Raw genomic sequence first — 56355 nt, 5'->3', positions numbered from 1 at the left:
AGGCGTTTGATATCTGGCGGATAGAGAGATTCGCGGCGAGTGTTGGCGGGGCCCCCGCCCCGCAAAAATCCGCTCTCCTTCACCAGTGTCACGAGCTCATCCAAACCGGTGTCCTCTGCGAACCACAAAAGGGATGGTTCAGCTCATTGAGGAATCGGGCCGTCGATGACCTGACGGCGTCGCCGGTGACGAACGAAGAGAGTTGACCACGGTCGCTGGAAACCAGCAATAAAGTACGCGGGGTCCGCCAGTAACGGTACTGGCGGACCCCTTCCGTGTTTCAAGTGAAGAGACATCTATCCCCCAGGTCATGACTCAAGGGAAAGCGTTCCAGGATGCGGGAGAGAAGGGACAGCGACATCGCCTTCGCCGAACGTCCGCTGCGTCCGCTGCGTCCGCTGCGTCCGCACCTCACGCTGGCCCGCGCTCGCTGTCACGACAACGCGTCCGTAACATCGGCCGCCACCTGCCCCGACGGCTTCACCGAAAGCCCTTGGCAGACCGAACGTCTCTACCTCGTCGGCAGCACGGTAAAAGGCCACCCAGGTCCACGGCGCTATCAGGACATCGACGCATGGACCCTGGTCACTGGGCAAAGGCATCCCGATCCAAAACCGCCTCAGGCTGCTGTGCATGCGCACCAGGACGGTTCAGGTCCCTCGATAGTGCCAGCTCGGCCCCACGCGCACTGAACCGGTCAGACGGCGACGCCACCGGTCAAGCGGTCGGGCCTTCGCATGCTCCTCCGGTTGCAGACTCACGCCCCCGGCAGGCAGTCGCGCACGACGGCCGTCGTCGACCTGCTCCGGCGAGATCCATTGCGCAGTTGACGCCGAGAACATGCGCCATTTCGGACCGCGGGCCTCGTACGCTGACCCCACAGACCACGAGCAAGATCCGGACCAGGCACGGACCAACTCGGCTGAACAGCAGACACATGCACAGCCCCTTGTCAGTGCCCGCAGAGCCGAGCGACAAAGCCGGGCCTGCCTCTCAGTCCCGGCGCCCACCGAGCACTGGCCCTGAGCCGATCAGCCCCAAGATGTCCGAGTTCAACGGAGCGTAGTCAGCACCAAGTCGGCACGGGAGAGGTGAACACGGGTGATGACGTGGGATTTTGGTCAGCACCGAACCAGCACGGGAGTCAGCAACGCACCGTCAAAACACCTTGAATTGCGCGTCCCGGACAGTGCTCGCCTCACCCCCGTTCAGCCCCTGAACCGCCCTCCCGCGAGCCGACACGAGTCGGCATGGTGGCCGCACGCACAGCCACCCCCCGAACTATGTTGTCCCGCCACATGTGCGCCCGACCTGGGGCTTCCTACGGTGTGCCGACACGTACCCGTCCCCACCGCACACGAGGAAGTGGCGCACATGGCCTCAGCAGCATCCGCTCCCCCGACACCCGGCAACCTCAAGCGCATCGTCGCCGCCAGCCTCATCGGCACCACCATCGAGTGGTACGACTTCTTCCTCTACGGCTCCGCCGCCGCGCTCGTCTTCAACAAGCTGTTCTTTCCCGACTCCGATCCCCTGGTCGGCACCCTGCTGTCGTTCCTGACGTACGCCGTCGGGTTCGCCGCCCGGCCGCTGGGCGCGCTGGTGTTCGGGCACTACGGCGACCGGCTCGGCCGCAAGAAGCTGCTGGTGCTGAGCCTGCTGCTGATGGGCGGGGCCACCTTCGCGATCGGGCTGCTGCCGACGCACGCCAGTGTCGGGGCGGCCGCCCCGGTGCTGCTGACCGCGCTGCGCCTGGTGCAGGGGTTCGCGCTGGGCGGTGAGTGGGGCGGCGCCGTGCTGCTGGTGTCCGAGCACGGCGACGCGCGGCGGCGCGGGTTCTGGGCCTCGTGGCCGCAGACCGGGGCGCCCGCGGGGCAGCTCCTGGCGACCGGTGTCCTGTCGCTGCTGACCGCCGTGCTGTCGGACGACGCGTTCGGCAGCTGGGGCTGGCGCATCCCGTTCCTGCTGTCCGGGGTGCTGGTGGTCGTCGGTCTGTGGATCCGACTGTCCGTCGACGAGTCGCCGGTCTTCAAGGAGGCGCTGGCCCGGGCCGAGGCGCGCAAGGCCACGGACGCCGAGGCGGCCGAGCGGCTGCCGCTGGTGTCGGTGCTGCGGCACCACTGGCGCGACATCCTGGTGGCGATGGGCGCGCGCATGGCGGAGAACATCAGCTACTACGTCATCACCGCCTTCATCCTCGTCTACGCCACCACCTCCGCCGGCGTCTCCAAGCAGACCGCGCTCAACGCGGTGCTGATCGCGTCGGCCGTGCACTTCGCGGTGATCCCGGCGTGGGGCGCGCTGTCGGACCGGGTGGGCCGTCGGCCGGTGTATCTGCTGGGTGCGGTCGGGGTCGGACTGTGGATGTTCCCGTTCTTCTCGCTCATCGACACCGGTGGATTCGGCAACCTGATCCTCGCGGTGACGGTGGGACTGGTGCTGCACGGGGCGATGTACGCGCCGCAGGCCGCGTTCTTCTCGGAGATGTTCGCGACCCGGATGCGTTACTCCGGTGCCTCCATCGGCGCCCAGTTCGCCTCCGTCGCCGCGGGCGCGCCGGCGCCGCTCATCGCCACCGCGCTGCTGTCCGACTACGGCAGCTCCACTCCGATCGCCCTGTACGTGATCGCCGCGGCCGTCCTGACGGTGGTCGCCGTGCTGGCGGCGAAGGAGACGCGGCTGCGCGACCTCGCGGACGTCTCGGCCGATGCCGGTGCCGAGGGCGCTTCGGCACCGGCGGCGGACGCGCGTATCGCCTGAGCCGCCGGTCCCCGTCCGTCCCCTGACCCCGTGCGCCTCGCGTGCGGGGTCAGGGGCGTCACGCCGCCGACAGTCGGTGCAGGCGCAGGGCGAGTTGGATCTCCAGGACGCGGGCCGGGCTCTGCCAGTCCTCGCCGAGCAGCCGGCCGACACGCTCCAGGCGCTGGGCGACCGTGTTCACATGGACGTGCAGTTCGTCCTTGGTGCGGGCCGGGCTCATCCCGCAGGCGAAGTACGCGTCGAGGGTGTGCAGCAGATCGGTGCCGCGGCGCTCGTCGTACGCCACCACCTGGCCGACGGTGCGGTCGACGAAGCCGGCTATGTCCCGGTCGCCGGCCAGGAGCAGGCCGAGGAACCCGAAGTCGTCGGCGGCCGCGCCGTCTCCGGTGCGGCCCAGCAGCCGGAGGGCGTCGAGACAGCGTCGTGCCTCCACGTAGGCCACGGCCACGGCGTCCGGGCGCGCGGCGAGGTCGTCCACCGCGGCGGAGGCGCCGACGGTGACCGCCTCGTGGACGGCCGTGCCCAGGTGCCGGGCGGTGCGCCGGGCGAGGTCGGTGACGCTGTCGCCGCGGACGAGGGGCAGCAGCAGTACGGTGCCGCCGTCGCGGGCTGCGGCCAGCCCGTGCCGGGTGGCGGCGAGGTGCGAGGCCGCCGACCACAGGCGCCGGCGGGCGGCCGCCTCCTGGTCGGCGTCGGCCGCGGGGCCGTCGAGGCGGGCGGCGAGGACGACATGGGTGGCGTCGAGGTCGGCGTGCAGTCGTGTGGCGCGTTCCCGCAGCAGGCGCGGGTCGCGGTCACGGGCGTCCAGCAGGTCGTCGAGGAGTTCGCCGCGCACCCGTTGTTCGGCCTCGGCGGCGGAGCGTCTGGCGAGCAGCAGCAGGGAGGTGACCATCGCCGCGCGTTCCAGGGTGCGCTGGTCGACCGGGTCGAGGTCCGGGTGGCCGCGCAGCACCAGGGCGCCGAGCAGTTCGCCGCCTGCGGTCACGGCGGCGATCCAGTCCGTGCCGTGCCGTACGGCGTGTCCCTCGGCGCGGGACGCCTCCAGCGCCGGGGCCGGGGTGCCGGCGGACTCGGTGAACTCGACGGTGCCGTCGAGGACCTCGGCGACGGCGGCGGCCACGTCGTGCACCCCGCCGCCGCGCAGGACGAGTTCGGCGAGCCGGTCGTGGATGTCGGAGGCGCGCTCGATGACCGCGCTGCGGTCCTGGATGATCTCGTTGGCCCGCTCCAGGCCGGCCAGGGCGGAGCGGGTCTCGGTGAGCAGGTTGGCGGTGTCGATGGCGGCCGCGGCGAGGGCGGCGAAGGAGCCGAGCAGCGCGATCTGTTCCCGCTCGAAGACCCTGGCCCGGCGGTCCGCGGCGAAGAGCACCCCGATGACCTGCGGTCCCAGCATCAGGGGTACGCCGAGGATGGCGACCAGGCCCTCGTCCTGGACGCCCGCGTCGATCGTGGTGGTGTGCTGGAACCTGCCGTCCCGGAAGTAGTCGTCGGTGACGTAGGGCCGGGCCGTCTGCGCGACGAGGCCGCCGAGGCCCTCGCCCATCCCCAGGCGCAACTGCTGGAAGCGGGCCGCGACCGAGCCCTCGGTCACCCGCATGTAGGTGTCGCCGCGGGCCGGGTCGTGGAGGCTGAGGTAGGCGACGTCCGTGCCGAGCAGCGACCGGGCGCGCTGGACGATCGCCGGGAGGACGGCGTCGAGGTCCCTGAGCCCGGCCAGGTCGTGCGCGGTCTCGAAGAGCGCGGACAGTTCGGCCTCGCGCCGCCGTCGTCCCTCCAGCTCCGAACGCACGCGCAGGGCGAGCCGTTTGGCGTGTTCGAGTGCGGCGATCCGTGCGGTCGGCTCCGCAGCGGCGCGGGCCGACAGCACCGGCTCCTCATAGGCGTCGACGGCCGCGCCCCGGGCCAGGAGCTCCAGGAACGGCGCCTCGGCCGCATGGGACGAAGGCTCGGCCTCGCGGGCGGAACGCTCGGCCGACTGCACATGATCGCGGGACATGGTCACAGGATCCCCCATCGCGCGCCCGCGGCGTCAGGCCTGTGGACAACTCCGGCGCCCGGCGGCACGGGCCGGCTCAGTGCGCGGTCCAGCCACCGTCCAGCACCAGGGACGTGCCGGTCACGAACGACGCCGCCGGGCTGCACAGATACGCCATCGCCTCGGCGACCTCCGCCGGTTCGATGAGCCGTTTGACCGCGCTGTCCTTCAGGAGCACCTCGGACAGCACGCGCTCCTCGGAGATCCCGTGCGCCCTCGACTGATCGCTGAGCTGCTTCTCGACCAGGGGGGTGCGCACATAGGCGGGGTTCACGCAGTTCGAGGTGACGCCGTGCGCGGCGCCTTCGAGTGCGGCCGTCTTGGACAGCCCCTCCAGGCCGTGCTTGGCGGCGACGTAGGCGGCCTTGTAGGGCGAGGCCCGCAGCCCGTGCACCGAGGACACGTTGACGATGCGGCCCCAGCCCTGCCCGTACATATGGGGCAGGGCGCCGCGGATGAGCCGGAACGGTGCCTCCAGCATCACGGTGAGCACGGTGTGGAAGACGTCCGGCGGGAATTCCTCGATGGGCCGTACCAGTTGCATCCCGGCGTTGTTGACCAGGATGTCGGTGCCCGCGGCGGCGAGTTCGGCGGTGTCCAGGTCGGTGAGGTCGAGGACCTGCGGCTCGACCCCGCCCGGCAGGCCAACGGCTCGTTCGGCGAGTGCCTCCAGGCCCCGGACGTCCCGGTCGACCGCTCTCACCTTGGCCCCGGCGGCGGCCAGCCGCAGGACGCAGGCGCTGCCGATGCCGCCGGCGGCGCCGGTGACCAGGGCGGTGCGGCCGTCGAGGTCGAGCGGGACGGCGGGCTGAACGGGGAGGGCACTGGGCGCGGTCATGCCCCGACCCTAGGCAGCCGCCCCACCCCGCCCCATGTGGTCACAACCCACACTTCAGAGCACATTCATGGGGGTCACCCCTATGGGGCGCCCCGGTGTTCCCACCGCTCAGAGGGGGCTGGCCGAGTCGAACCAGGTGGGTCCCTCGGACAGCGCCAGCTTGATCCGGTGCAGCCCGAACTCGTTCAGGTCGGGCAGGGCGTCCACCTCGAACCAGCCCACCTCGAGCGACTCGTCGTCGTTCACCCGGGCCTCCCCGCCGACGGCACGGCAGCGGAAGGTGATGTCCATGTACTGGCACATGTCCCCGTTGGCGTACGTGACCGGTGTCAGCGCCTGGACCAGGACCACCCGCTCGACGACGCACCGCACCGCGGTCTCCTCCTCGACCTCGCGCACGGCGCACGCGGCGGGCTGCTCCCCCGGCTCCGGGATGCCGCCGATGACGGACCAGTTGCGGGTGTCGCTCCGGCGGCCCAGCAGCACTCTGCCCGCGTCGTCGAAGACGAGGGCGGTCACCCCGGGCAGCCAGAGCAGTTGCTGTCCGGCGGAGGCCCGCAGTTCGCGGATGAAGTCAGGAGTAGCCATGGGGCCGACCCTAGCGGGTCGGCCCCATGGCTCCGTGTCGCCCACGAGGGCGTTCGGCGGGCGTACGGCTACACGCCACCGGCGCGCCGGCCGCGCACACCGGCGGCGACGGCCCAGCCGAGCCCGCCGGCCGCCACGAGGACGAGGGCGATCTCGGGCAGGATGCCCAGCCGGGTGGCGGGCGTCTCGGAGGAGCGCAGCGGCACCTTCTGCACCAGTGAGTCGGCCACGAACATGCCGGTCTTCTGGGCGATCTTCCCGTCCGGCATGATGACCGCGCTGACTCCGCTGGTCACCGGGACGGTGACGGTGCGGCTGTGCTCGACGGCGCGGACCCGGGACATGGCGAGCTGCTGGTAGGTCATCTCGCTGCGGTCGAAGGTGGCGTTGTTGCTCGGCACGGAGATCATCTGGGCGCCGTGGGTGACGGTGTCGCGCACGGCCCAGTCGAAGGCCGCCTCGTAACAGGTGGCGAGTCCGACCTCGGAGCCGTCCATGTCGAACACACCCGGCTCGCTGCCCCGGCTGAAGTCCTGGCGGATCATCGACGTCCAGTCCTTGTTGATCGCGCCGATGAGCGAACGCAGCGGGAGGTACTCGCCGAACGGCTGGATCTGCCGCTTGTCGTACGTGTCCAGCGGACCCTTCTCCGGGTCCCAGAGGATCTGCTCGTTGAAGACCTTGCCGTCCCGCTCGACGACACCGCCGACCGAGATCGGCGCGCCGATCCGCTTCGCCGCCGTCTCGATGACGGCGGCCGCGTCGGGGTTGGCGAGCGGGTCGATGTCGGAGGAGTTCTCCGGCCACAGCACGAAGTCGGGCCGGGGCACCTTGCCCGCCTCGACCTCGGCGGCCAGCCGCTCCGTCTCGCGCGCGTGGAAGTCGAGCACCGCGCGGCGCTGGGCGTTGAACTCCAGGCCGAGCCGCGGGACGTTGCCCTGGATGACGGCGACGGTCGCCGTGCCGTCCTCGGCCTTGTCGCTGACCAGCGGGCGGGCGGCCACCGCGCCCGCCACCGGCACGGCCACGCTCAGCAGGGCCACGGCGGCGGCGGAGCGCCGCACGGTACCGGTGCCGCGGGCCGCGACGGCCAGCCGCACGGCCTCGCACAGGCCGAAGCCGCACAGCACGACCGCGAAGCCGAGCACCGGGGTGCCGCCGACCGCCGCGAGCGGCAGGAAGACGCCGTCCGCCTGCCCGAACGCGATCTTGCCCCAGGGGAAGCCGCGGAAGGGCACCCGCGCGCGTACCGCCTCACCGGCGATCCACAGCGCGGCCGCCCACACCGGCCAGGCGGGCAGTCTGGACACCGCGGCGACGCCCACGCCGACCAGCCCGACGAACAGGGCCTCGATCGCGACCAGGGCGAGCCAGGGGCCGGGGCCGACCTCGACACCGGTCCACACCAGCAGCGGCAGCAGGAAGCCGAGGCCGAAGAGGTAGCCGAGGCCCAGTGCCGCCTTCCAGCTCCGGCCGCGCAGCACCCAGCCGAAGACGGCGAAGGCCGGCAGGGCCAGCCACCACAGGGGGCGTGGGGGGAAGCTGACATAGAGCAGCACTCCGGAGAGCGCCGCGACGACGGCCGGGACGAGGCGCAGGAGCCGACGGCCGCGCGCTGCGGGCGCGGCCGGGGGTTCCAGCTGGTCCGACTGGCCTACTGAGGTTGCGGTCACGGTCACTCCGGGAGTGTACGGCCGCTGACCTCGGCGTCCACAACACGGGCCGGATGCGGGACCGGCCCGGACCCGGTCCGTGAGCGGCCGCGCGGGGCATCGCTCGTACCCCTTGCCGCAACGTTCCTGCGGGGCGCCGCACAGCTCATCCACAAACCGGCCATCAGCCGTTACGGTGGCCGAAGTCTCCGCCGCGGGGCCGGTCACGGTCGGCGCGGAGGCGGTCGTGCGGCGGGGGCCGGGCGACGGGACTGTCACGGGTCGGGGGCGGCCGGGTGCGGGGGGACGGGGTGGGGTTCACGGGGAGGGCGTCCGCTGCCGGTCCGGCGGCGGACGGCGAGAGACGCAACGCGTCCGACGGGGTGGGCGTCGTGGTGCTCGGGGCCTGCGCCGCCTGGTCCCTGCTGACGGCGGCCGCGCACGACGGCCGCCCGGAAGGGGTGCTGCTCGCGGTGCTCGCCGTGGCGGCGGGCCATGCCGCCGGGCGGATCTTCGGGGCGCTGCTGCCGGTGGCGGCACCCTGCGCCGGGGCGCTGGCCGGGCTGGCCCTGACCCTGACCGTGCCGCATCTCGCGCCCGGACCGCAGATCGTCGCACCGCTCGGACCCGCCGGAGCGACCGCGGCCCTGCTGACCCTCTCGGCCGGCGCCGCGTGCTGCGCCGCCTGGGCCGCGCCCGCCCCGGCCGCACGGCTGGCGGCGTGCCTGCTGGCCGCCGGGATCACCGTGACCGCGGCCGTCCGGGGCTCGGTCGTCGGCGCCGCCGCCTGCGCCGCGGTGCTGCTGTGCTCGCTCGCCGCGGGCCGCACGCGCCGGGGTGCCGGCATCGCGGTCCTGGCTCTGGCCGCCGCCGGGGTCACCGGTCTGACCTGGGCGGTCGCCGGGAGCGCGCTGCCGGACGGGCTCGCCTCGGCACTGGAGGGCGGGCTGACGACGCACCGGATCGAGCTGTGGCACGACGCCCTGCACCTGGCGGGCCGGGAGCGCGCGCTGGGCGTGGGCCCGGGACGCTTCGGCGACCTCAGCGCGACGGCGACCGCCGCGACGCCGTCCGACGGGAAGCCGCACTCGGCGCCGTTGCAGCTGGCCGCCGAGCAGGGCGTGGTCGGTGTGGCCCTGCTCGCGGCCGCCTACTGCTGGATGCTCGGCGCGCTGTGGCGCTCACCGCGTCCCACGCCCGTCGTACTGACCGCGGGCGCGGCGCTGACGGCGCTGGCGGCCATCGCCTCGGTGGGCGACGCGCTGAGCTTCACCGCGGTGTCGGTCGGCGCGGGGCTCCTGGCCGGGCTGGCCACGGCACGGCCGCTGGCCCACGAGCCCACGCCGGACGAGTCGGACGAGTCGGACGAGTCGGACGAGTCGTCGGTACGCGCGCGGGGTGGCCGGCCGGCCCCATGAGCGGGTCGCGTGCCCGGCGCACCGGTCCCGGTGCGTCCGCGCGTGCTCAGTGCAGCGGGCCGTGCGCGTTGGAGCGCAGCCGGTCCCGGATGACCAGTACGGCCGCTTCGGCGTCGTCCACGGTGATCGTGAAGGTGTGCCCGTCCCACAGCCGCAGCACCACGCCCTCACCCCGGCGCACCACGACCGCGGTGCCCTTCTCGGGCCGCCAGCGGTAACCCCAGCCGCCCCAGTGGCGCGGGGTGACGAGCGGGGCGAAGTCGGCACCGGCCACCTGCGCCAGCGGGATGCGGCGGCGCGGCACGCCGATGTGACCGCACCGCACCTCCAGGGACTCCCTGTCGAGCTTCAGGTCGACGTGCACGAAGGCGAGGGTGCCGAAGAGGACGAGCAGACCGGCCGCGATGCAGCCGACCACGGCCGCGGCGAGCGCGGCCGTGCCGGAGGTCCACGCGGAGTCGACGGCCAGTTCGACGCCGAGCGCCATGCAGGCGGCACCGGCGAGCGCCAGCAGCCACTGGAAGCGGTTGGTGGCGCGCCCGGTCCAGATGTCCGGGTGCGGGGTGTCCACGTCCTGGGGGTGGTCCCTCATGGCAATGAGGTTACTCAGGTTTCACCGCGCGGGTACTGCGTCGCGCAGGTTGACTCCGCCGGCCGGGGGAGGTCGCGGAGCGTGGGCGTCCGTCCGTCGCGAAACCGGCTCGTCCGTCAGGAAGCGGGGCTGGTCACCTGCAACAGCCGCCCCTCGGCGTACGCCAGCGCGGGCTTGGGCAGCGTGCCCTCGCGGCCGCTGAGCAGCACCGTCACGGAACCGACCGCCGGCGCCCCGGGGGCGGGGGCCCCACCGATGCGGCGCAGGGCCTGCGCGGCCACGGCACCGGCGGAGCCGTGCAGGACGAGCGGCGGGAGACCGGGGCGCTGCACGGCGGCGCGGATGCGGTCGGCGACCAGTTCGTAGTGGGTGCAGCCGAGGACCACGGTCGTGACGTCCGCGGGGGTCAGCGCGGCGGCCGCGGCGACTGCGGCGTCGACGGCCGCCTCGTCGGCGTGCTCCACGGCTTCGGCCAGTCCCCAGCACGGCACCTCCGCGACGGCCACCCCGTCGGCGAAGTCCCGGATGAGCCCCCGCTGGTAGGGGCTGCCGGTGGTGGCGGGCGTGGCCCAGATCGCGACCGGGCCGCCGCCCGCGGCGGCGGGCTTGATCGCGGGGACCGTGCCGATGACCGGGATACCGGGTTCGAGACGGGTGCGCAGGGTGTCCAGCGCGTGCACGGTGGCGGTGTTGCAGCCGACGATGAGGGCGTCCGGCCCGTGCGCGGCGGCGGCCTCCGCGACGGCCAGGGCGCGCCCGGTGAGATCCTGCGGGGTACGCGGACCCCAGGGCATGCCGTCGGGGTCGAGGGAGAGAACCAGATCCGCGTCGGGCCGCAGACGCCGTACCGCGGCGGTGGCCGCCAGCAGGCCGATTCCGGAGTCCATGAGCGCGATCTTCACCCGGCCACGATAGACGATGGGCTGCTGCGCGCCCCTGCCGTGGGGCAGACTGCGCGGGTGAGCGCCATCACGTGCATCGCCGCCGCTTCTCTCGCCTCCTGGCTGTGGCTGCTGCTCTTCCAGGGCTTCTTCTGGCGTACGGACGTCCGGCTCCCCGCCCTGCGGGATCCGCGGACGTGGCCGCCCGTCTGCGTCGTCGTACCGGCGCGCGACGAGGCCGCGATGCTTCCGTCGAGCCTGCCGTCGCTGCTCGCCCAGGACTACCCGGGCCGGGTGGAGATCTTCCTCGTCGACGACGGCAGCCGGGACGGGACCGGGGACCTGGCGCGCGAACTGGCGCGACGGCACGGCGGGCTGCCGCTGACGGTGGATTCACCGGGCGAGCCGCCCGCGGGCTGGACGGGCAAGCTCTGGGCGGTGCGTCACGGCATCGCCCTGGCACGCACGCGTGAGCCCGCCTACCTCCTGCTCACGGACGCCGACATCGCCCATGCGCCGGACAGTCTGCGCCGGCTGGTGGCCGGTGCCCGCACCGGAGGCTTCGACGTCGTCTCGCAGATGGCGCGGCTGCGGGTGGAGAGCCCGTGGGAGCGGCTCGTCGTGCCCGCCTTCGTCTACTTCTTCGCCCAGCTCTATCCGTTCCGCCGGATCAGCAAGAGGAACAAGGACAACGCCTACGACGCGGACGAAGGAGGAACGGCCGGCGAGAACGAGAAGAAGGGGAGGAGGAAGAGGACCGGGACGGCGGCCGCGGCGGGCGGCTGCGTCCTGCTGAGCGCCGAGGCCGCGCGGCGGGCCCGGATCCCGGACTCCATCCGGCACGCCGTCATCGACGACGTCGCCCTCGCGCGGGCCGTCAAGCGCACCGGGGGCCGGGTCTGGCTCGGGCTGGCCGACGGCGTGGACAGCGTGCGCCCCTATCCGAAGCTGCGCGACCTGTGGCGGATGGTCTCGCGCAGCGCCTACGCGCAACTGCGCCACAGCCTCCTTCTGCTGGCCGGTACGGTCGGCGGACTGGCGCTGGTGTACCTGGCGCCGCCCGTCACCCTGGTCGTGGGGGCGGCCGCGGGCGACCCCGCGGCCGCCGTGCTGGGCGGTACGGCCTGGCTGGTGATGGCCGGGACGTACGTACCGATGCTGCGTTACCACCGGCAGTCGCGGTGGCTGGCTCCGCTGCTGCCGTTCACCGCGTTCCTGTACCTGCTGATGACGGTCGATTCCGCGGTGCAGCACTACCGGGGGCGGGGTGCCGCCTGGAAGGGCCGCACCTACCCGCGTCCCGAGGCCGTCGCCGACGAGGGCTGATCCGCCCGCGCCCCCGCGCCCGCGCCCGCGCCTCCGCCCCGGACAGGCCTCTCCTACTTCCGGCCGGGCGTCCAGTCCATGCCCCATCCGTAGGTCTGGTCGACGGTCCGCTGCGGGCTCACCCCGCGTCTGGGCACCAGGTAGCGGGCCTCGCGCTGGACGACCAGGTCACCGCCGTTGTTGGTGATGAGGGCGAGCGCGCACACCGTGGAGGGGACGGTGCACTCGTCGAGCGAGAAGTCGATCGGGGCGCCGTACTGCGGGGTGAGGGTGACCGTCGCGTGCAGGTCCGCGAAGGAGCGGGCACCCTCGTAGATCGTCACGAAGACGAGGATCCGCCGGAAGTCGCGCGCGTGGTCGAGGTTGATCGTGAGGTTCTCGCCGCTCGCCGTGGCGCCGGTGCGGTCGTCGCCGTCGAGGTGGATGTACGGCGGCCGGTCCAGGGCTCCGAACGCGTTGCCGAGTGCCTGTACGACCCCCTTGCGGCCGTCGGCGAGTTCGAACAGGGCGCACAGGTCGAGGTCGAGGTCCGCGTGCATGGCGACGGCCCGGCCGCGCTTGCTGCCCCAGCCCGAGAACTGCTTGCGCACCTCCCAGTTGAGGTTCACGCGCATGGCGCCCGAGGTGCCGCCCTGCTTGGTCAGCGAGACCGACGGCGTGGCCTTCGTGAGGGTGACCTTGGACAGCCGGACCGGCTGGGCGGGGGGCGGCGGGGCCTGGTGGGCCGGCGGCGGCACGGTCACCGGCAGGGCTACCGGCGGCGGGGGCGTCGTGGTCACCGGGGGGACCGTCGGCGGCGGGGCCACGGGCATCGGAGGGGCCGCGGGCGGCGCGCCGAACGGGTTCAGCGGGGTGACGAGGGTCGGATCCCGGGGGGCGGGAGCCGAGGGCGCAGGGACGGGGGCCGGCGCGGAGGCCGGGTGCTGCGGTTCGTCCACGGTGATGCCGAAGTCCGTCGCCAGTCCCTCCAGCCCGCTGCCGTAGCCCTGGCCGACGGCACGGAACTTCCAGGCGCCCTGGCGCCGGTAGAACTCGCCCAGCACGAACGCCGTCTCGACGGTCGCGCCCGTGCTGTCGAAACGCGCGTGGACCGTCCCCCGCTCCGCGTCCCGGACCTCGATGTACAGACCGGGGATCCGCCCGAACGTGCCGCCGTCGGCGGAGGCGGCGAGGACCACGGTCTCGACGGCGGGCTCCACGCGCGCGAGGTCGACGAGGAGGGTGTCGGTCACCCGGCCGCCGGCGTCCTGGCGCTTCCCCTCGTGCCGGACGGCGCCGGAGGAGTGCACGGGCTGGTTGTAGAAGACGAAATCCCCGTCGGAGCGGACCTTGCCGCCGACCAGCAGGAGCGCCGAGGCGTCGGCGTCCGGAACCCCGGGACCGGCTCCCCAGCCCAATTCGACGCGCAGTGCCGTCGTCGGCACCGGCGTATTGGATCCTTTCGACATTGACATGTCCGCCCCCATCACGTCCCACTCGCCGGGCCGGGTCCCGGCCCCCATCGGGTTGTCTACGGAACCAACCTATTCCGCGCGGTGGCGAACTCCCATGGAGAGGCGGAAACCCGGGAGGTCAACCACCGGTAACCCCTCCGGAACTCGGGCTTTACACGATCGGCACCACGCTTGGTGCCCCTTTTCCCCATGTTCGCTCGCATTGGGGATCCCAGGTCACTACGGACGCGGAAAACAACCCTCTTATCGGTCTCCCCAACCAGCACATCGTGGGCTTAACTTATGTGCCATGACCTCCCCCCGCTCCACCTATGGCGGCGGCTACTACTCCGCCTCCTTCCCGGACACCCCGATCTACGACTCGCTCGTGGCCGAACGGGGCACTCCGCAGATCGCCCCGATCCGGGTCCCCGCCGCGTACGACACGGGCAGCAGCTTCCCGTCGATGGGCAGCAACCTGCCCGCGCTCCCCTCGGCGCTGCCCGCCCTGCCTCCGGCACCCTCCCAGCCGAGCTACGGCTACCCGCAGGCGCAGCAGCCCTCCCCGCTGCAGCAGGCGCCCGCGGCGTACGTCCCGCAGCAGGCGGCGCCCCGCGGCTACCCCGGTCCGCAGCCGCAGCAGCCCCGCCCGGTCCAGGCCGGCATGGGCTACGAGGCCATGCGTCCCGCGGCCGCCCGGCCCGCTCCGGCTCCCTACCAGGATCCGTACGGCAACCAGCAGCAGTACCGCGGCGGCTACTGATCCGTTCCTGACCCGTCGGTGCCACCTGGCACGATGGGAATCATGGAGAAAGCGGACCTGCGGTCGATTCACGTTCATCCGGTCAAGGCGTTCCGGGCGCTGTCGCTCCGGGAAGCCGTCGTGGAGCCCTGGGGGCTGGCCGGGGACCGACGCTGGGTATTGATCGACGACGGGGGAAAGGTCGTCACCCAACGCCAGCAGCCGCGCCTCGCACAGGCCGCCGCCGAGCTCGTGCCCGGCGGCGTCCTGCTGTCCGCGCCCGGCCTCGAAGCGCTGACCGTCCCTCAGCCGGAACCGGCCGGGACGGTGCCGGTCGAGATATTCCGCGACAAGGTGGAGGGCGTGCTCGCCGGCCCCGCCGCCCACGCATGGTGCAGCGCCTTCCTCGACGCAGACGTGCGTCTCGTACACATGGACGACCCGGCCGTGCGCCGCCCGGTCGACCCCGATTTCGCGCTGCCCGGGGAGACGGTCTCCTTCGCCGACGGCTTCCCGCTGCTGGTCACCACGACCGCCTCCCTCGACGCCCTCAACACGCTGATCGCGCAGGGCCGCCACGCCGCCGAGGGCCCGCTGCCCATGAACCGCTTCCGGCCGAACCTCGTGGTGTCCGGGACCACCGCCTGGGCCGAGGACGGATGGCGCCGCATCGCCGTCGGCGAGGTGACCTTCCGGGTCGCCAAGAAGTGCGCGCGCTGCGTCGTGACCACCACCGACCAGGCCACCGGTGGACGCGGCAAGGAACCGCTGCACACCCTGGGCCGGCACCGCCGCATCGACGGCGGCCTGATCTTCGGCCAGAACCTGGTGCCCGAGTCCCCCGGCACGCTCCGGGTCGGCGACCCGGTCACGGTCCTCGACTGAGCGGCCGGCTCCGGGAGGACCGCTTCACGGAGGCGCCTCCGCCGCCTGCCCGCCTGCCCGCCTGGACACCTGCACGCTTCGTCGACTCCTCGCGGGCTCGCGGGATGCCTGCGTGGTTCGGGAACCCTGCGCCGGGACGCGCTCGTTGGGATTTTCGCGAGCAGTTCATGCAAGGCCCCGGCCGGAGGTGACTTCGCTCTCTTCGACCGGACGCACGCGTGAACGCCGCGCACGGGGATATCAGGGAGCGGGAAGGGGGGCGTCACGGTGCGAGCGATCGGCGGGCTCTGGCGTTGGCGGCACAATCCGCTGCGGCGCGCGACCGACCTGGCGGAGGCCTGGCTCGCGCTCGTGGCCCTGCTGTTCGTCCTGGTCGTCGCGCCGGTGACCGGGTTCCTCGTCGGTGGTACCGCCCAGGACGCCCTCCAGCGGGCGGTCCGTTCCCAGCACGCCTCGCGGTACGTGGTGACGGCCACCGTGGTGCGCCGGCTGACCCGTTCCGCGCTGGAGGCCGACCCGGAGACCTCCGCGCTGCGCGACAGCCGCAGCCGGGTGACCGCCGACTGGAGAGCGCCGGACGGCACCGCGCGCCACGGCCCGGTCGTCACGACCCTCAAGTCCCCGCACCGCGGCGACCACTTCACGCTGTGGACCGACGCGCACGGCACCCTCGTGGCCCGCCCGCTGGACTCGACGACGGCGACGACGCACGCCGTCCTCGCCGGACTGGGCACGGCCATGCTGACCGTGGGTCTCGTCGAGGGCATGAGACGGCTCGTCCTGTGGCGCATGGTCCGCCGCCGGTACGCGCGTTGGGACCGGGCCTGGCTGCGGGCGGGCCCGGACTGGGGCCGGACCGGCACCGGCAGCTGAGGGCGCGTCGTCGGCCCGGCCGCCTTCGGCCTCTGGTCAACCCACCGTGCGCGCGCACGCTACGGTGGACCGGCCGATACTTCGGCATCGACCCGCGTACGACGAGGTGGGGGCACGGCAACGCCATGGCACAGGGCACGGTCCAGGTGACGCACACCGGTACTTCGAGGTGGCGGCGCCGCACAGGCGAGTACGCCTCGCTCGCCGCGGCCCTGGAGGCCGCGGCCGAAGGTGACGTCCTCACCATCGCCCCGGGCACCTACCGGGAGAACCTCGTCGTCGACCGGGCGGTGACGCTGCGCGGTCCCGAGGGGGCGGCCGGCTCGGTGCGGCTCGCGCCCCTGGACGGGGTGCCGCTGACGGTGCGCGCGTCGGCGGTGGTCCAGGACCTGCACGTGGAGGGGCAGGACGCGGCGGCACCGGCGCTGCTGGTCGAGGACGGCGCGCCGGAGCTGCACGACGTCCGGATCGTCACCCGCTCCGCGGCCGGCATAGAGGTGCGCGGCGGCGCCCGGCCCACCGTGCGGCGCTGCACCGTCGACAACCCGGCGGGCATCGGCATCGCCGTGGTCGACGGCGGGGGCGGGGTGTTCGAGGACTGCGAGGTCGTCGCCTCGGGCCAGTCCGGCGTGCTGGTGCGCGCGGCCGGCCATCCACGCCTCGAGCGCTGCCGGGTGCACCACACCTCGGGTGCGGGACTGAGCGTCACCGGGGACAACTCGGCGCTGGAGGCGGTGGGCTGCGAGGTCTACGAGGTGCGGGGCAGCGGTGTGCAGGTCACCGCGCGGGCCACCGCCCACCTCACGGACTGCGATGTGCACCGCACCACGGCCGACGGCGTCACCCTGGACACCGACGCGGTGCTGACGCTCGCCGACTGCCGGATCCACGACATCCCCGAGAACGCGGTCGACCTGCGTTCCCGCTCCGTGCTGACGCTGACCCGCACGACGGTGCGCCGGTTCGGCCGCAACGGGCTGTCGGTGTGGGACCCGGGCACGCGCGTGGACGCCAACCAGTGCGAGATCTTCGACAGCACCGGCGACTACCCGGCCGTGTGGGTCAGCGACGGCGCGACCGTGGTCCTCGACTCCTGCCGGGTGCACGACGTGCCGGACGCGCTGTTCGTCCTGGACCGCGGCTCGCGCGCGGACGTCGTCGACAGCGATCTCTCCCAGGTCCGCAACACCGCCGTGTCGGTCAGCGACGGGGCCACCGCACAGCTCGACGACTGCCGGATCCGGGACGCGGCGACCGGGGCCTGGTTCCGTGACCACGGCAGCGGCGGCACCCTCAACAACTGCACCGTGGACGGCACCCAGACCGGCGTGATCGTCACCAAGGGCGCCGACCCCACCATCGAGCGGTGCACCGTCGACTCGCCCGCGGAGGCCGGGTTCTACGTCTCGGCGGGCGGCCGGGGCAGCTTCCTGGACTGCCGGGTCACGGGCAGCGCCGGCTACGGCTTCCACGTGCTCGACGGCTGCCGTACGACGCTGCGCAAGTGCCGTACCGAGCGCTGCGCGCGCGGCGGGTACGAGTTCGCGGAGGCCGGCCCGGACTCCGCGCCCGGCTCGGGCCCGGTCGTCGAGGACTGCACGAGCGACGAGAGCGCGGGGGTGCGGGCGCCCAGGGCACCGGAGCCGGAGCAGACCGTGCAGCAGACGGCGGCACGGTCCACGGGCCTGCTCGGCGCCATCCCCGGCCAGCGCGTCACCGAGCAGGAGCCGCTGGTCCCCGCCGCGCCGCCGGAGCAGCGCACGCGCACCTCCACGGCCGTGCTCGGTGAACTCGACGCGCTGGTGGGTCTGGACAGCGTCAAGCGCGAGGTGCGGGCCCTCACCGACATGATCGAGGTGGGCAGGCGCCGCAGGGAGGCCGGGCTGAAGGCCGCCTCCGTCAAGCGTCACCTCGTCTTCACGGGCTCCCCCGGCACCGGGAAGACGACGGTCGCCCGCCTCTACGGCGAGATCCTCGCCTCCCTCGGTGTGCTGGAGCGGGGGCATCTGGTCGAGGTGTCCCGCGTCGACCTGGTCGGCGAGCACATCGGTTCCACGGCGATCCGCACCCAGGAGGCGTTCGAACGGGCGCGCGGTGGGGTGCTGTTCATCGACGAGGCGTACGCGCTCTCCCCGGAGGACTCCGGCCGTGACTTCGGCAAGGAGGCCATCGACACCCTGGTGAAGCTGATGGAGGACCACCGGGACGCGGTGGTGGTGATCGTCGCCGGGTACACGGCCGAGATGCAGCGGTTCCTGTCGGTCAACCCCGGTGTGGCGTCCCGCTTCTCCCGGACCATCACCTTCAGCGACTACGGCCCGGGGGAACTGCTGCGGATCGTGGAGCAGCAGGCCGAGGAGCACGAGTACCGGTTGGCGTCGGGCACCGCGCAGGCCCTGCTGAAGTACTTCGCGGACCTGCCCAAGGGTCCCGCTTTCGGCAACGGCCGTACGGCCCGGCAGACGTTCGAGGCGATGGTGGAACGGCATGCGGGCCGGGTCGCCCAGGTCGCGGAGCCGAGCACGGACGACCTGACCCTGCTCTACGCGGAGGACCTGCCCGAACCGTCCTGAGGCGGGCCGCCGGTGGGACGCGGGCCCGGCACGTCCGGCCGCAACCGGGCCAGCAACCGCTGCCGTTCCCGCGCGAACACCGGGTCGGCCTGGTAGTCGGAGTGTCCGAGGACGGGTGCGGGCAGCGGGTGCCGGTCGGTGCGGCCGTACGCCATCGGGTCCTTCAGCGGCGCGCGGTCCACTTCGGGGCCGCAGTCGCCGGGCAGGCGCACCGGGCCGCCGATGGGGTCGGTGAGGCGGTAGAGGTTGCGCCAGCAGGCCACCTCCCGGTGCAGTGAGCTCAGCGCCCCTGGTCCGAAGTGGGCCTGGAACCACCGGCCGTAGAGCCGCTCGAGCGGGGAGCCGTAGGTCAGCAGGGCGACCCGGCCGCGCTCGGACGGTCTCAGCTGCCAGAGGGCGGCGGCCGCGAGCACGCTGCCCTGCGAGTGCCCGGAGATCACCAGGCGGCCGCCCGTGTCGCGGGTCCAGGTGGCCATCCGCCAGGTCAGGTCGGGGACGGCGCGCTCGGCGTAGCAGGGCGGGGCGAAGGGGTGGGCGGCGCGCGGCCAGAACGTGCCGACGTCCCACAGGATCCCGATGGTGCGCCGGGCGGTGGCGTCCTTGTAGGCGCGTCGGCCCCAGGTCACGAAGACGATGAAGCCCAGTCCGATCAGCCAGGAGCCGAGTGCCTGCGCGGCGTCGGCGGCGCCGTGCACCGGGGCGGGTGTGCCGTCGGCGGCGCCTGCCGGGGTCCGTCCCGTGCTCAGGGCGCCGACGAGGGCCGCGGTGCCCAGCAGCAGGGTGGTGCCCGCGGTGACGGCGACGACGAGGGGGCCCCGGTCGGTGAGGGAGGCCATCGCGCGGGCGTCGGCGATACGACGGGTGCGGGCCGGGTCCTTGGTCTCCGCGGGATAGTCGCGCTCGACGGCCGCCCGTTCGGCCCGGCGCAGCCGCAAGGCGGTGCGGCCCAGCCCGCCGCACAGCACGAGCAGGACCGCGAGCAGCCCGGGGATGACGGACGCCTGCCAGGTCAGCAGGACCGGCGGTCCGGGGATCGAGGCCTTGGTGCCGTCCAGCCAGTCGGCGACCCGCTGGGACACGCCACCGGACATCACCCCGCCCAGGGCGCAGGCCAGCAGCGCGACGGCGGGTCCGGCCAGGCCGCGCAGCACGGTGCGCGGGGCGGGGTCGCTGCGGTACAGGACGTGGGCGACCGCGGCGAGCGCGAGGACGATCAGGCCCTGGGCGAGGGCGAGGGTGCCGAAGGCCGCGTCGCCGGCCAGCCGCCCGTGCGAGCGCCAGTGCGGGCGCTCCCAGCCCGCGTACACCAGGGTGAGCAGGAGCAGGGTGAGGGCGGCGGGCGGGAGTCGGCGCACGAGGTGCCCGTCGAGGGCCCGGTCGAGGCGGTGCTCGCTGCGGCCCCGGCGGCAGACGACCTGGACCACGGCGGCCGCCGCGGCCACGAGGGCAGCCTCCAGGAGCCGACCGAGCGTGTCCAGGGCGGCCGGTCCGCCCGGCTGCCGGTCGAAGCGGGCGGCGGGCGCGGCCACCGCCGCGGCGACCGTGAGCAGTCCGGCGGCGGTGTGCGCCGCGCGCAGCCGGGCCACCAGCCGGCGTCCGTACCAGAAGCCGGGCCGGCCCAGCGCGGTGCGGTCGGCGCGCGCCTCGGGTCCGGCGGCGTGGACGAGGGGCTGCTGGGACTCGTACGCGCTCCAGGTGCGGTGGGAGAGATACCAGAGCAGGGCGGTGAGGGCGGCGGGGAGCACGGCGGCGAGGGCGAGTCTGCGGCCGGGGCGGCTCCACCAGCCGTCGTCCGGGCCGGTGGCGGCCAGGAAGCCCAGCCAGGAGTGGCGTGCGGCGCAGGCGGGGGTGCCCGCGCACTGCCAGGCCGTGAGGTCGAGGGCGACCTCGCAGACGGCCGCGACCAGCAGCACGGTCAGGGTGAGGGCGGCGAGGCGCACCAACAGCCCGTAGAGGCGTACCGCGCGCGGGCGGCCCCGGGCGCCGGGGCGCATCCAGTGGGCGAGGTTGACCACCATGAACGGCAGCAGCAACAGCCACAGCGCGCGGGTGCCGTCGCCGGAGGTGAGGTTGGACCAGACGTAGGCCTCGGGCACCGGGCCGGGGCGGCCCTCGCCGGGGCCGCGCTCGGCGTCGACGTCCTCGGCCCGCCGGTACACGGCCGCGGTGTCGTCGCCGGTGACGCGCACGGTGCGCGGGTCGTTCAGCATCTTCTCGGGTGTGGCCCCGCCGACCCCGTGGACCAGGAGTTCCAGGGCGGGGCGCGGTGTCCCGGGCCGTGCGGCGGGGGCTGCCGCCGTCTCGGTGCCGGTGCGCTCCCGCGCGGGGTCGTGGGGAGCCTCCTGCGCACGCTCCCGCGTGGGCTCCGTACGCTCCCGCGCGGGGTCCTGTGCGCGCTCCGGCGGATGGTCCTGTGTTCTCTCCTGCGCACGCTCCACTGTTCGCACTTCCCCCGTGACGCACCGTCGGCAGCTCTCCGTGCGGCCTCAAGGATCGCCGCTCCGGGCGTGTCGCACACCTCCTGTCGCCGAATCTCCCCGATACGTGTGACAAGCGGGACGGCTCCGCGCTTCTGCATGGCATGCGCGCGTCGGTACGGGTGGTGGCGCACCCCCGGGGCCCACATGCGAGGATGAGACGCCCGCGCATCGTGGACGGGACGAATGTCCTTGTCGGAGCAGGTATGCGGGCCTGTCGGACGGCCTAGGCGAAAGGACCGGAGCGTACGTGAGTGAGAATCAGAACCTCCTCGCGGAGCAGCGGCGCGCCCTGATCCTGGACGAGGTCCGGCGCCGTGGCGGGGTCCGGGTCAACGAACTGACCCGCAAGCTGGGCGTGTCGGACATGACGGTACGGCGTGACCTGGACGCACTGGCCCGGCAGGGCGTCGTGGAGAAGGTGCACGGCGGCGCCGTGCCGGTGGTCGAGGCGAGCACGCACGAACCGGGCTTCGAGGCCAAGTCGGGCCTGGAGCTGAACGCGAAGGAAGACATCGCGCGCGCCGCCGCCGACTTGGTGGCCCCGGGCTCGGCGATCGCGCTCTCGGGCGGTACGACGACGTACGCGCTGGCGCACCGCCTGGTGGACGTGCCCGACCTCACGGTCGTGACGAACTCGGTGCGGGTCGCGGACGTCTTCCACGTGGCGCAGCGCACCTCGGGCCAGCGGCAGGGCACGGCGACGGTGGTGCTGACCGGCGGGGTGCGCACACCGTCGGACTCGCTCGTGGGGCCGGTGGCCGACCAGGCGATCGCGGCGCTCCACTTCGACGTGCTGTTCCTCGGCGTGCACGGGATATCGGTCGAGGCCGGTCTGTCGACGCCGAACCTGGCGGAGGCCGAGACCAATCGGCGTCTGGTGCAGTCGGCGCGGCGGGTCGTCGTGGTCGCCGACCACACCAAGTGGGGCACGGTGGGCCTGAGTTCGTTCGCGGCGCTGGACCAGGTGGACACCTGGGTGACCGACTCGGGGCTGCCGGCCCGGGTCCGCACGGAGATCGCGGAGCACGTACGGCGCCTGGTGGTGGCCGGCGAGCCGGACGAACCCGACGAGGATGCAGACATCTGACGGTACGCCAGCTAGGGTGGCTGCCCGTTCGACCGCCCGCTGCCTTCCGACCCCCGACAAGGAGGGCCCGTCGATGGCTCGCCGTCTGCGCCCGGTGGGGCTCGACCACGTCGAGACCGCGCCCCTGCGTCTGGTCTTCACCCGGGACATCACCGCCCCGCCCGAGCAGGTCTACAAGGCGCTCGCCGAGGACGTGCCCGGCTGGGCCGAGTGGTTCCCGGCGGTGACGCTCGCCCGGCCGACCGACGGCGGCGCGGGACGGGAGATACGGCTCAAGGGCGGCGGGCACTTCCGGGAGACGGTGCTCGCGGCCGAGGGCCCCGAGGTCTATGCCTACCGGGTGGACTCGGCCAACGCGCCGGGCGTCCGGGCCCTGGTCGAGGAGTGGCGGCTGACCCCGGTGGGCACCGGCACCCGCGTGCGGTGGACGTTCGCCGCGGACGGCAACGCGGCGTTCCGGCTCGTACTGCGGCTGGCCCGGCCGGGACTCGGGAAGGCCTTCCGGGACGCGGTGGGGACGCTGGACCGGCGGTTGGCCGCGTAGGGCCTCTCGTTCGGACCGCCCGACGGCCGGTGGGGCGTGGCCGACCGGCCGCGGGGGCTCAGTCCGGCCAGACGCCCGTCCTCAGCAGGGACTCGATCGCCGCCGTGTACGGCGTGATGTCCAGACCCTGTTCGGCCAGCCACTCGTCCGCGTAGTACTTGTCGAGGTAGCGGTCCCCGGGGTCGCACAGCAGCGTCACCACGCTCCCCCTGCGCCCCTCGGCCGCCATCTCGGCGACGATCTTCAGGGCGCTCCACAGCCCGGTCCCGGTGGAACCGCCCGCCTTGCGGCCGATGACCTGCTCCAGGGCGCGCACGGCGGCGACGCTCGCCGCGTCGGGGACCTTCATCATGCGGTCGACGGCGCCGGGCACGAAGCTCGGTTCCATGCGGGGACGGCCGATGCCCTCGATGCGCGAGCCGCGGTCGCAGGTGACGTCCTGGTCCCCGGTGGTCCAGCCCTCGAAGAAGCAGGAGTTCTCCGGATCGGCGACACAGATGCGGGTGTCGCGCTGGGTGTAGTGGACGTAGCGGGCCAGGGTCGCGGAGGTGCCGCCGGTACCGGCCGTGGCGACGATCCACGCCGGCTCCGGGAACCGCTCCAACTCCAGCTGGCGGAAGATGGATTCGGCGATGTTGTTGTTGCCCCGCCAGTCCGTGGCCCGCTCGGCGTAGGTGAACTGGTCCATGTAGTGTCCGCCGGTCTCCGCCGCGAGGCGCGCCGACTCCTCGTACATCCGGCGCGAGTCGTCGACGAAGTGGCACCGGCCGCCGTGGAACTCGATCAGCCGGCACTTCTCGGCGCTCGTCGTGCGCGGCATGACCGCGATGAACGGCACCCCGATCAGGTTCGCGAAGTACGCCTCGGAGACGGCCGTCGAGCCGCTGGACGCCTCGATCACCGGGCGGCCCGGCCGGATCCAGCCATTGCACAGACCGTAGAGGAACAACGAGCGGGCCAGACGGTGCTTGAGGCTGCCGGTGGGGTGGGTCGACTCGTCCTTCAGATAGAGGTCGATGCCCCATGACTCGGGCAGCGGGAAACGCAGCAGATGCGTGTCGGCCGAACGGTTCGCGTCCGCCTGGACCTTGCGGACCGCCTCCTTCAGCCAGTCGCGATAGGCGTCGTCACTGCGGTCGACGTCGAGGGTCTCGCCGGTCCGGGTCTGCCGAGGGGTGCTCACGGCGGTGCTCCTAACGCTGCGCGCCGACGGCGCGTCGCGCGCCCGACACCTCGATCATAAGCACCCTCCGCACCACTTCTCACCTGCATAAACACATCTTTGAGCGGCCCAAAGAACACCTGCGGAACCGTCCCGGGGCCGACCTGGCGCAGATCGGGGGGCGCATTCGCGCGAGTGCTCCGGGTGCGCGCTGCCCGGACGTCGTACGCACTGGTGCTCGACGCGGTACGCGGGCAGACTTCAGCGGACGGGGCGAGGGTCCCGGACGGGGGCGCACACTGGATCACGGAGACGGGCTGGATCACGCCACGGGTCGGATCACCCGCGAGGCAGCGCGGTCCGGCGCACCCACGCGCACAAGGGGGCGGAACGGCATGGCGGAGCCGGAGTTCACGGCGACGGGCGTGCGGATCGGCAGGCGACTGCGTTCGCTCACCCGGGCCGGGCAGGTCCGGATCAGCGGCGGCAGGCTGGAGTTGCTCACGAGTTACGGCAGCGAGATCGACAGCGCGCCGGTCCAGGCGGTGCGGGCGTCGAAGCCCTGGTTCGCGCCGCAGGACCGCGCCCTGGCGGACCTCAACGGCAACCGGTACCTGCTGACCCTGGGTGACCACGACCCCGCGCCCGGCGAGCCGGGGCCACCCGCGGCGCGACGGTTCATCGAGGCCGTGCGCCGGGCCGCCGGACGGGGTGGCTGAGGCGCGAGTTGCGGCACGGACCCCACTGGGTCACGCTGTTCTCACGTCACTCTGGGTTTACCGGCGATAACGCTGCGAACCAGCCCGCCGGACATGACAGCAGGCGGCAGCTTCACCCCACGTCCTGCTGGATCCGAACTCCGTGTTCTTCCGGACCTACGTCGGGGAGTCGCAGCCGTGATCAGTCACCCACGCAGGCACTGCACGGTGGAGCTCCAAGCCCTGCCGTCGCGGATCGGCCAGGTCCGCAGAATCGTATCGGCGCAGTTGCGCTACTGGCATATGGACCCTCTCATCGACCGGGCCGCGCTCGGTGTGACGGAGCTTCTGACCAACGTCCACCGACATGCCCAGCCCGACAAGACATGCACCGTGGAGATGGAGCTGGTCGTCGACCGGCTGACCGTCTCGGTGCGCGACCACGACCCCCGGCTCCCGGTGGTCGACGACGCGGAACCCCTGGCCACCTGCGGGCGCGGGCTCGCCATGGTGGCCGCGGTGAGCGAGAGCTGGGGCGTCCGGCCGGACGGCGAGTCCGGCAAGGTCGTCTGGTTCACGCTCCCCACGACCATCTCCGCGCCGGCCCGCCCGGCACGCCGTACGGTCGCGGACAAACCCGCGCACCGGTTCACGGAGGTCGAGGTCACCGCCGACGGCCTCAGGCCCGCCCATGCTCCCGCCCGGTCGGCCGTTGTCGGCTGACCGGGCGGTGACCGGGCGGTGACCCCCGTCGGTGCCCCCCGTCCGGGCCCGTCCGGCACGCCGGGCCGACCGGACCCGGATGCACCGCACGTGACCCACCCCGGGCTCACGCCGTGTCGCGGCCACCACTCGCGCGACCCGACGGCCGTGCGCCGTGCTCCGCGACGGTCGGTGCCGGGACCAGGTCGAACGCCCAGACCAGGAAGCCGATCAGGTCGGCACAGCAGGCTCGGTCGACGCCTTCCCCGTCCGGGGACCGTACGGCCGCCCCGCCGTCGCCGTGGTCCTTCACCACGTCGACGGCCCGACGGCCGCTCGGGCGACGGTGGCCGTCGTCATGCCGTACCGCCCTTGTCCGTACGGCCGAACTGCTCGTCGAGGACGGACAGTCGGCGCCAGTACTCGTCCTCGTCGATCTCGCCGGAGGCGAAGCGGCGGCCGAGGATCGCGACGGGCGAGTCACCGGACGGACGGGGGTCGCCGAGCGCCTGCCACGGTCCGCGGCGGCCGCGCCGGGCGGTGCGGCGCAGGAAGGTGACGGCGCCGGTCACGACGGCCGCCCAGATCAGCGGGAAGAACAGGATCCAGGGGCCGGGACCGCCGTGCCAGTCGGCCAGCGTGGTCATCTCGGGTCATCTCCTCGGGAAGTCGGCGGACGGAGTCCTTGAAGTCGGTGGACGGAGTCCTTGGTGATGTACCGAGACTCGCCCCCGAGGGGGGTCCGGGTCGTCGTACGGCCAGCGGCAGTGCGCGTACCGCGGCGGGAGTACGCGGACGGTCCGCGGCTGCTCCCCCGGCTTTCCGGGCCGCTCCCCCGGCCGATTTCCCGGCCTTCGAGATTTCTGTAACTACTAGTATGTACAGTGGCGGCATGAGCACCTCGGAACGACTGATCGAGTCCACCCGGGACCTGCTCTGGGAGCGCGGCTACGTGGGCACCAGCCCCAAGGCGATCCTGGAGCGCGCGGGCGCCGGGCAGGGCAGCATGTACCACCACTTCAAGGGCAAGCCGGACCTCGCCCTGGCCGCCATCCGGCGCACGGCCGAGGAACTGCTGGCCACCACCGGTGCCCTCCTCGACGGTCCGGGCACTCCCTACGAGCGCATCCGGGCGTACCTCCTGCGCGAGCGCGACGTGCTGCGCGGCTGCCCGATCGGGCGGCTGACCATGGACCCCGACGTCGTCGCCGACGACACGCTGCGCGCCCCCGTCGACGAGACGCTCGACCGTGTCCGCGCACAGCTCGCCAGGGTCGTCGAGGAGGGCGTGGAGCAGGGCCAGTTCCCGCCCGGACTCGACGGCGAGGAGATCGCGGCGACGATCCTCGCCACCGTCCAGGGCGGTTACGTCCTGGCCCGCGCCTCCGGTTCCCCGGCCGCCTTCGACACCGGCGTCCGGGGACTGCTCTCCCTGCTCTCCCCCCGATAGGAGCACACGCGCGTGCACATCACCCGACAGCGTCCCGGGACCAGGCAGGGCCCGGCGGAGAACTTCACCGGCACGGTCTGGCTCGACGAGATCGCGGCCCCCGGCCCCCCGTCCCGGCTGCACCTGTTCAACGTGCACTTCGCACCCGGCGCGCACACCGCCTGGCACCGCCACCCCCGTGGGCAGGTCCTGCACGTCCTGGAGGGCGAGGGCCGGGTGCAGCGCGAGGGCGGCCCCGTGGAGCCGATCCGGGCGGGCGACACGGTGTGGGTCGAACCGGGCGAGCGGCACTGGCACGGTGCGGGCCCGCACACCTTCATGACGCACCTCGCGGTCGTCGAGGCCGCCGAGGACGGCACGACCGTCGAGTGGGACGTCCACGTCGACACACAGGACCTGCCCGCCTGAGGAGGCATCGCATGCACGCCATGCAGTACGAGGTCACCCTGCCCGCCGACTACGACACGGACGTCATCCGCGCCCGCGTGGCCCGCGTCGGCCATGCGCTGGACGACTGGGCGGGCCTCGGCCTCAAGGCGTACCTGCTGCGGGAACGCGGGGTGCGCGCGTCGCCGGTCAACCAGTACGCGCCGTTCTACCTCTGGAACACCGTGCGGGGCATGAACGCCTTCCTCTGGGGAGGGCCCTTCCAGGGGCTGAGCGACGACTTCGGGCGGCCCGTGGTGCGGCAGTGGACCGGACTCGCCCACGAGGAGGGCACGTCCGCCGCGGCGCCCGCCCGGTTCGCCGTCCGCGACCGCCGGCCGCTGCCCGACGGGGTGCAACTGTCCGCCCTGACGGGCCGGGCGGTGGACGAGGTCGGGCAACTGGCCCGCAAGGACGGCGCGGTGCTCGCGGCGGCGGCCGTGGACACCAGCCGCTGGGAGTCGGTCCACTTCTCCCTCTGGCAGCACGACACGCCCGAGACGGACGGCGAGGTGTTCGAGGTGCTGCACCTGTCGGCGCCGGGGCGGGACACGCTGCCGCGGGGCCGACAGTGGTGAGCACGGTCCGTACGGTGCTGGGGGACGTGCCGCCCGAGCGGTTCGGGGTGTGCGACGCGCACGACCACCTGTTCTTCGGCAGTCCGCTGCTCCCCGGGCAGGAGCTGCGCAGCGCGTCCGCGGCACGCGCGGAACTGGCCGCGTTCCGCGCGCAGGGCGGCGGCAGCGTCGTGCAGTGGACGCCGTACGGCCTGGGCCGCCGCGCGGCCGATCTGCCGGCGCTGTCCCGGGAGACCGGGGTGCACGTGGTGGCCGCGACGGGCCTGCACCAGGCGGCGCACTACGACGACGCGCTGCTCGACGGGCTGCGCGGCGGCCTCGCCGACCTCTTCGTCGGCGAACTGACCTCGGGCATCGGCACCTCGGGGGTGCGCGCAGGACTGATCAAGGTGGCCGGCGGCTTCCACGCCCTCGACGCGCACGCCCGCTGGACCATGACCGCGGCGGCCGAGGCCCACCGTGCGACCGGGGCGCCCATCGCCGTGCACCTGGAACTCGGCACCGGCGCGCTGGACGTGCTCGACCTGCTGTGCGGCGAGTCGGGCGTGCCGCCGCACCGGGTGATCCTCGGACACCTGAACCGTTTCCCCGACAGTGCGCTGCACCGCCAGGCCGCCGCGTCGGGCTGCTATCTGGCGTTCGACGGACCCTCGCGCGCCCACCACGCCACCGACTGGCGGATGCCCGACGCCGTGCGCGCGCTCGCCGACGCGGGACACGGCGACCGGTTGCTGCTCGGCGGGGACACCACGACGGCGGCCGCCCGGTCGGTGGACGGCGGTCCGGGCATGCCGTATCTGCTGCGCCGGGTGCGGCCGCGGCTGGCGTCGGCCCTGGGCGAGGAGCTGGTGGACCGCATCCTGACGGAGAACCCCGGCCGGGCCTTCGGCGTCGAGTGGCGCTGAGCGGACTCCACGCCGGCACTGAACGGACTCCGCACCAGCCATACTTGACCGATCGTTCTGCATTGCTCTAGCGTCCGGTCATGGCCAGGAGCAAGGAATTCGACCCGGACGCGACCCTCGACGCAGCCCTCGAACTGTTCTGGCAGCGAGGGTACGAGGCGACCTCCATGGCCGACCTGGTGGAGCGGCTCGGCATCGGCCGGGCGAGCATCTACGCCACCTACGGCAACAAGCACGACCTATACCTGAAGGCCCTGGAGCGGTACGGCGAGACGCGCGATCCGCTGCTGCTGCGCGAGCTGTCCCAGCCCGGCCCGGCGCTGCCGGCCGTGCTCGCGGTGGTACGGCGGTTCGCCGCCGAGGCGGCCGCCCCCGACAGCCGTGCGCGCGGCTGCTTCGTCACCAACACGGCGGCCGAACTGGCCCCGCACGACAGCGCGGCCGCCCGGCGCGTGGAGCTCAGCTGGGAGCACCTGGAGACCCTGCTGCACTCGGCGCTGGTCCGCGCCCAGGCCCAGGGCGAGCTGCCCCCGCACCGCGAACCCCGGGCGCTGGCCCGGATGCTGCTCGTCCTCATGCAGGGGCTGCGGGTCGTCGGCAAGGTCTCGGCCGATCCGGCGCGGGTGCGGGAGGCGGCGGAACAGGCGCTCGCCATATTGGAATGAACGGTTCGGAAAATGGGTCCTCCGGGATCCGTCGCAAGAGTCCCCACGGGTCCGTCGCAAGAGTCCCCACGGGTCCGTCGCAGTGCTCCTCCGGGATCCGTCGCAGTGCTCCTCCGGGATCCGTCACGAAGGGAACGTCACGCCATGTCCGGAACTCGTTTCGCCCGCTTCACCGGCCGCACCGCCCTGGTCACCGGGGGCGGCTCCGGCATCGGACGGGCCGTCGCCCTGGCACTGACCGCCGAGGGGGCCCGGGTCGTCGTGGCCGGGCGCGGACGGGCGGCGCTCGACGAGACCGCCGCGCTCTCCGCGGCGGCGGGCGGCGAGACGGTCGCCCTCGTCGCCGACGTCACCAGGGCCGGTGACGTCGACGCGCTGGTCCGGGAGACCGTGGCCCGCTTCGGCTCGCTCGACGTCGCCGTCAACAACGCGGGAGTCTTCCGCGGCGCCGGGCCGGTGGCGGACGTGCCCGAGGAGGACTGGCAGACCCTGCTCGACGTCAACGTCACGGGCGTCTTCCTCGCCCTGCGGGCCGAGATCCGCCAGATGCGCGGCCAGCCGGGCGGCGGCACGATCGTCAACGTCTCCTCCAACCTGGGCCCCCACAAGCAGGCGCGCGGGCTCACCGCCTACGGGGCGTCCAAGGCCGCCGTCTCCGCCCTCACCCGAGGCGCCGCGCTCGACCACATCGCGGACGGCGTCCGCATCAACGCGGTCAGCCCCGGCCCGTCCGACACCGCCATGTCGCTGCGGCCCGGCGAGTCGCCGGCGGATCGCGCCGCGCGGATGAAGGAGCTGTCCCCGCTCGGCCGGGTCTCGTCGACCGAGGAGGTGGCCCAGGCCGTGCTGTACCTGGCCTCGGACGCGGCCGCGTCGGTGGTGGGCACGGATCTGGTGATCGACGGCGGGGCGGTGCTGTGACGGTACGGCCGTGGCGCGCAGGCGTGCACCTACGCGCTGAGCGCACCCAGGGGGTCGTCGAGAACCGGCTGCCACGCCAGCTCCGCAGCTCCCACCAGGCTGTTGTGGTCCAGTGAGCAGGCCAGGATGGGCACGCCCCCGCTACGGCCCCACAGGCTGCGGTCGGCGACCACCGCGCGCAGCCGGTCCGGGGCGGTGTCGATGAGGGTGCGGTGCAGACCGCCGAGGATGATGCGGTCGGGGTTGAGGATGTTCACCAGTCCGGCGAGTCCGAGGCCCAGCCGGTCGATCAGGGCCTCGACGGCGGTGCGGACCGCAGGGTCCGCGTACTCGTCGCGGATCAGGTCGTCGGCCTGCTTCAGCAGCGACTCCTCGGGGCCGGGCGCCCGGCCCGCCGCCGTGAGCAGCGCCAACGGGTCCGTCTCCACGTCGAGGCAGCCGCGGCTGCCGCAGTAACAGGGGCGGCCGCCCTCGGGGTTGACGGTGAGATGGCCGACCTCCAGGGCCAGGCCCGAACTGCCGGTGTGCAGACGCCCGTCGAGCACCAGCGCACCGCCGACCCCACGGTGCCCGGTGGCCACGCACAGCAGGTCACGGGCCCCGCGTCCAGCGCCGTGCCGGTGCTCGGCGAGCGCGGCGAGGTTGATGTCGTTGCCCGCGAACGCCGGACCGGTGATGCCCGCGGCGTGCACCCGCTCGGCGAAGATCTCCCGTACCGGCGCCCCCGCGGGCCAGGCGAGGTGCAGCGGGTTCAGGGCCAGGCCCTCGGGTTCGGCGACCGCGGACGGCACGGCGAGTCCCGCGCCCACGCACCGCCGCCCGGTCCGCCGCAGCAGCTCGGCGCCCACGTCCACGACGGAGCCGAGCACCTTCGCGGGATCGGCGTCGACGGCCTCGCAACCGGGGGCGGTCGCGACGATCCGGCCGCCGAGTCCGACCAGCGCGGCCCGGAACCCGTCGGCGTGCACCTGGGCGGCCAGCGCCACGGGCCCGTCCTCGGCGAGTTCGAGCCGGTGCGAGGGGCGGCCCTGCGATCCGGCGGCGGCGGGCCGGGCGTCGACCCTGATCAGGCCGAGTGCCTCCAACTCCACGGCGACGGCGCCCGCCGTGGCACGGGTGACGCCCAGTTCGGCGGTCAGCACGGCCCGGGTCGGCGCCCGCCCGGTGTGCACCAGCTCCAGCGCGGGCCCGAGCGCACCGCGCCCCCGGTCCAGCCGTGTCCTGGAGGTGGTCCCTTCCCCTGCCTGCCGGGGCTCCGCCTTGCCGCTCATGAGAGCGAGTCTCCCATGATCCGCTCGACGGCCGGCGAGCGCGGCCGTGTCGACATGCCCACGTCGGGCTCACCAGACATGGACCGGCTCACCTCTTCACATGACGCGGCACGGCTCACCGCTTCACTCGACACGGAACGGCTCCCGCTTCACCGGACACGGAGCGGCCCACCGCTTCACCGGGCGTGGACCGGCTCACCGCAGCCCGCTCACCCGCAGGGTGATGTTCAGCCGTCCGGTCAGCCCCAGCCAGGCCGGGGCCGTGCCCGGGTGGACCCGCGGCACCCCGTGGTAGGCGAGCCGCGACGGGCCGCCGAACACGAACAGATCGCCGCTGCGCAGTTCGACGTCCCTGTACGGACGCGCCCGCGTCTGCGTGTTGCCGAAGCGGAAGACGCAGGTGTCACCGAGGCTCAGGGAGACCACGGGAGCCTCCGACCGCTCGTCGGCGTCGCGGTGCATGCCCATCCGGGCGTCGCCGTCGTAGAAGTTGATCAGCGCGATGTCGTAGGAGGCTTCCGTGCCCGGCGCCGTCTGTGCCGTCTGCGGCTCCGGGCCGAGCGCGTCGCGCACCGCGCGCCGGCCCAGCTCACCCAGCCAGGCGGGGAACGGCTTCACCGGCGCGCCGTCGCCGTCGACGACCGTGCGGGCGTAGGCGTACGGGTACCAGTGCCAGCCCAGACAGACCTGCCGGGCCGTCATGGTCCCGCCGCCCGGCGTGGCCACCGTGCGCAGCCCGGCCGGCGGACGCGCCCACTCCCGGCAGGCTTCGAGCAGTTCCCGCTGCTCCCGGGCGTCGAGCCAGTCCGGCACGTGGACCGCGCCCGGCGCGAGGTCCGTACGGTCCCGGGGGAACAGTTCGGCGTCCATGGGCCCATCCTCCCGCACCGGGTCGCGGCACCGGCCCTGAACTGCGACTCGGCTAGCCTTGACGCACGATGAACGACGGTATGACGACTCCCTGGGGCGAGCTCCGGCTGGCCCGCTTCCCCAAGGACCCGCGCGATCAGTTGCGGGCCTGGGACGCCTCCGACGCGTATCTCCTGCGCCACCTCGCCGAGCGGCCCGGATCGCTGACCGGCGATGTCGTGGTCGTGGGCGACCGCTGGGGTGCGCTGGTGACCGCGCTGGCGGCGCACCGGCCGACGCAGATCACCGACTCGTTCCTCGCGCAGGAGGCGACGCGGGCCAACCTCGCCCGCAACGGCGTGGAGACCGGGGCCGTACGGCTGCTGACCACCCAGGACACCCCGCCCGAGCGGATCGACGTGCTCCTGGTGCGGGTGCCGAAGAGCCTGGCGCTCCTGGAGGACCAGTTGCTGCGGCTGGCTCCCGCGGTGCACGAGAACACGGTCGTGGTCGGCACCGGCATGGTGAAGGAGATCCACACCTCGACGCTGCGGCTGTTCGAGCGGATCCTCGGGCCGACCCGCACCTCGCTGGCCGAGCAGAAGGCCCGCCTGATCTTCTGCGAGCCCGACCCGGCGCTGAAGCGGCCGGCCCACCCATGGCCGTACGTGTACACGCTCCCGGACGGCATCGGCGCCGTCTCCGGACGCGCGGTCGTCAACCACGCGGGCGTCTTCTGCGCCGACCGGCTCGACATCGGCACCCGGTTCTTCCTGCGGCATCTGCCCGACTGCCGGGGAGCCCGGCGGGTGGTGGACCTGGGGTGCGGCAACGGTGTCGTCGGTACGGCGGTGGCGCTGGCCGAACCGGACGCCGAAGTGCTGTTCGTGGACGAGTCGTTCCAGGCCGTCGCCTCGGCCGAGGCGACGTACAGGGCGAACGGGGTGCCGGGGCACGCCGAGTTCCGGGTCGGGGACGGTCTGGACGGCGTGCCGGACGGCAGTGTCGACGTCGTCCTCAACAACCCGCCGTTCCACTCCCATCAGGCGACGACCGACGCGACGGCCTGGCGGATGTTCGCCGGGGCACAGCGGGTGCTGCGGCCGGGCGGCGAGCTGTGGGTGATCGGCAACCGGCACCTGGGCTACCACGTCAAGCTGCGACGGCTGTTCGGCAACAGCCGCCTGGTGGCAGGGGACCCGAAGTTCGTGGTGCTCAAGGCGGTCAAGCGGGGGTGAGCCGGCCGTCGGCGGTCAGCCCAGCACCTTGATGATCCGGGTCACGGCCTCCGCCATCGCCGACCGGCCCACGGCGAGGTACCTGCGTGAGTCGACCGCCTCCGGGTGCGCGGCGAGGAAGTCCCTGATGGCGCAGGTCATGGCGATGTTGAGGGCGGTGCCGACATTGACCTTGGCGATGCCTCCGGCGACCGCCGCGGTCAGTTCGCGGTCCGGGACCCCGGAGGAGCCGTGCAGGACGAGGGGGATGCCGACGGCGCCGGAGAGACGGGCGAGGAGGGCGTGGTCGAGGGCGGCGGTACGGGTGGTCATCGCGTGGGAGCTGCCGATGGCCACGGCCAGGGCGTCGACGCCGGACTCCGTCACGAAGGCGCGGGCCCCGGCCGGGTCGGTGCGGGCGCCGGGTGCGTGCGGATCGAGCGGCGGGGCTCCGTCCTTGCCGCCGATCTCCCCCAACTCCGCCTCGATCCACAGCCCTTGGGTGTGCGCCCAGTCGGCGGCGGCCCGGGTGGCGGCGAGGTTCTCCCGATACGGCAGGCGGGCGGCGTCGTACATCACCGAGCTGAAGCCGGCGGCCGCCGCCTGACGCAGCAGGGCGTCGCTCTGGACATGGTCGAGGTGCAACGCGACGGGCACGCCGGCGCGTTCGGCGGCGGCCGTCGCCGCGCGGGCGAGCGGGAGCAGTCGGCCGTAGCGGAATCTGACGGCGTTCTCGCTGACCTGGAGGACGACGGGCGACCCGGCCGTCTCGGCGCCGGCGATGACGGCCTCGACGTGCTCCAGCGTGATGATGTTGAAGGCGGCGACGGCGGAGCGGCTCGCGGCGGCGCGGGCGACGAGCTCGCCGGTGGTCGTGAGGGGCACGGCCCTTCCTTTCCGGGCGATCACGGCGATCAGGGAAATCAGCGGAGAGCGGCGGGGAGCAGGGGAGAGCAGGGGGGGCGGGGCAATCGGGAGCGATCGGGGAAGGGCGCGGGCGGTCGGCGCGGAGCGGAGGAGCCCGGAGGGGAATCAGCGAGGACGAGGATCGAGGATCACCGAGCGGGTGAGGTGGCGCGGGTGGTCCGGGTCGAGGCCGCGGGCCTCGGCGACCGCGACGGCGAGCCGCTGGGCCCGGACCAGTTCCGCGAGCGGGTCGAGGTCTCCCCGCACCCACCGGCCGCCGGTGGCGCCCACCTGCTCGGCCAGCCCCTCCGGCGCCTCGCCGAACATCCAGGTGGCGGTGCCCTCGGTGGTAACGCTGATGGGGCCGTGCCGGTACTCCGTCGCCGGGTAGGCCTCCGCCCACGCCAGTGCGGCCTCCCGCATCTTCAGCGCGGCCTCGTTCGCCAGTCCGACCGTCCAGCCCCGGCCGAGGAAGGTGAACTGGGCGCAGTCGACGAGCCCTTGGGACAGCTCGGCGGCGAGCGCGGTACGGGCGTCGGTGACCGCCGCGTCGCCGTGCAGCCCGAAGTGGGCGCGCAGCAGGGTGAGGGCCTTGGTGGCGAAACGGGTCTGGACGACGGAACGCTCGTCGGCGTGGTCGAGGACGACCAGGTCGTCGGCGGCGACCGCCACGGGCGTGTCGGGATCGCCGGTGAGCGCGACGGTGCGGGTACGGCCCCGCAGCCGCGCCAGCAGTTCCAGCACCTCGGTGGTGGTGCCGGAGCGGGTGAGGGCGACGACCCGGTCGTAGGCCCTCCCGTGGGGGAACTCCGAGGCCGCGAAGGCGTCGGTCTCCCCCTGGCCCGCCGCCTCGCGCAGGCCCGCCGCCGCCTGGGCCATGAAGTACGAGGTGCCGCAGCCGACGAGCGCGACCCGCTCCCCCGGCGCCGGCGGTACCGCGCGGTGTTCCGGCGCCTGGGCGGCGGCCCGGGTCCAGCACTCCGGCTGACTGTCCAGTTCCTCCTCGACATGGCTCACGCCGTGCCCCTCCCCGGGAGAATCAGAGCCCGCTTGATTGTTCTTGCAACATATAGCGCATTTTCGAGCATCTTCAAGCATTCGGAGTCGGTCAACCTGCGCTAGGGTCGCCGGGAGATCGAATGCCGTGGGCGGAAACGTCGAGTGCCGTGGACGAACGGAGAGGTGCGGATGTCGCGCGACGCGCGCTGGAAGGCGCTGCTTGAGCTGCTCGTCGAGCGCGGCCGGCTGGACGTCGAGGAGGCCGCCGCCGACCTGGACGTCTCGTCCGCCACGATCCGCCGCGACTTCGACCAGCTCGCCGAGCAGCAGATGCTCGTCCGCACCCGGGGCGGGGCGCTGGTGCACGGGGTGTCGTACGAGCTGCCGCTGCGCTACAAGACCGCCCGCCACGCCTCCGAGAAGCAGCGCGTCGCCAAGGCCGTGGCCGACCTGATCGCGCCCGGCGAGGCGGTCGGACTCACCGGCGGCACGACCACGACCGAGGTGGCACGGGCCCTGGCCGTACGTGGCGACCTCGCCACCGGCTCCCCCGCGCTGACCGTCGTGACGAACGCGCTCAACATCGCGAACGAACTGGTCGTACGCCCGCAGTTCAAGATCGTGGTGACCGGCGGGGTCGCGCGGGCGCAGTCGTACGAGCTGGTCGGGCCGCTCGCGGACGGCGTACTGGGCCAGATCACGCTGGACGTGGCGGTCCTCGGCGTCGTGTCCTTCGACGTCACCCATGGCGCCGCCGCCCACGACGAGGCGGAGGCCGCCGTCAACCGACTGCTGTGCGAGCGTGCCGAGCGGGTGATCGTCGCCGCGGACTCCAGCAAGCTGGGCCGTCGGGCCTTCGCCCGGATCTGCGCGGCCGGGTCGGTGGACACGCTGGTCACGGACACCGACGCCGACGCCGACGCGGTGCGCCGGTTCGAGGAGGCGGGGATCCGGGTGCTCGTCGTCTGACCGCCGTACCGCACCCCCGGCCCGGTTCATGCGGGTTTTGCCCTCTCCAGACCGGTTCAGGCAGGTTCGGCTGAGTTCGGCCTAAGCTGGAAGCCGCGTGATGTGGGCCGGTCCAGGGAGGCTGCGATGACGGAGACGTCGTTCGACCAGGACATGCCCGCGGGCGCGCGTTACGTGCCGATCGCCGATCACGGGCTCATCGGCGACCTGCGCAGCGTGGCGCTGGTGGGATCGAACGGCACGATCGACTGGTACTGCTGCCCCTCCTTCGACGCGCCCAGCGTCTTCGGCTCCATCCTGGACGCCGAGCGCGGCGGCTCCTTCGAACTGGCGGCGACCGTGCCGGCCCGGACCAAGCAGTTCTACTTCCCCGACACCAACGTCCTGATCACCCGGTTCTTCACCGAGGACGGCGTCGGCGAGGTGCAGGACTTCATGCCCGTCACCTGTCACACGGGCAGCGAGGCCGACCGCCACCGGCTGATCCGGCGTGTGCTGTGCGTACGCGGCTCGATCCCGTTCCGTGTCCGGGTGGCGCCGCGCTTCGAGTACGGCGCCCGGCCGCACACCCTGCGCCTGGACGGCGACGTGGCCGTGTTCGAGTCCGCGAAGCTCTCCCTCGGGCTGACCGCCACGGTCGTCCTGGAGGCCGACGGGTCGGACGCGCGGGCGGATTTCAAGCTCGCCGAGGGCGAGTCGGCGGTGTTCGCGCTCGACCAGCTCGGCGGCGAGCTGACACCGCGCCGGTGCCCCCGGATGGAGGCCGAGGAGCAGTTCACCGCCACGGTGGCATACTGGCGGCACTGGCTGTCCGCCTCCAAGTACCGGGGCCGCTGGCGGGAGATGGTGCACCGCTCCGCGCTCACCCTCAAGCTGCTCACCTACGCCCCCACCGGCGCGATCGTGGCCGCGCCGACCACGAGTCTGCCCGAGCAGCTGGGCGGCGAACGCAACTGGGACTACCGCTACGTATGGGTGCGCGACGCGGCCTTCTGCGTCTACGCGCTGCTGCGGCTGGGCTTCACCGGCGAGGCCGAGGCGTTCATGAAGTTCGTGACCCGGCACATCAGTCCGGGCGACGGCAAGCCGTCCGGCCCCCTTCAGATCATGTACGGCATCGACGGCCGCACGGACCTGCCGGAGCGTGAACTGCCCCATCTGGAGGGCCATAACGGCTCCGCGCCGGTACGCGTCGGCAACGCGGCCGCCGATCAGCTCCAACTCGACATCTACGGCGCCCTGATCGACTCGATCTACCTCTACGACAAGTGGGCGGAGCCCGTTTCCAGCGAGCAGTGGGACGACGTGTGCGCGCTGGTCGACTGGGTCTGCGAACACTGGGACCAGCCGGACGAGGGCGTCTGGGAGACCCGCGGCGGCCGCAAGAACTTCCTGTACTCGCGGCTGATGTGCTGGGTGGCGATCGAACGGGGCATCCGGATGGCCAACCGGCGCGGCCTGCCCGCCGACCTGGCCCGCTGGCAGCAGCGCCGCGACACGATCTACCGGCGCATCCACAGCCGGGGCTGGTCCGAGGACCGTCAGGCCTTCGTGCAGTACGAGGGCAGCGACGTACTGGACGCGGCCGTGCTGATGATGCCGCTCAGCAAGTTCATCGCACCCACCGACCCCAAGTGGCTGTCCACGCTCGACGCGCTCACCCAGGACCTGGTCTCCGACTCGCTGGTCTACCGCTACGACCCGCTGGCCAGCCCCGACGGACTGCGCGGCGACGAGGGCACGTTCTCCATCTGCTCCTTCTGGTACGTGGAGGCGATGGTGCGCGCCGGCCGGGTGGACGAAGCGCGGCTCGCGTTCGAGAAGATGCTGACGTACGCCAACCATCTGGGCCTGTACGCCGAGGAGATCAGCCAGACCGGCGAACAACAGGGCAACTTCCCCCAGGCGTTCACCCATCTCGCGCTCATCAGCGCGGCCTTCAGTCTGGACCGGGCCCTGGGCTGACCGTTTGGGCCCTGAACTGACTGTCGGGGCCCTGGGCCGACCGTCCGGCCCCCGCGTCCGGACCCGCGCCCCGCCACCGGCCGAGCGGCGGACCCGGGCCGGGCCGCCCCCTTGCCCGGCCCTGCCCGGCGCTCTACGGTTACTTTGTGCCGATAATAAACAAAACCCGAACGCACAGTGTCGTGCCGGGGAACGGCAACGACCTCACCCGCCTCCGTATCGCCCTGACCACCTTCTTCGCCCTCGACGGCTTCGTGTTCGCCGGCTGGGTCGTGCGCATCCCGGCCATCAAGCACCAGACCCACGCCTCGGCGGGCACCCTCGGACTGGCCCTGCTCTGCGTCTCCGCCGGAGCGGTCGTCACCATGACCCTCACCGGCCGGCTGTGCCGCCGCCACGGCAGCCACCTGGTGACGGTCGTCTGCGCCGTACTGCTCTCGCTCGGCGTCGCGCTGCCCCCGCTCACGCATTCCGCACCGGCCCTCGGTGCCGTGCTGCTGGTCTTCGGCGCCGCGTACGGCGGGATCAACGTCGCGTTCAACAGCGCCGCCGTCGATCTGGTCGCCGCGCTGCGACGTCCGGTGATGCCCAGCTTCCACGCGGCGTACAGCCTGGGCGGAATGGCCGGCGCCGGGCTGGGGGCACTGGTCGCGGGCTCGCTCTCCCCCACCCGCCATCTGCTGGGCCTCACCGTCGTCGGCCTGCTCGTGACCGCCGCCGCCGGACACACGCTGCTGCGCCACGGCCCCCCGTCGCCGGCCGACACGGAGCCGGCCGACCGCCCTCGACCGAGCGCCGCGCCCCCGGTCGACCCGCACGCCGGACGGGACGGCTCCCGACGGCCCGACGCGCGCACCCGGCGGCTGGTGACCGTACTCGGGCTGATCGCCCTGTGCACGGCGTACGGCGAGGGGGCCATGGCCGACTGGGGCGCGCTGCACCTCGAACAGGACCTGGACACGTCACCGGGAACAGCGGCGGTGGGGTACTCCTGCTTCGCGCTCGCGATGACGGCCGGGCGGCTGTCGGGCACGGCGCTGCTCGAACGGCTGGGCCGCACCCGCACCGTGGTGGCGGGCGGCACCGTCGCCGCGGTCGGCATGCTGGTCGGCTCCCTCGCCCCCGCCGCCTGGGCGGTGCTGATCGGCTTCGCCGTCACCGGACTCGGTCTCGCCAATCTCTTCCCGGTCGCCGTCGAACAGGCGGGCGGACTCGCCGGGCCGTCCGGTGTCGCGACCGTCTCCACACTCGGCTACAGCGGCATGCTCCTGGGACCGCCCGCCATCGGCTTCATGGCCGAGTGGTTCTCCCTGCCCGCCGCGCTCACGAGCGTCGCGACGCTGGCCGGGTTGGCCGCCCTCATCGGATTCGCGACCGGGCGGGCGGCCACGACCGAGTGACCGGACTCGGGGAGGGCCCCGCCTGCCCGGCCGGCCCCTCCCCGTACCGCGCTCCCGGCGCGCACCGCTCGGCTTCCGCACACCGCTCGGCTTCCGCGCACCGCTCGGCTTCCGCGCACCGGCCGTGCGGCACTCCCGCCGTCCGGCACACTCACCCCATGGACACTGAAGACTTCATCGGTTCCCTGGACCGGGAGGGCCTAGCGCTCGCCGCTGCCGCCGAGGCGGCGGGGACCGACGCCAAGGTGCCGACCTGCCCGGGCTGGCAGATACGGGACCTGCTGCGGCACACGGGTGCGGTGCACCGCTGGGCCGCCTCGTTCGTCGCCGAGGAGCACACCGCTCCCCGGCCGATGAGCGATCCGCCGGAGCTCGACGGCGCCGACCTGTTGGACTGGTACCGCACCGGCCACCGGCACCTCGTCGACGTCCTGACCGCGGCGCCGGCCGACACGCAGGCCTGGACCTTCCTCCCCGCGCCCGCGCCCTCGCCCCTGTTCTTCTGGGCCCGTCGGCAGGCCCACGAGACGGCCGTCCACCGCTACGACGCCGAGTCGGCGCTCGACGGCACACCCGGCCCGGTCACCGCGGAGTTCGCGACGGACGGCATCGACGAACTCCTGCGCGGCTTCCACGCCCGGCCCCGGAGCCGGGTCCGCACCGAGACGCCGCGGGTGCTGCGGGTGCGCGCCTCGGACACGGACGCGGTGTGGACCGTACGGCTGTCCCCGGAACCGCCCGTGACCACGCGGGACGACGCGGGCGACGCGGACTGCGAACTCGCCGGTCCGGCCGCGCGGTTGTACCTGGCCCTGTGGAACCGGCGGCCGGTGCCGGACGTGACGGGGGACGCGTCGCTGGCCGCGCTGTGGCGGGAGAACTCGGCGATCGGCTGACCGTCGTCACCGACGGCCGCGGGGGTCAGGGCCTGTCCGTCAGCATGCGCGTCAGCACCGCACGCTGCACCGGCCGCACCTCACCGTGCAGGGCTCGCCCCTGGGCGGTGAGGGCCACCCGCACCCCCCGTCGGTCCTGCGGGCACATGGCCCGTTCGACCAGACCGTCCTTCTCCAGCCGGGCGATCAGCCGCGACAACGCGCTCTGACTGAGATGGACCCGCTCGGATATCTCCTGGACGCGGTAGGCGCAGGCGCCGTCCGCCGCCACGCCGTCGGCCAGCACGTCCAGCACCTCGAAGTCGCTGCCGCACAGACCGTGTTCGTGCAGCGCGCGGTCGAGTTCGCACTGGGTGCGCGCGTGCAGCGCGAGGATGTCCCGCCACCGGTCCACGAGCGCCTGCTCGGCCTTCTCCGCCGCCATGTCGGCACCGTAACAGAGAACGGAGATTGTTGCATCGGAATTAAATGCGCTTGCATTCAATGCATGTGCATGTACTGTCTTCGTCATGACCTCTCCGCTCACCGCCCCGGCGTCCGACGGACGCTGGACCCCGCGGCTCTGGGGCACCCTCCTGGTGCTGTGCGCCGCGATGTTCCTGGACGCGCTCGACGTGTCGATGGTCGGCGTCGCCCTGCCGTCCATCGGCTCGGACCTCCACCTGTCGACCTCCACGCTGCAATGGATCGTCAGCGGCTACATCCTGGGCTACGGCGGCCTGCTGCTCCTCGGCGGCCGCACCGCCGACCTGCTGGGCAGGCGCCAGGTCTTCCTGGTGGCCCTGGGCGTGTTCGCGCTGGCGTCCCTGCTCGGCGGACTCGTCGACTCCGGCCCGCTGCTGATCGCCAGCCGCTTCATCAAGGGGCTGAGCGCCGCCTTCACGGCACCGGCCGGCCTGTCGATCATCACCACGACGTTCCCCGAGGGCCCGCTGCGCAACCGCGCGCTGTCCATCTACACCACCTGCGCCGCCACCGGCTTCTCCATGGGTCTGGTGCTGTCCGGCCTGCTCACCGAGGCCAGCTGGCGACTGACCATGCTGCTGCCCGCCCCCATCGCCCTGATCGCGCTCGCCGCCGGACTGCGGCTGCTGCCGCACAGCGAACGCGAGCGGGACCACCGGGGCTACGACATCCCCGGCGCCGTCCTCGGCACCGCCTCGATGCTGCTGCTGGTCTTCACCGTCGTCCAGGCACCGGAGGCCGGCTGGGCGTCCGCGCGCACGCTGCTGTCCTTCCTCGCCGTCGTCGCCCTGCTCACCGTCTTCGTCCTGGTCGAGCGACGCTCGCCGGGGCCGCTGATCCGGCTCGGCGTGCTGCGCTCCGGCAACCAGATCCGCGCCCAGCTCGGCGCCATGGCCTTCTTCGGGTCGTACGTCGGCTTCCAGTTCCTGGTCACGCTGTACATGCAGTCGCTGCTCGGCTGGTCGGCGCTGCACACCGCGCTGGCGTTCCTGCCCGCGGGCGCGCTGGTGGCGGTGTCCTCGACGAAGGTCGGCGCGATCGTCGACCGCTTCGGCACCCAGCGGCTGATCGCGGTGGGCTTCGCGCTCATGGCCGTCGGGTACGCGCTGTTCCTGCGGGTCGACCTCGACCCGGCCTACGCGGCCGTGATCCTGCCGAGCATGCTGCTGATCGGCGCGGCCTGCGCACTCGTCTTCCCCTCGCTCAACATCCAGGCCACCAACGGCGTGGAGGACCACGAGCAGGGCATGGTCTCGGGACTGCTGAACACCTCGGTACAGGTGGGCGGCGCGATCTTCCTGGCCGTCGTCACGGCCGTGGTGACCGCGCACACCTCCCCCGACGCCGGCCCGCAGGCGGTGCTCGACAGCTACCGGCCGGGACTCGTGGTGGTCACCGGCATCGCCCTCGCCGGACTGCTGATCACCCTCACGGGACTGCGGACCCGCACGGCCGACCGGCGGAGCATCGTGGTCGCCGGGTCCACGGCACAGGCCCCGAAGACGGACGCGGAGCGCGTGGGCGTCCCCGACTAGCCTCCGCCGAGGGCGACTTGAGGCTGCCGGCCGCGGCGCCCCGCCGGTGGATGTCCTCTGTGCGCGGCTGCCCGGCGGGGCCCCTTGTCCGCCGGGCGGCCGCCTGTTTGACTCGTGGCATGACTGGCCACGGGGGACGGCGCACACAGGCCGAACGGGACGCGATCACGGTCGAGATCGGGTACGCGCTGTGCAGCGCGGCGTTCGCCGCGGCACTCGTCTTCGGCGCCGTCGCGGGTCCCGCGCTGCTGTTCGAACTTCCGCGCGGGTGGGAGAGGTTGCTGCTGCGCGCGGGCCTCTCGCTCGCGGCCGTGCTCTTCGCCGTACGGGTGGCCAGCGTGCTGTACCGCTTCCGCGGCCGCCCCGCCGCCGGTACCGACGACGGCGCCGACGACCGGTAGCGCGGCGGGCAGGTCCGGTAGGCGCAGCCGTCTCAGCCCAGCCAGCCCGGCCGCACCAGTCCCGACTCGTAGGCCAGCACGACCAGTTGGGCCCGGTCCCGGGCGCCCAGCTTCACCATCGTGCGGCTCACATGGGTCTTCGCGGTCAGTGGGCTGACCACCAGGCGACGGGCGATCTCGTCGTTGGACAGACCGATGCCGACCAGAGCCATCACCTCCCGTTCCCGCTCGGTGAGCCGGGCGAGGTCGTCGGCGGCCGCGGGCTCCTTGGAACGGGCCGCGAACTCCGCGATCAGCCGACGGGTCACACCGGGTGAGAGCAACGCGGCCCCCTCGACCACCGCCCGCACGGCCCGCAGCAGTTCCTCCGGCTCGGTGTCCTTGACCAGGAAGCCGGAGGCACCCGAGCGGATCGCCTCGAAGACGTACTCGTCGAGCTCGAAGGTGGTGAGCATGACCACCTTGACCGCCGCGAGCGCGGGGTCGCCGGTGATGCCACGGGTGGCCGCCAGACCGTCCAGGCGGGGCATACGGATGTCCATCAGGACGACGTCCGGGCGCAGTTCGCGCACCGCGCGCAGTGCCTCCTCGCCGTCCGCGGCCTCTCCGGCCACCTCGATGTCCGACTGCGCGTCGAGCAGCGCCCGGAATCCGGCCCGGACCAACGACTGGTCGTCGGCGAGCAGTACGCGGATCACCGATCCTCCTCGGTATTCGACGGCGACGACACCGGTCCCGATCCCGATCCTGCCTTCGGTGCCGGTGCCGGTGCCGGCTCCGGTTCCCGGTCCCGTTTCGACGGCAGTACCGCGAGCACCCGGAAGCCGCCGTCCGGGCGCGGCCCGGCCTCGATCCTGCCACCGAGCGCGGCGGCCCGCTCCCGCATCCCGGCCAGGCCGTTGCCGCTGCCGCCCGCGTCGGCGCCGGTCGCGGGCCCGTCGTCGTCGACGCACAACCGCAGCTCGCCGCCGACGTGCTCGACACGCACGCGCGCGTGCCGCGAACCGGAGTGCCGTACGACGTTGGTCAGGGCCTCCTGGACGATACGGAACGCGGCGAGGTCCGCGCCGGGCGACAGCCGGGGCGGCCGCCCCTCGACCTCGACGGTGAGACCCGCCCCGGCCGCCAGCTCCACCAGCTCGGGCAGCCGGTCGAGGCCGGGCGCGGGCGCGCGCGGCGCGTCACCCGGCGTACGCAGTGTGTCGAGTACCTGACGGACCTCGCCGAGCGCCTCCTTGCTGGCGGCCTTGATGGTGGTGAGCGCCGTGCGCGCCTGCTCCGGGTCCGTGTCCAGGAGCGCCAGGCCGACGCCCGCCTGCACGTTGATCACGGAGATGCTGTGCGCGAGGACGTCGTGCAGTTCACGGGCGATCCGCAGCCGTTCCTCGTCGGCACGTCGGCGCGCCGCCCGCGCCCGCTCGGCCCGCTCCCTGGCCCACTGCTCGCGCCGCGCCCGGGCCAGCTCGGACGCCGCCAGCACCCCGACCACCCAGGTGGCGACGGCGGCCTCCTGCCACCAGGAGACGGCCCGATCGCCGGTCGGCGGCAGCCACCGGTAGAGCCAGTGGGCCAGCAGCACATGGCCCGCCCAGAGCATCCCCACCGCCGACCACGCGGCCCGGCGGTGTCCCGTGACGACCGCGCTGAAGCAGGCCACGGCGACGGTCAGGAAGACCGGCCCGTACGTGTATCCGGCGGCCAGATAGACCAGGGTGACCGCTGCCGTACCGAAGGCGACGAGCGCCGGACACCGCTTCCGCCACAGGAGCAGCCCCGATCCGACGAGCAGCAGCACGCGCGCGAGGGCGTCCAGCGGGAGCCGTCCGCCCTGCTGGGCGTGGGCCGCGAAGTTCGACCCGCCGAGCACGAACACGGTGATCACGACGGTGGACCGCCACGGCCAGCGGGTACCGCGCTCCTCCTTGTCCCAGAGGTGCCCCAGCGGCCCGTGCCGCCACCGCCGGGGCGGCCCGCCGTCGGATACGCGCTGCTCGTCCATGTCCGCCACGCTAGACGCCGCCGTCCCCGGCGGGCGTCCGCCGGTCGGGGCGATCACGCGTACTCCCCGCGGAGTACGCCGACGCGGTACGCCCACGCAGTGCGCCCGCGGAGTACGCGTACACCGACGGACGTGCCCCGCCCGGCCCGGCCACCGCAGGGCCACCGACCGGCGGCACCTTCGGCCCACCCGGTCGGCCGGTCCGCTCAGTCGGCCTGCCCACCCGGTCGGCCGGTCCGCTCAGTCGGCCTGCCCACCCGGTCGGCCGGTCCGCTCAGTCGGTCCGGCCCTGCTGCGGGTAGACCAGCCCCACGCCATGGGCGAGCCTGGCCACCGCGAGCCGGAAGAACGGCTCTCGGTCCTCCACGACCCGGTTGAACTGCCCGAACAGCTCGAAGCCGATCAGCCCGTAGAGCTGCGCCCAGGCCGCGACGAGTGCCGTGACCACCTCCGGGGGCAGATCGGGTGCGAGGTCGGCGGTCATCCGCTCGGCCTCGGCGCGCAGTTCGGCCGGCAGCGGCGGCTTGGCGACGCCGAGTCCCCGGTGCGCGTCCCGCGTGATGTCGAGGAGGAGGGTGCCGACCCGCGCGGCGGCCGGGACGGTCGTCCGGGGCGCGGAGTACCCCGGCACCGGGGACCCGTAGATCAGCGCGTATTCGTGCGGGTGGGCGAGCGCCCAGTCCCGCGCGGCCTCGCACACCGCGGTCCATCTGCGCACCGGACCGGCCTCGGCGACCGCGGCCTCCGCCGCCTCCGCACTCTCCCCCAGGGAGTTGTAGGCGTCGATGATGAGGGCGGTGAGCAGGTCGTCACGGCTGGGGAAGTAGCGGTACAGCGCGGACGAGACCATCCCGAGCTCGCGCGCCACGGCCCGCAGCGACAGCTTCGCGGCGCCCTCCGCCGCGAGCTGTCTGCGCGCCTCGTCCTTGATGGCCGCGGTGACCTCGACCCTGGCGCGGGCACGGGCGCCACGGGTCGCTCCGTCCGGGGCACCGCCTCCGGTGCCGCCTCCGGTGCCGTCTCCGGTGCCGTCTCCGGTGCCGTGTCGGTTGCTGTCTCCGGTTCCGTGTGGGGTGTTGCTCATACGAGCGAGTGTCCCACGTTTCTGGAGCAGTGCACACAACCGAGAGCACCGCAACGAAATGAGAGCGCTGCCAAAAAACGAGAGCAGTGCTCTTGCTATGGATCACCGATCTCCAGCAGACTGTCCATCAAGCGAGAGCAGTGCTCACGGAATGCCCCCCGAGAGCTTCCAAGAAGGGAAATAGCCATGTCCACGCACGTCAAGAAGCCCGGCTGGTTCACCATCAACGTCTTCAACCGTGCCGTCGCCTGGATCACCCGCCGGGGCATCAGCGTCTGGGGCTCTCGGGTACTGGCGGTCCGCGGCCGCAAGAGCGGCGAGTGGCGGACCACCCCCGTGAACCTTCTGACGGTGGACGGACGTCAGTACCTGCTCGCCCCTCGCGGTCACGTCCAGTGGACGCACAACATGCGGGCGGCCGGCGGCGGTGAACTGCGTCTGGGCAGGAACGTGGACGAGTTCACCGCGACCGAGGTCGCCGACGACGACAAGGTGCCGCTGCTGCGCGCCTACCTCAAGCGCTGGAAGGCCGAGGTGGGCGTCTTCTTCAAGGGAGTCGGGCCCGACTCCCCCGACGCCGACCTGCGCAGGATCGCCCCGGACCACCCGGTCTTCCTCATCAGCCTCAAGAGCTGAACGAGCATCAGGAGCCGGTCTCGTCGGCCTCGCGGGCATCGTCGGCCCCACGGACGCCGTCGGCCTCGCGCGCCTCGGCACCCTCGCCGTCCGCGACACCGGCGCCACCCTTGGCACCCGCACCGCTCGCACCACGCACGCCACGAGCATCGCCCGCGCCGTCCACACCGTCGGCGTCGCCCGCACCACTCGCCGCGTCCGCCGTGGGCCGGCGGTCCAGGGCGGTCAGGGCTCGCTGGGCGAGGGGGTGGCCGCGCATGAGTTCGCCCAGGGTCGTCGCACCCCGGGTGATGTCGGCGAACGCCCGCCAGGCGGGCCGGAAACCCGTCAGAGCCGCGTGGAAGACCCCGGGCCGCCGCTCGAACACCGCCAGCATCCGCTTGCCGACGCTCATCTCCACGCCCAGCCCGGCCTTGATCGCGAAGGCGTAGTTCAGGGCCTGCCTGCGGGTGTCCACGGCGTCGTGCGCCTCGGCGATGCGGACCGCCCATTCGCCCGCGAGCCGTCCGGAGCGCAGCGCGAACGAGATGCCCTCGCGCGTCCACGGCTCCAGCAGCCCGGCCGCGTCCCCGCACACCAGGACCCGACCGCGCGACAACGGCGAGTCGTCGGCGCGGCAGCGGGTCAGATGCCCGGAGGAGATGCTCGGTTCGAAGCCCGCGAGGCCGAGCCGGGCGATGAAGTCCTCCAGATAGCGCTTGGTCGCGGCGCCTTCGCCGCGGGCCGAGATCACCCCGACCGTCAGCGTGTCGCCCTTGGGGAACACCCAGCCGTAGCTGCCGGGCATCGGTCCCCAGTCGATGAGGACCCGTCCCCGCCAGTCCTCGGCGACCGTCTCCGGCACCGGGATCTCCGCCTCCAGGCCGAGGTCCACCTGGTCGAGCTTGACTCCGACATGCGCCCCTATGCGGCTGGCGCTGCCGTCGGCGCCGACGACCGCCCGCGCGAACACCGTCTCGCCGCCCTGGAGGACGACGGCGACCGTGCGCCGGTCCGGTACGGCCGAGCCGTGCTGCTCGACCCGCTGCACGGTGACGCCGGTCCGCAGGTCGGCGCCCGCCTTCTGGGCGTGCTCGACCAGCTGCTGGTCGAACTCGGGCCGGTTGATCAGCCCGAACAGCATCCGCTTGGAGCGCCGGGTCCGGGTGAACCGGCCGTTGTTCGAGAACGTCACCGCGTGCACCCGGTCCTGCAACGGCAGTTCGAAGCCGGGCGGCAGGCTGTCCCGCGAGGGTCCGATGATGCCGCCGCCGCACGTTTTGTAGCGGGGCAGCTCCGCTTTCTCCAGCAACAGGACGCGCCGCCCCGCGACCGCCGCCGCGTAGGCGGCCGAGGCCCCCGCGGGTCCCGCGCCCACCACGACGACGTCCCACACCTGCCGCACGTCGTCCGCCGAAGAGTTCTCGCTGCTCACGATGGTCTACTGCTCCCGATCAAGCCGCTGCCGCACCTGTCCCCCGCATCCTACGGCGGTCGTGGCACCGGACCGCTGTGGGAGTATCGGGGGCGTTTACGCCCTGTACCCCAGGTGCGCATACGCTGACACGATCACCCGTACTGACACGTACAACGTCGCACCCACGAGGAGCGTGCCCATGTCGTCGAATCCGGTCGCCGAGACCGTCGCCTCGCTGATGCCCCGAGCGAAGGCCGAGCTCACCGAACTGGTGGCTTTCAAGTCGGTGGCGGACTTCGACCAGTTCCCCCGGAGCGAGAGCGAGGGCGCCGCGAGCTGGATCGCCGACGCCCTGCGCGCCGAGGGCTTCACGGACGTGGCCCTGCTCGACACCCCCGACGGCACGCAGTCGGTCTACGGCTACCTGCCCGGCCCGGAGGGCGCCAGGACCGTCCTGCTGTACGCGCACTACGACGTGCAGCCGCCGCTGGACGAGGCCGCCTGGGCCACCCCGCCGTTCGAACTGACCGAGCGCAACGGCCGTTGGTACGGCCGCGGCGCCGCCGACTGCAAGGGCGGCGTGATCATGCACCTGCTCGCCCTGCGCGCGCTGAAGGCGAACGGCGGCGTCCCGGTGCACGTCAAGGTGATCGCCGAGGGCTCGGAGGAGATGGGCACGGGCGGCCTGGAACGGTACGCCGAGCAGCACCCGGAGCTCCTGGCCGCCGACACGATCGTCATCGGCGACGCGGGCAACTTCCGCGTCGGCCTGCCGACCGTCACCACCACGCTGCGCGGCATGACGATGCTCAACGTGCAGGTCGACACGCTCGAGGGCAACCTGCACTCGGGCCAGTTCGGCGGCGCCGCGCCCGACGCGCTGGCCGCGCTCGTCCGCGTACTGGACTCGCTGCGCGCCGAGGACGGTTCGACGACCGTCGACGGGCTCGCGCCGACGTCCCGGTGGGACGGACTCCAGTACGACGAGGAGCAGTTCCGCAAGGACGCCAAGGTGCTCGAGGGCGTCGGGCTGATCGGCTCCGGCACGGTCGCCGACCGCATCTGGGCCCGCCCCGCCGTCACGGTGCTGGGCATCGACTGCCCGCCGGTGGTCGGCGCGACCCCGTCCGTGCAGGCGAGCGCGCGGGCCAAGGTGAGCCTGCGGGTGCCGCCGGGCGTCGACGCGATCGAGGCGACGAAGCTGCTCCAGGCCCACCTGGAGGCGCACACGCCGTGGGGTGCGCGGGTGCGTACGGAGCAGGTCGGCCAGGGTCAGGCGTTCAGCGCCGAGACGGCCAGCCCGGCGTACACGGCGATGGCCGAGGCGATGGCGGTGGCGTACCCGGGTCAGCAGATGCAGTACGCCGGCCAGGGCGGCTCCATCCCGCTGTGCAACACCCTGGCGTCCCTCTACCCGGACGCGGAGATCCTGCTCATCGGTCTGAGCGAGCCGGAGGCCCAGATCCACGCGGTGGACGAGAGCGTGTCCCCCGACGAGCTGGAGCGACTGTCGGTGGCCGAGGCGCTGTTCCTGCTCAACTACGCGGCCGGCTGAGCCGGCCGGTCCACGCCGGTGGGCCCCTCGCCACGGGGCGAATTCCAGGGGCCCACCACCACACCCGCGGAAGGGCGGCCGCCGACCGCCGTACCGGGCCGCGCGTCGGTCTCCGACCGCCGCACTCGCCCGTACGTCAGCCACCGACCGGTGTGCCCGCCTCCAGGTACAGGGCCGCGCCGCGTTCCTTGGCGCGCAGGGCCCAGCGCAGCCGCTCGTAGCGGACGGGCGGCAGCAGGTCGGCGGCCTCCTGCTCGGTGACGAAGCGCCAGGCGCGCAGTTCGGGGCCGGGCAGCAGCAGCCCGGCGGCGCGGTCCGGGTCGAGGCGTCCGCCGTCGAAGAGGAACCGCAGGCCGCCGTAGCCGGGCGGGACGGGTCGCTCCCAGTCGACGACGAGGAGGCGGGGCATCTCGTCGAGGTGTATCGCGGTCTCCTCCGCCACTTCGCGCACCCCCGCCCGCGCCGGGGCCTCGCCGGGTTCGACGACGCCGCCGGGGAACTCCCAGCCGGCCTTGTAGGTGGGGTCGACCAGGAGCACCCGGTCCTGGTCGTCGAAGAGCAGCACCCCCGCGGCGGTCGTCTCGGCCGTCGGCTCGGGGGTCTGCACGATGGCGCAGGTGTCCATGGCCCCGCTGCCGACGGCCTCGGCGATGCGGACGGCCGTCTCGTACGGGGTGAGGGCGCTGGTGTCGACGAGGTGCGCGTCGGCGGTGAGCCAGCCGGCGAGCGCGGCGCGGTAGGGCTCGATGTGGTCGTACGACCACTGGCGTACCCGTATCTCCCCGTCGGGCAGGTCCGGCGGGAGCTCGCGGTCGGCTATGCGCTCGCGCAGGATCGTTTCAGCCGGAGCGAGGACCACATGCCGCACGGCGAACCGCCGGGCGGCGAGACCGCCGAAGATCTCGTCGCGGTACTCCTGCCGCAGCAGTGTCATGGGGACCACCAGGGTGCCGCCGACCTCGGCGAGCAGCGCGGCCGCGGTGTCGATCACGAGCCTCCGCCAGATCGGCAGGTCCTGGAAGTCGCCGACCTCGGCGAGGTGCTTGGCCGGCAGCAGATGCGTGAGTGCCGCCCCGATGACCTCGGGGTCGAAGAGTGTGCTGTTCGGGATCAGTTCGATCAGTTCCCGCGCGGTCGCGCTCTTCCCCGCGCCGAACGCACCGTTGATCCAGACGATCACGGTTCCCCCTCTTCCGTTGGCCCCCTGTGGCTTGCCCGCTCCACCCTGCCACGGAAACCAGCTCCCGTTGAGGGTGCCCGGACGCGGGCCCGGAGCCCCGGGGCGGGGCTCCGGCACCGGTTGCCGGAGGAGGCCGGTCCGGGGGACCGGCGCCGGCCGCGCGCCGCGGCCGTCAGTCGCCGTGGCCCAGGGTGTTCTCGCCGAGGTCGACGCTCTCACCGGCCACGACGTGGTCGAGGGTGCCGACGGTGTCCCGTACGTTCAGGTCGCTCAGGTCCTCGGCGGCCGCGCTGTGGGACGGGGTGATCGCGGCGACCACGAACCCGGTGGCGAGGGAGGCGATGGCGAGCATGCTGCGCTTCTTCATGCCCGGCCCAACTCCACAACGGGGTGCGGGGTCACGCCCTTGCCCCGAAACACACCCGACGGCTTCGCGACGTCCGTCAGACTCCGGCGGTGGCCGTGCCCGCCGCCCCCGCGAGTGCGGCGGCGGCCGCTCCGACCAGCCCCGCGTCCGTGCCCATCTGGGCCGGTGCCACGGTCAGCCGCTGCACGAAGGACAGGGTCGCGTAGTCGCCGAGGGCCCTGCGCAGCGGCGCGAAGAGCACCTCCCCCGCCTTGCCCACTCCCCCGCCGACGACGGCGATGTCGATCTCCACGAGCGTCGCGGTGGCCGCGATCCCGGCCGCCAGGGCCTGCGCCGCCCGTTCGAAGGAGGCCACGGCGACCGGGTCGCCGGCCCGCGCGGCGGCGGCCACCGCGGCGGCGGAGGCGTCGCCGTCCGGGCCGGGGCACCAGCCGTTCTCCAGGGCGCGGCGGGCGATGTTGGGGCCGCTGGCGATGCGCTCCACGCAGCCGCGCGCGCCGCACGGGCAGAGGTCGCCGTCCAGATCCACGCTGATGTGGCCGATGTGGCCCGCGTTGCCGGTGGGGCCGGGGTGGAGCTGGCCGTTGAGGACCAGGCCGCCGCCGACGCCGGTGGAGACCACCATGCACAGCGCGTTGGCGTGGCCGCGGGCCGCGCCCTGCCAGTGCTCGGCAGCGGTGATCGCCACTCCGTCGCCGATCAGCTCGACGGGCAGGCCCCCGGTCGCCGCCCGGACCCGTTCGACGAGCGGGAAGTCGCGCCAGCCCGGCACGTTCACCGGGCTCACCGTGCCCGCGCCGGCGTCCACCGGGCCCGCGCTGCCGATGCCGACGGCGCGGGTACGCCCCCACAGCGGCGACGCGTCGAGCTCGCCGAGGACCTCCTCGACGGCCCGCATCACGGTGTCGCCGTCCTCCCGCGCGGGCGTCGGGCGCTGCGCCCGCACCAGGATCGTGCCGTGGCCGTCGACCAGCGCTCCGGCGATCTTGGTGCCGCCGATGTCGAGCGCGGCCACGAGGTGGGTGTGCATCAGTGTCGGATCTCCCCGTCAACCATGAGAAAAGGCTGGCCGGTCCAGCGTTGGGGGACGTGGGCCGAGATTGCGGTGGACAGTCTCTCCCGCATCTGACAACGTTGTCCAGGCCCTATGCTCGACGCCACATCCTCATACATGCCCGTGGAGCGATGCACACCCCCCGTGGCCGACAGGACAGGACGTACCGTGCCCGACACGCCCCGCCGATCCGAGAGCCGTTACGGCAACCGTCCGACCATGAAGGACGTGGCCGCACGGGCCGGGGTAGGACTGAAGACGGTCTCCCGCGTCGTCAACGGCGAGCAGGGGGTCACCCCGGAGACCGAGCGCCGGGTCCAGGAGGCGATCGACTCCCTGGGCTTCCGGCGCAACGACAGCGCGCGGGTGCTGCGCAAGGGCCGCACCGCGAGCATAGGCCTGGTCCTCGAGGACCTGGCCGACCCGTTCTACGGACCGCTCAGCCGTTCGGTCGAGGAGGTGGCCCGCGCGCACGGCGCCCTGCTGATCAACGGCTCCAGCGCCGAGGACCCCGACCGTGAGCAGGAGTTGGTGCTGGCGCTGTGCGCCCGCCGGGTGGACGGGCTGGTCATCATTCCCGCGGGTGACGACCACCGCTATCTGGAGCAGGAGATCAGGGCGGGCGTCGCGACGGTCTTCGTCGACCGGCCGGCCGGGAAGACGGACGCGGACGTCGTCCTGTCCGACAACTTCGGCGGTGCCCGCGACGGCGTCGCCCATCTGATCGCCCACGGACACCGCCGGATCGGCTTCATCGGCGACATGCCCCGGATCCACACGGCCGCCGAGCGGCTGCGCGGCTACCTGGCCGCCATGGAGGACGCCGGGATAGCCGTGGAGGACTCCTGGACGTCCCTGGGCGTCACCGATCCGCTGCGGGTGCGCAGGGCGGCGGAGGACATGCTCCGCGGGCCCTCGCCCGTCACTGCGGTCTTCGCGGGCAACAACCGGGTGAGCGTCACGGTGATCCGGGTCCTGGCCGAGCAGAGCCGCCGGGTGGCGCTCGTCGGGTTCGACGACATCGAGCTCGCCGATCTGCTGCACCCGGGTCTCACGGTCGTCGCCCAGGACGCGTCGGTGCTCGGCCGCACCGCCGCCGAGCGCCTGTTCGGCCAGCTGGACGGCTCGCTGATCGTCCCGGAGCGCATCGAGCTGCCGACACGTCTGATCACCCGCGGCTCGGGCGAGCTGCCCCCGGCGGACTGACCGGACGGGACCGGGACGACCTGCGCGGCTCCCGGGACGGCACCGGGGCCGGGACCGCAGGAACCCGGACCGGGACCACAGTGACCCGGACCGGGACCGCGGCGCCCCGGACCGGGACCGCGGCGACCGCGATCGGCGCCGCTGCGGGGCGGGCGCCGTCAGGGCGTCCCGCCGCCCCGCCGTGGTGCCGCGAAGCCGTCCAGCTCGGCCCGGGTCAGCCCGGTCGCGCCGGTGACCTCCGCCAGGTCCAGCGCGCCGCAGTCGAGGCCGCGCAGCAGATGGCCGCTGAGGGCCTTGGCGGTCGCGGGCTCGTCCATGACGTCGCCGCCGGCGCGGTGGACGTAGCGGGCGAGCCGGGCCGCCGTCCGCTCGAAGCCCTCGCGGTAGAAGGCGAAGACGGCCGCGTACCGGGTGGGGAGGTGGCCCGGGTGCATGTCCCAGCCCTGGTAATAGGCACGGGCCAGGGCGCGCCGGGTGAGGCCGTAGTGCAGGCGCCAGGCGTCGTGGACCCGTTCGGTCGGGCCGACCGGCAGCACGTTGGTGGAGCCGTCCGAGAGGCGTACGCCGGTGCCCGCGGCCGCGACCTGCATGACCGCCTTGGCGTGGTCGGCGGCCGGGTGGTCGCTCGCCTGGTGGGCGGCGGACACGCCGAGGCAGGCGCTGTAGTCGAAGGTGCCGTAGTGCAGGCCCGTGGCGCGGCCTTCGGCGGCCCGGATCAGGCGGGCGACGGTGGCGGTGCCGTCGGCGGCGAGGACGGCCTGGCTGGTCTCGATCTGGATCTCGAAGCCGATCCGGCCAGGCGCGAGGCCACGCGCCTTCTCGAACGCCTCCAGGAGCCGCACCATGGCGGTGACCTGCTCGGGGTATGTCACCTTGGGCAGGGTGAGCACGAGCCCGTCGGGCAGGCCGCCGGCCTCCGCCAGGCCGCTGAGGAAGACGTCGAGGGTGCGGATGCCGCGGTCGCGCACGGCGGCTTCCAGGCACTTCATCCGGATGCCCATGTACGGGGCGGCCGTGCCGTCCGCGTACGCCTGCGCGATCAGCCGGGCCGCACGGGCGGCCGCCTCGTCCTCCTCGGCGTCCGGACGGGGGCCGTAGCCGTCCTCGAAGTCGACGCGCAGGTCCTCCACGGGCTCGCGCTCCAGCTTGGTCCGCACGCGCGCGTACACGGGCTCGGCAAGCGCGTCGTCCAGGCCGAGGACCGCGGCGAAGGAGGCCGCGTCGGGCGCGTGCTGGTCGAGGGCGGCCAGCGCCCGGTCCCCCCACGAGCGGACGGTCCCGGCCTCGAAGACGTCTCCGGGCACATAGACGGTGTGGACGGGCTGACGGGTGCCCGGGTCGCCCGGGTAGTCCCGCTCCAGTGCGGCGTCGACCGGTGCGAGGAAGGCCCCGATCTCCTCGCCGACCGCGCCCGCGAGGCTCGTCGTCACCTTCTCCTGCCGGCCCATCGCGCACCCTCCGGTTTCCGCAGTACGGAATCAACAATCCGTTGAATGAACTTATCCAGCGGACTTTCCACGGGTCAACACCCTGTCCACGCCCCGGTCCCTCCCGGTTCACCGTGCCCCGGGGCCCTCTTCCGTCCAGGCGTCTTCCCCTTCATCCTGGCTCCCGAGGGGAGGGGACACACATGTCGATGACCCCAGGGCCCACCCGTCGGGCGGGGCTGCGGACGCTGGTCGCCGTCGCGGCCACCGTGGCCGCCGTACCCCTGCTCGGAACCGTACGGACCTCCGAGGCCCGGGACGCGGGCCCGGCCGGGAACCCGGACGCGGCCCGGGACGCGGGCCACGCGGGGGTGAGGGCCCTGGCCGTCCCCCCGTTACGGGTCATGACGTTCAACCTCCGGGTCGCCGGCACCCACGAGCCCAACAGCTGGGCGGACCGCCGGCCGGTGATGCGCGCGCTGCTGCGCCGCGCGGCCCCGCACGTCATCGGCACCCAGGAGGGGCAGCTCCCCCAGTTGAGCGACATCGAGGCCGACCTCGGGCCGCACTACGCCTGGGTCGGCACCCCCGGCGGCGGCCGCGAGGAGTCGGTGGCCGTCTTCTACGACACCCGTCGGCTAGCCCCCGTCGAGCACACCACCTTCCGCCTCTCCGACACCCCCGACGTGCCGCGCTCCAACACCTGGGGCGCCGCCTTCCCCCGGCTGGTCACCCGGGTCCGCTTCCGCGATCTGCTCGATCCGGGGCGGCAGTTCCACGTCCTCAACACCCACCTCGACCACCGCAGCGCCTACGCGCGCGAGCGTGCCGCCGCCCTCATCGCCGAGCGGGTCACGGCCCTCGACGGCCGGCTCCCGGTCCTGGTCACCGGCGACTTCAACGCCGCGGCCCACGGCGGCCCGGTCTACGACACCCTGCTGGGCGCCGGGCTCCAGGACACCTGGGACACGGCGCGGCAGCGCGGACCCGCCTACGGGACGTTCCACGCCTTCGGGTCGCTGACGCCGGGCGGCGAGCGCATCGACTGGATCCTGGCGACGCCGGGTGTGACGGTGCACCGGGAGTCGGTCGACACGTTCTGGGCGCAGGGCCAGTGGCCGAGCGACCATCTGCCGGTGCTGGCCTCGCTGAGCCTGGGCTGAGCCGAGCCCGGCACGAGTTGCCCCCCCCCGGGACGAGCCGGGCCCGGAACGGGCGAGGCCCCCGTGACCGGTGTGGTCACGGGGGCCTCGGACAGCCTGGCGCGGATCAGCCCTTGCGGGTCTTGACCTCGTCGGTGAGCTGGGGGACGACGTCGAACAGGTCGCCGACGACGCCGTAGTCGACCAGGTCGAAGATCGGGG

53 protein-coding genes (1 of these 53 only partly in view) are annotated in these 56355 nt (G+C 73.4%); 29 read left to right on the top strand and 24 right to left on the bottom strand.

Annotated elements, in window-relative coordinates:
- Both ACZ60B_RS32225 and ACZ60B_RS32220 read left to right on the top strand, forming a co-directional pair.
- Positions 1 to 206: the final stretch of a DUF6896 domain-containing protein gene (locus ACZ60B_RS32225; RefSeq protein ID WP_469393251.1), read on the top strand. Its footprint begins 262 nt before the window's first position; the window shows 206 of its 468 coding nt (coding positions 263-468); its start codon lies beyond the left edge, outside the window; its stop codon occupies positions 204 to 206.
- A gap of 1168 nt (positions 207 to 1374) precedes the next feature.
- Entirely contained in the window at positions 1375 to 2760 is a 1386-nt protein-coding gene (locus tag ACZ60B_RS32220; RefSeq protein ID WP_469393249.1) for an MFS transporter, read from the top strand.
- A gap of 58 nt (positions 2761 to 2818) precedes the next feature.
- Here the strand turns inward: ACZ60B_RS32220 and ACZ60B_RS32215 are convergent, their stop codons facing one another.
- From ACZ60B_RS32215 to lnt, 4 genes are all read right to left on the bottom strand, one after another.
- Positions 2819 to 4756: a helix-turn-helix domain-containing protein gene (locus tag ACZ60B_RS32215; protein ID WP_469393246.1), complete on the bottom strand. Its 1938-nt coding sequence runs from the start codon at positions 4754 to 4756 to the stop codon at positions 2819 to 2821.
- Positions 4757 to 4832: 76 nt separating this feature from the next.
- On the bottom strand, positions 4833 to 5633 hold the full coding sequence (locus ACZ60B_RS32210; protein WP_469393244.1) for a 3-hydroxybutyrate dehydrogenase: 801 nt from the start codon (positions 5631 to 5633) through the stop codon (positions 4833 to 4835).
- A gap of 108 nt (positions 5634 to 5741) precedes the next feature.
- Positions 5742 to 6221: an NUDIX hydrolase gene (locus ACZ60B_RS32205; RefSeq protein WP_469393242.1), complete on the bottom strand. Its 480-nt coding sequence runs from the start codon at positions 6219 to 6221 to the stop codon at positions 5742 to 5744.
- A gap of 68 nt (positions 6222 to 6289) precedes the next feature.
- Positions 6290 to 7900: an apolipoprotein N-acyltransferase gene (gene lnt / locus ACZ60B_RS32200; RefSeq protein ID WP_469393240.1), complete on the bottom strand. Its 1611-nt coding sequence runs from the start codon at positions 7898 to 7900 to the stop codon at positions 6290 to 6292.
- Positions 7901 to 8184: 284 nt separating this feature from the next.
- On the opposite strand from lnt, the gene ACZ60B_RS32195 reads away from it, so the two are divergent.
- Positions 8185 to 9291: an O-antigen ligase family protein gene (locus ACZ60B_RS32195; protein ID WP_469393238.1), complete on the top strand. Its 1107-nt coding sequence runs from the start codon at positions 8185 to 8187 to the stop codon at positions 9289 to 9291.
- Positions 9292 to 9337: 46 nt separating this feature from the next.
- On the opposite strand, the gene ACZ60B_RS32190 is transcribed toward ACZ60B_RS32195, so the two are convergent.
- Both ACZ60B_RS32190 and ACZ60B_RS32185 read right to left on the bottom strand, forming a co-directional pair.
- The gene (locus tag ACZ60B_RS32190; RefSeq protein WP_469393236.1) at positions 9338 to 9883 is read right to left on the bottom strand and encodes a hypothetical protein; all 546 of its coding nucleotides are present in this window, start codon (positions 9881 to 9883) and stop codon (positions 9338 to 9340) included.
- 116 nt (positions 9884 to 9999) lie between these two features.
- On the bottom strand, positions 10000 to 10785 hold the full coding sequence (locus ACZ60B_RS32185) for a glutamate racemase (RefSeq protein ID WP_469393234.1): 786 nt from the start codon (positions 10783 to 10785) through the stop codon (positions 10000 to 10002).
- Between the two features lie 39 nt (positions 10786 to 10824).
- Here ACZ60B_RS32185 and ACZ60B_RS32180 point away from each other — a divergent pair, with 39 nt between their 5' ends.
- The gene (locus tag ACZ60B_RS32180; protein WP_469393232.1) at positions 10825 to 12090 is read left to right on the top strand and encodes a glycosyltransferase; all 1266 of its coding nucleotides are present in this window, start codon (positions 10825 to 10827) and stop codon (positions 12088 to 12090) included.
- A 53-nt stretch (positions 12091 to 12143) separates the two neighbouring features.
- Here the strand turns inward: ACZ60B_RS32180 and ACZ60B_RS32175 are convergent, their stop codons facing one another.
- A complete protein-coding gene (locus ACZ60B_RS32175) occupies positions 12144 to 13538 on the bottom strand; it encodes a TerD family protein (protein ID WP_469393274.1) in 1395 nt (464 codons plus the stop codon).
- A gap of 295 nt (positions 13539 to 13833) precedes the next feature.
- Here ACZ60B_RS32175 and ACZ60B_RS32170 point away from each other — a divergent pair, with 295 nt between their 5' ends.
- The 4 genes from ACZ60B_RS32170 to ACZ60B_RS32155 all read left to right on the top strand — a co-directional run bounded on the left by ACZ60B_RS32170 (position 13834) and on the right by ACZ60B_RS32155 (position 18596).
- Positions 13834 to 14286: a DUF6643 family protein gene (locus ACZ60B_RS32170; protein WP_469393231.1), complete on the top strand. Its 453-nt coding sequence runs from the start codon at positions 13834 to 13836 to the stop codon at positions 14284 to 14286.
- A 42-nt stretch (positions 14287 to 14328) separates the two neighbouring features.
- A complete protein-coding gene (locus ACZ60B_RS32165) occupies positions 14329 to 15150 on the top strand; it encodes an MOSC domain-containing protein (RefSeq protein ID WP_469393229.1) in 822 nt (273 codons plus the stop codon).
- A 267-nt stretch (positions 15151 to 15417) separates the two neighbouring features.
- Complete coding sequence (locus ACZ60B_RS32160) at positions 15418 to 16023, top strand: Rv1733c family protein (RefSeq protein WP_469393227.1); 606 nt, start codon at positions 15418 to 15420, stop codon at positions 16021 to 16023.
- 125 nt (positions 16024 to 16148) lie between these two features.
- Entirely contained in the window at positions 16149 to 18596 is a 2448-nt protein-coding gene (locus ACZ60B_RS32155) for a right-handed parallel beta-helix repeat-containing protein (RefSeq protein ID WP_469393225.1), read from the top strand.
- Here the strand turns inward: ACZ60B_RS32155 and ACZ60B_RS32150 are convergent.
- Positions 18566 to 20851, bottom strand: coding sequence for a hypothetical protein (locus ACZ60B_RS32150; RefSeq protein WP_469393272.1), 2286 nt, complete (start codon positions 20849 to 20851; stop codon positions 18566 to 18568). The two genes, ACZ60B_RS32155 and ACZ60B_RS32150, sit on opposite strands and share 31 nt — an antisense overlap.
- A gap of 472 nt (positions 20852 to 21323) precedes the next feature.
- On the opposite strand from ACZ60B_RS32150, the gene ACZ60B_RS32145 reads away from it, so the two are divergent.
- Together ACZ60B_RS32145 and ACZ60B_RS32140 are read left to right on the top strand one after the other, a co-directional pair.
- Positions 21324 to 22163 (top strand): DeoR/GlpR family DNA-binding transcription regulator, encoded by an 840-nt coding sequence (locus tag ACZ60B_RS32145; RefSeq protein WP_469393223.1) that lies wholly within the window; start codon positions 21324 to 21326, stop codon positions 22161 to 22163.
- Positions 22164 to 22236: 73 nt separating this feature from the next.
- The gene (locus ACZ60B_RS32140; RefSeq protein WP_469393221.1) at positions 22237 to 22707 is read left to right on the top strand and encodes an SRPBCC family protein; all 471 of its coding nucleotides are present in this window, start codon (positions 22237 to 22239) and stop codon (positions 22705 to 22707) included.
- A 58-nt stretch (positions 22708 to 22765) separates the two neighbouring features.
- On the opposite strand, the gene cds1 is transcribed toward ACZ60B_RS32140, so the two are convergent.
- Positions 22766 to 23890 carry an L-cysteine desulfhydrase Cds1 gene (gene cds1 / locus ACZ60B_RS32135; RefSeq protein ID WP_469393219.1) on the bottom strand — a complete coding sequence of 375 codons (1125 nt, stop codon included), beginning with the start codon at positions 23888 to 23890 and terminating at the stop codon, positions 22766 to 22768.
- A gap of 374 nt (positions 23891 to 24264) precedes the next feature.
- On the opposite strand from cds1, the gene ACZ60B_RS32130 reads away from it, so the two are divergent.
- Positions 24265 to 24588: a hypothetical protein gene (locus tag ACZ60B_RS32130; RefSeq protein ID WP_469393217.1), complete on the top strand. Its 324-nt coding sequence runs from the start codon at positions 24265 to 24267 to the stop codon at positions 24586 to 24588.
- 177 nt (positions 24589 to 24765) lie between these two features.
- Complete coding sequence (locus ACZ60B_RS32125) at positions 24766 to 25290, top strand: ATP-binding protein (protein WP_469393215.1); 525 nt, start codon at positions 24766 to 24768, stop codon at positions 25288 to 25290.
- A 106-nt stretch (positions 25291 to 25396) separates the two neighbouring features.
- On the opposite strand, the gene ACZ60B_RS32120 is transcribed toward ACZ60B_RS32125, so the two are convergent.
- Entirely contained in the window at positions 25397 to 25582 is a 186-nt protein-coding gene (locus ACZ60B_RS32120; RefSeq protein ID WP_469393213.1) for a hypothetical protein, read from the bottom strand.
- A 43-nt stretch (positions 25583 to 25625) separates the two neighbouring features.
- Complete coding sequence (locus ACZ60B_RS32115) at positions 25626 to 25916, bottom strand: SHOCT domain-containing protein (RefSeq protein ID WP_469393211.1); 291 nt, start codon at positions 25914 to 25916, stop codon at positions 25626 to 25628.
- A gap of 245 nt (positions 25917 to 26161) precedes the next feature.
- On the opposite strand from ACZ60B_RS32115, the gene ACZ60B_RS32110 reads away from it, so the two are divergent.
- The 6 genes from ACZ60B_RS32110 (at position 26162) to ACZ60B_RS32085 (ending at position 30214) form a co-directional block, all read left to right on the top strand.
- Positions 26162 to 26719 (top strand): TetR/AcrR family transcriptional regulator, encoded by a 558-nt coding sequence (locus ACZ60B_RS32110; RefSeq protein ID WP_469393209.1) that lies wholly within the window; start codon positions 26162 to 26164, stop codon positions 26717 to 26719.
- Positions 26720 to 26731: 12 nt separating this feature from the next.
- Positions 26732 to 27127, top strand: coding sequence for a (R)-mandelonitrile lyase (locus ACZ60B_RS32105; RefSeq protein ID WP_469393207.1), 396 nt, complete (start codon positions 26732 to 26734; stop codon positions 27125 to 27127).
- 11 nt (positions 27128 to 27138) lie between these two features.
- Positions 27139 to 27723: a DUF4865 family protein gene (locus ACZ60B_RS32100; RefSeq protein ID WP_469393204.1), complete on the top strand. Its 585-nt coding sequence runs from the start codon at positions 27139 to 27141 to the stop codon at positions 27721 to 27723.
- Positions 27720 to 28628 (top strand): phosphotriesterase family protein, encoded by a 909-nt coding sequence (locus tag ACZ60B_RS32095; RefSeq protein ID WP_469393202.1) that lies wholly within the window; start codon positions 27720 to 27722, stop codon positions 28626 to 28628. Before ACZ60B_RS32100 ends, ACZ60B_RS32095 begins: the two co-directional genes overlap by 4 nt.
- A gap of 80 nt (positions 28629 to 28708) precedes the next feature.
- On the top strand, positions 28709 to 29293 hold the full coding sequence (locus tag ACZ60B_RS32090) for a TetR/AcrR family transcriptional regulator (RefSeq protein ID WP_469393200.1): 585 nt from the start codon (positions 28709 to 28711) through the stop codon (positions 29291 to 29293).
- Positions 29294 to 29437: 144 nt separating this feature from the next.
- The gene (locus tag ACZ60B_RS32085; RefSeq protein ID WP_469393198.1) at positions 29438 to 30214 is read left to right on the top strand and encodes an SDR family NAD(P)-dependent oxidoreductase; all 777 of its coding nucleotides are present in this window, start codon (positions 29438 to 29440) and stop codon (positions 30212 to 30214) included.
- A gap of 29 nt (positions 30215 to 30243) precedes the next feature.
- Here the strand turns inward: ACZ60B_RS32085 and ACZ60B_RS32080 are convergent, their stop codons facing one another.
- Positions 30244 to 31485, bottom strand: a complete 1242-nt coding sequence (locus tag ACZ60B_RS32080) for an ROK family protein (protein ID WP_469393196.1) — start codon at positions 31483 to 31485, stop codon at positions 30244 to 30246.
- Positions 31486 to 31680: 195 nt separating this feature from the next.
- Entirely contained in the window at positions 31681 to 32355 is a 675-nt protein-coding gene (locus ACZ60B_RS32075; protein ID WP_469393194.1) for an alpha-ketoglutarate-dependent dioxygenase AlkB family protein, read from the bottom strand.
- An 80-nt stretch (positions 32356 to 32435) separates the two neighbouring features.
- Between ACZ60B_RS32075 and ACZ60B_RS32070 the strand changes: the two genes are divergently transcribed.
- Positions 32436 to 33572 carry a methyltransferase gene (locus ACZ60B_RS32070; protein ID WP_469393192.1) on the top strand — a complete coding sequence of 379 codons (1137 nt, stop codon included), beginning with the start codon at positions 32436 to 32438 and terminating at the stop codon, positions 33570 to 33572.
- A 15-nt stretch (positions 33573 to 33587) separates the two neighbouring features.
- Here the strand turns inward: ACZ60B_RS32070 and ACZ60B_RS32065 are convergent, their stop codons facing one another.
- Complete coding sequence (locus ACZ60B_RS32065) at positions 33588 to 34436, bottom strand: class II fructose-bisphosphate aldolase (RefSeq protein ID WP_469393190.1); 849 nt, start codon at positions 34434 to 34436, stop codon at positions 33588 to 33590.
- 147 nt (positions 34437 to 34583) lie between these two features.
- On the bottom strand, positions 34584 to 35474 hold the full coding sequence (locus ACZ60B_RS32060) for an SIS domain-containing protein (RefSeq protein ID WP_469393188.1): 891 nt from the start codon (positions 35472 to 35474) through the stop codon (positions 34584 to 34586).
- Positions 35475 to 35645: 171 nt separating this feature from the next.
- Here ACZ60B_RS32060 and ACZ60B_RS32055 point away from each other — a divergent pair, with 171 nt between their 5' ends.
- From ACZ60B_RS32055 to ACZ60B_RS32040, 4 genes are all read left to right on the top strand, one after another.
- Positions 35646 to 36425: a DeoR/GlpR family DNA-binding transcription regulator gene (locus tag ACZ60B_RS32055; RefSeq protein ID WP_469393186.1), complete on the top strand. Its 780-nt coding sequence runs from the start codon at positions 35646 to 35648 to the stop codon at positions 36423 to 36425.
- 126 nt (positions 36426 to 36551) lie between these two features.
- Positions 36552 to 38390: a glycoside hydrolase family 15 protein gene (locus tag ACZ60B_RS32050; protein WP_469393184.1), complete on the top strand. Its 1839-nt coding sequence runs from the start codon at positions 36552 to 36554 to the stop codon at positions 38388 to 38390.
- A 182-nt stretch (positions 38391 to 38572) separates the two neighbouring features.
- Complete coding sequence (locus tag ACZ60B_RS32045) at positions 38573 to 39790, top strand: MFS transporter (RefSeq protein WP_469393182.1); 1218 nt, start codon at positions 38573 to 38575, stop codon at positions 39788 to 39790.
- Between the two features lie 158 nt (positions 39791 to 39948).
- Positions 39949 to 40686 carry a maleylpyruvate isomerase family mycothiol-dependent enzyme gene (locus tag ACZ60B_RS32040; protein WP_469393180.1) on the top strand — a complete coding sequence of 246 codons (738 nt, stop codon included), beginning with the start codon at positions 39949 to 39951 and terminating at the stop codon, positions 40684 to 40686.
- A 25-nt stretch (positions 40687 to 40711) separates the two neighbouring features.
- On the opposite strand, the gene ACZ60B_RS32035 is transcribed toward ACZ60B_RS32040, so the two are convergent.
- Positions 40712 to 41110, bottom strand: a complete 399-nt coding sequence (locus tag ACZ60B_RS32035) for a MarR family winged helix-turn-helix transcriptional regulator (RefSeq protein WP_469393177.1) — start codon at positions 41108 to 41110, stop codon at positions 40712 to 40714.
- An 85-nt stretch (positions 41111 to 41195) separates the two neighbouring features.
- Between ACZ60B_RS32035 and ACZ60B_RS32030 the strand changes: the two genes are divergently transcribed.
- Positions 41196 to 42686, top strand: coding sequence for an MFS transporter (locus ACZ60B_RS32030; RefSeq protein WP_469393175.1), 1491 nt, complete (start codon positions 41196 to 41198; stop codon positions 42684 to 42686).
- Between the two features lie 119 nt (positions 42687 to 42805).
- Positions 42806 to 43087 (top strand): DUF6332 family protein, encoded by a 282-nt coding sequence (locus tag ACZ60B_RS32025; protein WP_469393173.1) that lies wholly within the window; start codon positions 42806 to 42808, stop codon positions 43085 to 43087.
- 32 nt (positions 43088 to 43119) lie between these two features.
- Here ACZ60B_RS32025 and ACZ60B_RS32020 read toward each other — a convergent pair whose 3' ends face one another.
- The 3 genes from ACZ60B_RS32020 to ACZ60B_RS32010 form a co-directional block, all read right to left on the bottom strand.
- Positions 43120 to 43785, bottom strand: a complete 666-nt coding sequence (locus ACZ60B_RS32020; RefSeq protein WP_469393171.1) for a response regulator — start codon at positions 43783 to 43785, stop codon at positions 43120 to 43122.
- Positions 43782 to 45086 carry a sensor histidine kinase gene (locus ACZ60B_RS32015; RefSeq protein WP_469393169.1) on the bottom strand — a complete coding sequence of 435 codons (1305 nt, stop codon included), beginning with the start codon at positions 45084 to 45086 and terminating at the stop codon, positions 43782 to 43784. The genes ACZ60B_RS32020 and ACZ60B_RS32015 overlap by 4 nt, the downstream gene beginning before the upstream one ends.
- 274 nt (positions 45087 to 45360) lie before the next feature.
- Entirely contained in the window at positions 45361 to 46170 is an 810-nt protein-coding gene (locus ACZ60B_RS32010) for a TetR/AcrR family transcriptional regulator (RefSeq protein ID WP_469393167.1), read from the bottom strand.
- A gap of 186 nt (positions 46171 to 46356) precedes the next feature.
- On the opposite strand from ACZ60B_RS32010, the gene ACZ60B_RS32005 reads away from it, so the two are divergent.
- Entirely contained in the window at positions 46357 to 46806 is a 450-nt protein-coding gene (locus ACZ60B_RS32005; RefSeq protein WP_469393165.1) for a nitroreductase family deazaflavin-dependent oxidoreductase, read from the top strand.
- Between the two features lie 7 nt (positions 46807 to 46813).
- Here the strand turns inward: ACZ60B_RS32005 and ACZ60B_RS32000 are convergent, their stop codons facing one another.
- Positions 46814 to 48220, bottom strand: coding sequence for a geranylgeranyl reductase family protein (locus ACZ60B_RS32000; protein WP_469393163.1), 1407 nt, complete (start codon positions 48218 to 48220; stop codon positions 46814 to 46816).
- A gap of 181 nt (positions 48221 to 48401) precedes the next feature.
- Between ACZ60B_RS32000 and ACZ60B_RS31995 the strand changes: the two genes are divergently transcribed.
- Complete coding sequence (locus tag ACZ60B_RS31995; protein WP_469393161.1) at positions 48402 to 49757, top strand: M20/M25/M40 family metallo-hydrolase; 1356 nt, start codon at positions 48402 to 48404, stop codon at positions 49755 to 49757.
- Positions 49758 to 49893: 136 nt separating this feature from the next.
- Here the strand turns inward: ACZ60B_RS31995 and ACZ60B_RS31990 are convergent, their stop codons facing one another.
- From ACZ60B_RS31990 to ACZ60B_RS31980, 3 genes are all read right to left on the bottom strand, one after another.
- Positions 49894 to 50937, bottom strand: coding sequence for an NUDIX hydrolase (locus ACZ60B_RS31990; protein ID WP_469393159.1), 1044 nt, complete (start codon positions 50935 to 50937; stop codon positions 49894 to 49896).
- Between the two features lie 172 nt (positions 50938 to 51109).
- Complete coding sequence (locus tag ACZ60B_RS31985; protein WP_152890461.1) at positions 51110 to 51304, bottom strand: hypothetical protein; 195 nt, start codon at positions 51302 to 51304, stop codon at positions 51110 to 51112.
- A gap of 76 nt (positions 51305 to 51380) precedes the next feature.
- Positions 51381 to 52334, bottom strand: a complete 954-nt coding sequence (locus ACZ60B_RS31980) for an ROK family protein (RefSeq protein WP_469393156.1) — start codon at positions 52332 to 52334, stop codon at positions 51381 to 51383.
- 141 nt (positions 52335 to 52475) lie between these two features.
- On the opposite strand from ACZ60B_RS31980, the gene ACZ60B_RS31975 reads away from it, so the two are divergent.
- On the top strand, positions 52476 to 53564 hold the full coding sequence (locus ACZ60B_RS31975) for a LacI family DNA-binding transcriptional regulator (protein ID WP_469393154.1): 1089 nt from the start codon (positions 52476 to 52478) through the stop codon (positions 53562 to 53564).
- Between the two features lie 158 nt (positions 53565 to 53722).
- Here ACZ60B_RS31975 and ACZ60B_RS31970 read toward each other — a convergent pair whose 3' ends face one another.
- Positions 53723 to 55012 carry a DUF6986 family protein gene (locus ACZ60B_RS31970; protein ID WP_469393152.1) on the bottom strand — a complete coding sequence of 430 codons (1290 nt, stop codon included), beginning with the start codon at positions 55010 to 55012 and terminating at the stop codon, positions 53723 to 53725.
- Positions 55013 to 55194: 182 nt separating this feature from the next.
- On the opposite strand from ACZ60B_RS31970, the gene ACZ60B_RS31965 reads away from it, so the two are divergent.
- On the top strand, positions 55195 to 56154 hold the full coding sequence (locus ACZ60B_RS31965; RefSeq protein ID WP_469393150.1) for an endonuclease/exonuclease/phosphatase family protein: 960 nt from the start codon (positions 55195 to 55197) through the stop codon (positions 56152 to 56154).
- Positions 56155 to 56355 lie beyond the last annotated feature (201 nt).

It is taken from the genome of Streptomyces sp. NPDC104096, assembly GCF_055584385.1.
The sequence above is the reverse complement of the archived record's forward strand: the minus strand, read 5'-3'. Positions and strand labels throughout refer to the sequence as shown.

Coding starts and splice junctions, on each gene's coding strand:
- ACZ60B_RS32035 (WP_469393177.1), bottom strand. CDS start 41,110: ATGGCGGCGGAGAAGGCCGAGCAGGCGCTCGTGGACCGGTGGCGGGAC.
- ACZ60B_RS32080 (WP_469393196.1), bottom strand. CDS start 31,485: ATGAGCGGCAAGGCGGAGCCCCGGCAGGCAGGGGAAGGGACCACCTCC.
- ACZ60B_RS31985 (WP_152890461.1), bottom strand. CDS start 51,304: ATGAAGAAGCGCAGCATGCTCGCCATCGCCTCCCTCGCCACCGGGTTC.
- ACZ60B_RS31975 (WP_469393154.1), top strand. CDS start 52,476: ATGCCCGTGGAGCGATGCACACCCCCCGTGGCCGACAGGACAGGACGT.
- ACZ60B_RS32090 (WP_469393200.1), top strand. CDS start 28,709: ATGGCCAGGAGCAAGGAATTCGACCCGGACGCGACCCTCGACGCAGCC.
- ACZ60B_RS32050 (WP_469393184.1), top strand. CDS start 36,552: ATGACGGAGACGTCGTTCGACCAGGACATGCCCGCGGGCGCGCGTTAC.
- ACZ60B_RS32140 (WP_469393221.1), top strand. CDS start 22,237: ATGGCTCGCCGTCTGCGCCCGGTGGGGCTCGACCACGTCGAGACCGCG.
- ACZ60B_RS32115 (WP_469393211.1), bottom strand. CDS start 25,916: ATGACCACGCTGGCCGACTGGCACGGCGGTCCCGGCCCCTGGATCCTG.
- ACZ60B_RS32070 (WP_469393192.1), top strand. CDS start 32,436: ATGACGACTCCCTGGGGCGAGCTCCGGCTGGCCCGCTTCCCCAAGGAC.
- ACZ60B_RS32100 (WP_469393204.1), top strand. CDS start 27,139: ATGCACGCCATGCAGTACGAGGTCACCCTGCCCGCCGACTACGACACG.
- ACZ60B_RS32155 (WP_469393225.1), top strand. CDS start 16,149: ATGGCACAGGGCACGGTCCAGGTGACGCACACCGGTACTTCGAGGTGG.
- ACZ60B_RS32215 (WP_469393246.1), bottom strand. CDS start 4,756: ATGTCCCGCGATCATGTGCAGTCGGCCGAGCGTTCCGCCCGCGAGGCC.
- ACZ60B_RS32010 (WP_469393167.1), bottom strand. CDS start 46,170: ATGAGCAACACCCCACACGGAACCGGAGACAGCAACCGACACGGCACC.
- ACZ60B_RS32165 (WP_469393229.1), top strand. CDS start 14,329: ATGGAGAAAGCGGACCTGCGGTCGATTCACGTTCATCCGGTCAAGGCG.
- ACZ60B_RS32210 (WP_469393244.1), bottom strand. CDS start 5,633: ATGACCGCGCCCAGTGCCCTCCCCGTTCAGCCCGCCGTCCCGCTCGAC.
- ACZ60B_RS32025 (WP_469393173.1), top strand. CDS start 42,806: ATGACTGGCCACGGGGGACGGCGCACACAGGCCGAACGGGACGCGATC.
- ACZ60B_RS32030 (WP_469393175.1), top strand. CDS start 41,196: ATGACCTCTCCGCTCACCGCCCCGGCGTCCGACGGACGCTGGACCCCG.
- ACZ60B_RS32085 (WP_469393198.1), top strand. CDS start 29,438: ATGTCCGGAACTCGTTTCGCCCGCTTCACCGGCCGCACCGCCCTGGTC.
- ACZ60B_RS31995 (WP_469393161.1), top strand. CDS start 48,402: ATGTCGTCGAATCCGGTCGCCGAGACCGTCGCCTCGCTGATGCCCCGA.
- ACZ60B_RS32175 (WP_469393274.1), bottom strand. CDS start 13,538: ATGTCGAAAGGATCCAATACGCCGGTGCCGACGACGGCACTGCGCGTC.
- ACZ60B_RS32040 (WP_469393180.1), top strand. CDS start 39,949: ATGGACACTGAAGACTTCATCGGTTCCCTGGACCGGGAGGGCCTAGCG.
- ACZ60B_RS32015 (WP_469393169.1), bottom strand. CDS start 45,086: ATGGACGAGCAGCGCGTATCCGACGGCGGGCCGCCCCGGCGGTGGCGG.
- ACZ60B_RS32220 (WP_469393249.1), top strand. CDS start 1,375: ATGGCCTCAGCAGCATCCGCTCCCCCGACACCCGGCAACCTCAAGCGC.
- ACZ60B_RS32110 (WP_469393209.1), top strand. CDS start 26,162: ATGAGCACCTCGGAACGACTGATCGAGTCCACCCGGGACCTGCTCTGG.
- ACZ60B_RS32075 (WP_469393194.1), bottom strand. CDS start 32,355: ATGGACGCCGAACTGTTCCCCCGGGACCGTACGGACCTCGCGCCGGGC.
- ACZ60B_RS31965 (WP_469393150.1), top strand. CDS start 55,195: ATGTCGATGACCCCAGGGCCCACCCGTCGGGCGGGGCTGCGGACGCTG.
- ACZ60B_RS32205 (WP_469393242.1), bottom strand. CDS start 6,221: ATGGCTACTCCTGACTTCATCCGCGAACTGCGGGCCTCCGCCGGACAG.
- ACZ60B_RS31980 (WP_469393156.1), bottom strand. CDS start 52,334: ATGCACACCCACCTCGTGGCCGCGCTCGACATCGGCGGCACCAAGATC.
- ACZ60B_RS31970 (WP_469393152.1), bottom strand. CDS start 55,012: ATGGGCCGGCAGGAGAAGGTGACGACGAGCCTCGCGGGCGCGGTCGGC.
- ACZ60B_RS32005 (WP_469393165.1), top strand. CDS start 46,357: ATGTCCACGCACGTCAAGAAGCCCGGCTGGTTCACCATCAACGTCTTC.
- ACZ60B_RS32190 (WP_469393236.1), bottom strand. CDS start 9,883: ATGAGGGACCACCCCCAGGACGTGGACACCCCGCACCCGGACATCTGG.
- ACZ60B_RS32055 (WP_469393186.1), top strand. CDS start 35,646: ATGTCGCGCGACGCGCGCTGGAAGGCGCTGCTTGAGCTGCTCGTCGAG.
- ACZ60B_RS32170 (WP_469393231.1), top strand. CDS start 13,834: ATGACCTCCCCCCGCTCCACCTATGGCGGCGGCTACTACTCCGCCTCC.
- ACZ60B_RS32130 (WP_469393217.1), top strand. CDS start 24,265: ATGGCGGAGCCGGAGTTCACGGCGACGGGCGTGCGGATCGGCAGGCGA.